The organism is Salinimonas sediminis (genome assembly GCF_003429285.1).
GTDB lineage: Bacteria > Pseudomonadota > Gammaproteobacteria > Enterobacterales > Alteromonadaceae > Alteromonas > Alteromonas indica.
Map to the genome: position 1 here is coordinate 3,965,757 of NZ_CP031769.1, position 57,671 is coordinate 4,023,427.

Below are 57,671 nucleotides of genomic sequence, written 5' to 3' on the forward strand. Positions count from 1 at the left end.
CCAGCAGCAGGACCAGCTACAGCAACAGCTGCAGATGCGTCAACACCGAATTTTTCTTCAGCTGCTTCGATTAGCTCAACCAGTTCCATAACTGGCATTTCAGCAATCGCGTTCAAGATATCTTCTTTGGTTAGAGCCATTTCTCTAAACTCCTGGGTTTTAATAAGTTAAAAAAATCAATATGCCAAAAACGAAAATTATTTTTCGTCTTTGATCGCCGCCAATACACGCACAAACTTGGTAGGAACTTCGTTGATAGTGCGAACGAATTTGCCAACCGGTGCTTTGAAGGTTGCAAGTAGTTTTGCAAGCGCTTCGTCGCGGGTAGGTAGTGACGCTACTGCATCCAGTTTTTCTGGACCAAGCAGACCACTGCCGAGAGAAAGAGCGGTAACTTTCAGCTTATCGTTTGACTTAGCGTAGTCTTTAAAAAGACGCGCCGCACCGCCAGGTGCTTCCATAGAAAAGCCATAGATAAGAGGACCAGTTAACGCGCTGTCCATGTCTGAAAATTTGCTATCTGCTAATGCGCGTTTTGCCAGAGTATTACGTACTACCTTCAGGTATACGCCTTGCTCACGGGCTTTCACACGCAGTTCAGTCAGATCACCAACTTCCATACCGCGGTATTCAGCGACGGCAACGGATAGAGCTTGAGATGCAACTTCGGATACCTCTGCTACGATCTCTTTTTTTGCTGCTAAACCTAGTGCCACTGAGTTCACCTCTTTGTATCTGACGTACTAATCTCTTGATTAGCTGCGTCAGGGTTCACAGATTGATATCGCCGACAATTGTCGTTGATACCGCTCTACGGTGTTTGTTTTCCCAGAGAGTCTGAGTCAAACCACCGTCTGCGCAGGCTGACGGATTAAGCTAAGCATTAATGCGAGAGGTCTCTTACTTCTTTCGCTGCTTCGCGCCTGCGGTCTAGGACGGGAGCCGTTACTTAACAGTAACCGCTCCAACCCAAAACCTTAAGAGAACCAACCGATGCCATCATCAGTCGGTGTAAAGCGTCTTACTGACCTACGCTAGCTTTGTCGACTGCGACACCGGCACCCATTGTGGTGCTCAGGCTAACTTTCTGGATGTAGGCGCCTTTGGCAGAAGAAGGTTTAGCTTTCTTCAGGGCTTCCAGTAGTGCTTCTAAGTTTTCTTTAATGTGATCAGCTTCAAACGCGATCTTACCAATGCTTGCATGGATGATACCGTTTTTATCATTGCGGTAACGAACCTGACCAGCTTTAGCATTTTTAACCGCAGTAGCAACGTCTGGCGTTACAGTACCGGTTTTCGGGTTAGGCATCAGGCCACGTGGACCAAGAATCTGACCTAATTGACCAACTACGCGCATGGCGTCTGGGCTGGCTACAACTACGTCAAAGTTCATTTCGCCTTTTTTAACCTGCTCAGCAAGGTCTTCCATACCAACAATGTCAGCACCCGCTTCTTTAGCGGCTTCAGCGTTTGCACCTTGAGTAAATACTGCTACACGAACATCTTTACCTGTACCGTTTGGCAGTACAGTTGCACCACGCACGTTTTGGTCAGATTTCTTCGCATCAATACCCAGGTTTACTGCTACGTCAACGCTTTCTGCAAACTTGGCAGTAGCCAGTTCTTTTAGCAGAGCAACCGCTTCAGCGATTTCATATTCTTTTGTAGCGTCAACTTTGTCGCGAATAATACGCGCACGTTTTGTTAATTTAGCCATCCGATTAGTCCTCTACGTTCAAGCCCATTGAGCGAGCAGAACCCGCGATAGTACGAACAGCTGCATCTAGGTCAGCTGCAGTCAGATCCGGCTCTTTAGTCTTGGCAATTTCTTCCAATTGAGCGCGGTTAACTGTACCCACTTTTTCAGTGTTAGGACGACCTGAACCGCTCTTGATTCCAGCGGCTTTTTTCAGCAGGAATGAAGCAGGAGGCGTTTTAGTCACGAATGTGAAAGAACGGTCTTCGTATACAGTAATTTCTACTGGTACCGGAGCGCCTTTCTCAAGACTTTCTGTTTTTGCGTTGAAAGCCTTACAGAATTCCATGATGTTTACACCATGCTGACCCAGGGCAGGACCAACTGGTGGACTTGGGTTAGCAGCGCCAGCTGCAACCTGTAGCTTAATTAAGCCTGTTACTTTCTTAGCCATTTTAATGCTCTCGTGTTTGGGTCTATCGCCTGGCAAATATCGAGAATATTTGCGTTATAGGCTCCCCGTTTCCGTTTAAAAGGGCGCGCATTATATAAGGTGATTAAAACCTATGCAAGCCCTATTGGCACATATTTTGTACTTCTTTACCTCAGACTTTGTCACCCATTGCTAACGACCAAAGCTCACCTTCCGGAGGCTTTTTAAGTCCTTGTTAGACCGGGATTTAACTTTCTGATGCACAAAAGTGAAAATCGTCTGCGGCGGCTTTGCCCATAAATCAGGAAGAAAAAATTTTTAGCGGTGGTTTTAAACAGCGGGTAAGTCACGCTTTTCCTTTCACTTATGCACTTTGCCCTGTTGCTTGATTTATTAAGTCCTGATTTTGGGAAAAATGCAGACCCTGGGGAGTGCTTGCTCGCAAAAGAGATATTCGCCCCCAGTTATGGGCAGTTGCTAAGAAGAGTACTACAGCAGGCCGTGGCGGATCCAGACCCGCGCGACTAAGTGACCGTGCTATCTTGCCCCTGTAGCCCCCCCAGTATCTCACAAATCGAGCCCTTGAGGCTAAGCCCGGCAATTAATTCGTACGTTAAGCGGTAAACAACCTATTGTGAACCATGAAGATGCCTTTACTATAGAAATGATAATAAGTATCATTTTCAAACCATAAAATACGGAATGCATCATGAGTTCTTACACATCTTATAAATCATTGTGCGCGGCGATCGCACTTGGTCTTTCGGTATCTACACTGTCATTTAACGCTCAGGCAAATGGTGAAATTACTGACCAGGTTAATCATCTTAAAGATCACCTGGGTGAATACAGTGAAGAAGTTACCTGGCTGAATGATAAATATGACGCGCTGGTGACCCGCTATGAAACAGATGGTGCCAAAGCTGTTGATACTCAGAAACTTCTTGATTACTGGGAAGAAGTTAATTTTCATTCTGCTATCGAAACCCAGTACATCCCGCTATATGCCACTATCTGGCAAAATATTTATGGTATAAAAACCAGCATCGAAAATGGGGACGACGCGCAACAGGTCCGTCAACATCAGCAGGCGCTTACTCAGACATTCTGGCAAGCGCTGGGCGCCGTCAAACTGGCTGCCCATTATCAGGATAAAGGGGTCATCGACAAGGTGAAAACCACCGATACAGCCCCGACTACCGGGCCGGCGGTAATTACAGATATCGAAAAACGCTTGGATAAAGTGGTGGCCAAATACGCTGAGCAGCTAAAAGAAGTCGCCACTACCATGGTGCACGATACCTATATGGAACGCTTTGAAGGTATTGAAGGCGCCCTTATAGAACAGGATGCGTCGCTGGTCGAGGCATTGGAAAAAGATTTTAACGTTACCCTTCCCCAGGCTATCGAGAATGGTAAGAGCGTGGACGAGGTTCGCGGTATTATAGATGACATGAAACAAAAGCTTGGTAAAGCACAAACACTGCTGGAAAAAGCTGAACAAAACCGCAAAGACGTGTTTTAAGGAACAGGATATGCTACGTAGAACATTTCTTCAGTCTGTCGCCGCTGCAGGTGCGTTGGCGGTGATGCCGATGGGTATTCGCTCAAGCTTTGCCGCTCAGGCAGGGGCAGTCTCGGTTAAAGACCTGCCTGCGCTTGAAGGCGACCTGACGCTCTATCTGGGTCGTGGCGAAGGCGGATTGTATGAAAAAGTTCTCGAAGCTATCCGGCAACGAAACCCGAAGCTGAATCTGCAAATCAGACGGGGGGCCACCGCCGCCCTGGCCAATACGATTGTAGCTGAATCTCAGGCCGGCGTACGCCGCGCAGATTTGTTCTGGGCGGTGGATACCGGCTCTATCGGCATGATCACCGATGCCGGCTTGGCGCAACCACTGCCTGATGACCTCAGTGAGCAGCTTAAACCCGGGTTCAGATACCCACGCTGGTCGCCGGTTACGGGCCGGATTCGGACCTTACCTTATAATACTCAGCGGCTCACGGCGGAGCAGGTGCCTGATGATATTATGGCACTGGCAGACAGTGATTTGTCCATTGGCTGGGCCCCTGCCTATGCATCTTTTCAGTCATTTTTAACCGCCATGCGTATTCTTGAGGGTGAAAAAGCCACCTTGTCCTGGCTCAAAGGCGTCAGCAGACATGCCAAAAGCTATGCCGGGGAATTAGGTGTGGTAATGGCTGTGGAACGCGGTGAAGTCGATGTGGGCTTTGCTAACCATTATTACACCTTACGGCTAAAAGCCGGCAAACCTGACGCTAATGTGGATTTGGCATATACCAAATCCGATGCCGGCTGTCTGGTGAACGCCTCCGGAATCCTGGCTCTAAGCGAAGGCGATCTTCCGGTTAACTTTATGCGCTATCTGTTGTCCGCCGAAGTCCAGGCGTATCTTTCTTCTGAAGCGTACGAGATCCCACTGGTAAATGGTGTAAAGGCGCCGCAGGGCTTACCTGATCTTGCATCACTGACCCCGCCAGATCTGGACCTGAGAAAATTAGCGGACCTGCGCCCGACATTGAACCTGATGCGAGAAGCAGGCGTTTTGTGAGACCAATCCCAAAATCTTATCCAATTGCGTTTCTGATAGCCTTTCTGGCAGTACTGCCGCTATCTGTACTTTTCACCCTGGCCCAGGACACCTCCGCATTATTCGATACGCATAACCTCAGGGTACTGGGCAATACGATGGCGCTCGTGGCACTGACTATTGTGGGGGCAGTGCTACTGGGTGTGCCGCTGGCACTGTTGACCACCTATGTAAAAATGCCTTTTCAGCGTTTCTGGCTGGTTTTTTTGGCCGCCCCCCTGGCGATGCCCTCTTATATCGGGGCGTTTACCTTGTATTTTGCCATGGGACCCGGCGGTGAAATAGAAAGCCTGCTTGGCATCCCTACCCCCGCCATCGGAGGGTTGTGGGGCACTGCTGTTGTGATGTCGCTCTACACCTATCCGTTTGTAATGCTAACCACCCGTGCATCTCTGCTAAGCCTGGACGGCAGCCTGGTGAATGCCGCCCGAACGCTGGGGATGTCCTTACCCGCAGCATTAATGAAAGTGGTCATGCCCCGGATATTGCGCGCCATTGGCGCCGGTGCCCTACTGGCAGCCCTGTATGCGTTGTCTGATTTTGGCACCCCGGCCATTTTGCGGTTAGACACCTTTACCCGGGTGATTTTTGTCGAATACAACGCCTTTGGTCTGAGCCAGGCGGCCATGCTCTCTATTCAGCTGCTGGTAATTGTCGGGTTCGTGCTGTTTATCGAGTCCACCATCAAAGGCAGTACAGAACGCCCTGGCAGACAATTATGGCTCTGGCCTAAGCCCTGGCAGCGTAATCTTATGCTGATTGCCAGTCTCCCTATTGTGGTGATGGCCATTGTTTTACCCCTGGCGATATTCACGGTATGGCTGGTGCGCGAAGGCGCTGGAGACTTTGATATCAGTTATGCCCTAAATTCGGCCTATGCTTCATTACTGGCCGCCCTGGCGGCGGTTATCCTTGCGGTGCCGGTGGCGCATGCCGCCATTAGTGGCCGGGCCGGAAGATTGATGGAACGCATCACTTATTTTGGATTTGGCGTGCCTGGCATCGTGATGGGGACAGCCCTGGTCTATGTAGGTCTTAAGTTACCGTTTTTATATCAGACCCTGGCGCTGCTTGTTATCGCCTACGTATTGCGTTTTTTACCCTTGGCGGTAGGCTCGGTAAGAACCACAGCAGAACGCCTGGACCCTTCATTAGTCAAAGCCGCCCGTTTACTTGGAGCCTCTCCCCGGGAAGCTTTCCGTCGTATTACATTACCATTAACCTATCGAGGCATGGTCGCGGGCGCCGCGCTGGTCTTTTTAGAAGTAATGCGCGAACTGCCGGCCACACTGATGCTCGGTCCGACCGGGTTTGAAACACTGGCCACCTATATGTGGCGGGTGTATGAAGCGGGCTATTTTGGAATGGCCGCTATTCCAGGGCTATTGCTGGTCTTTTTATCGGGTATCGGTTTAACTATTATGCTCACCGGCGAAGGTGGCAATAAATTCAAACTCAACGAGGAGTAGCCTGGTCGTATGCTCACAGTCTCTGATTTATCCGTAAAATACGGAGAAACACCGGTCGTCAATCATCTTGACCTTACCCTGGACAGTGATGAAATCCTGATGCTGGTAGGCCCCACAGGCTGTGGTAAAACCACCATTTTGCATGCGCTGGCCGGCTTAATTCCGATTTCTACCGGGGAGATTTCTCTGGGTAAATGGCAGGCAACGCCTAAAAAGCTTATTCCGCCGGAAAAGCGCAATGTCGGTATGGTGTTTCAGGATTTTGCGCTCTTTCCCCACTTGACCGTGGAACAAAATGTTTGTTTTAAACTGAAAAACACCACCTTGGCTGATCACTGGCTAAAACTGCTGGGGTTGGATAAGTTCAGAAATGCCAGACCCGAGCGGTTATCGGGTGGTCAGAAGCAACGTGTCGCCCTGGCCCGAACGCTGGCCCACGACCCTGACTTCGTACTGCTGGATGAACCTTTATCTAATTTAGATGCGGCGCTAAAAGACAGTCTTCGCTGGGAGATTCGCGAAGCATTGAAAGCGGCCAGGGTGCCGGCTATCTGGGTGACCCACGATCAGGATGAAGCCCTGTCTATAGGCGACCGTGTGGGCGTTTTAAACAAAGGGGTACTGGCACAGCTCGATACCCCGGAAAATTGCTTCTCGAAGCCCTCCAGCCGTTTTGTGGCTAATTTTCTGGGGGACGCCAGCTTTGTTCCGGGTCGGTTCGACCAACAGCTAGTAAGAACCTGTATTGGCGCGGCGCCGGGGATCCCCATCGACACCGCCTCTGGCGAGGTAGATTTGCTGCTACGGCCGGATGATATCAATATTCGCCATAATGACTATGAAGGCAACGGCTGTGTCGAATGGGTGCGTTTTGAAGGGGGCTCGCGGTTGTGCGCGGTCTCTCTGGATGAGCATGAAAACACCCAGGTTAAGGTTCGGGTTTCCCATGAAAACATGTTCCGTCCCGGCGACCGTGTGCAACTGGCCGTTGACTCCACCCATGCGCTGGCCGCTTTCGCGCGCTAACCACCAGACAAAAAAAACGCTGCCAACTGGCAGCGTTTTTTGTAATACATTTGAGCCTGGTACTTACCCTTTTTCGACCTGACCAAACTCAAGATCAACCGGGGTTGAACGACCAAATATCAGTACTGATACTTTCACGCGGCTCTTTTCGTAGTCGACTTCTTCTACCACACCATTGAAGTCGGCAAAAGGACCATCGGTAACCCGAACCACTTCGCCTGGCTCGAACAATGTTTTTGGTTTTGGCTTGTCTACAGACTCTTCCAAACGATCCAAAATTGCATCTGCTTCACGCTGAGTGATGGGCATGGGACGATCAGAAGTACCGCCGATAAAGCCAAGTACACGAGGCACGCTTTTAACCAGATGCCATGAATCTTCATTCATTTCCATCTCAACCAATACATAGCCAGGATAGAATTTGCGCTCTGATTTACGTTTTTGACCCGCACGCATTTCCACAACTTCTTCGGTAGGAACGAGTACCTGACCAAAATATTGCTCCATTTCGTGCATCTTGATGTATTCAAGCAGGGTCTTTTTCACCCGTGATTCGTACTGTGAATAAGCTTGTACTACGTACCATCTTTTCTTTGCTTCTTCAGACATACGTTATGCTCCTATTCCAGTAATAAATCCGACTACACGAACGATAATGCCATCCAGACCCCATAGGATCAGTGCCATTACCAACGTTGCAACCATCACAATAAGGGTGGTTTGATTGGTTTCCTGACGCGTAGGCCAGACTACCTTGCGTACTTCCATTCGTGACTCTTTAGCGAACGTGATGAAAGCACTGCCTTTTTCAGTTGTCGATGCAATAAAGCCAGCGACCACTACAATCACTACCGCAGCGATTGCACGGTACAGTACGGAAATTTCACCGTACATGTAATTTGCGGTAATCACGCCCACCAATAAGGCAAACACGACAAGCCATTTTAGCATGTCCAGAGGGTTGGACGAATTTTCCGTTTTTTCGCTCATGTTACGATCCTAGCAATACTGCGTTGTTTCTCTGTGTCACATGCACAGAACAATCAATCTGGCAGGGGTGGAGGGACTCGAACCCCCAACCATCGGTTTTGGAGACCGCTGTTCTACCAATTCGAACTACACCCCTTTAGTACCGACTAATACGGCATTTAACTAACATTATCCTTGTGAATTTAGCGTCTTATCTTAAGGAAAGTGCGGATTCGCAAGGAGGGATGCGCATTATACTTAACATCCGTCCAGATACAAGGCTTTTATAGTACGTCTTTAAAGCGATGCCGGGCCATACCCGCTAGCTGCAAATCTTTGGCGCGGGGCCACCACATCGCGACCTGTAACGCCACCGGTGGCGCAGCGCCGTAAGCCTCGCCTACCCTAACGTTTACCCATTACTCAAAGACGCCAAATGGCGGCTGAGAACAGCCGCCTGCCAGCGCTATTCAACCCCGATAAAACCGCCGGTCTGATGTGCCCACAACTTGGCGTAAATGCCGTTTCGGGCTACCAGCTCGCTATGGGTACCGGATTCTACCACCTGGCCCTTATCCAGCACCAGTAAGCGGTCCATCTGCGCGATAGTAGACAACCGATGGGCAATTGCCAGTACCGTTTTATCCTGCATCACTGAGTTGAGACACTCCTGAATAGCGGCTTCCACCTCGGAATCCAATGCTGATGTGGCTTCATCCAAGATTAAAATGGGCGCATCTTTTAACAAGACCCGGGCAATAGCAATACGCTGGCGTTGCCCACCAGACAATTTAACGCCCCGCTCGCCTACATGGGCGTCATAACCCGTGCGCCCCACGTTATCAGTCAGACTAAGAATAAATTCATGGGCTTCAGCCTGTTTGGCTGCCGCAATCACTTCTTCTTCACTGGCATCAGTGCGCCCGTAAAGGATGTTATCGCGCACTGACCGATGCATTAGCGAGGTATCCTGCGTGACCATGCTAATCAACGCTCGCAGACTTTCCTGAGGAACCTCATGGATGGCCTTGCCGTCAATCCGGATAGCGCCATGCTGGGTATCATAAAAGCGCATCAACAGATTTACCATGGTGGACTTGCCCGCCCCGGAGCGCCCGACCAAACCGACTTTTTCTCCTGCGCGAATATGAATGGTTAAATCGTTAAATACTTCGATAGGTAGATTGTTCGCTCCCATATAGCCAAACCGAACCTTATCGAATTCAATCTCGCCGCCCGTTACCTCCAGATCCTTGGCATTAGGTTGGTCTTTTACCTCTACCGGGCGCGCTAAGGTATTGATGCCATCCTGCACCGTGCCTAAGTTTTCAAACAGCCCCGAGACTTCCCACATAATCCAGTGTGACATGCCGTTTAAGCGTAAACACAAGCTGACCGCAATGGCGATATCGCCCGGCGTGACCAACTCATGCAACCATAGATAAATCGATAACGCGCCAATAGCAAAAATTAAAATGGCATTGGCCATTTCCACACAGGTTTCTAAAACGGTAACCAAACGCATTTGTGGATAAACCGTATGCAGAAACCCATCCATACTTTGGCGGGCGTAGTCTGCTTCACGGCGACTATGTGAAAATAGTTTTACTGTAGTGATATTGGTATAGCTGTCTACTATACGCCCCGTCATAACTGAACGCGCATCAGCCTGGCGTTGAGAAACGGTTTTAAGTTTAGGCACCAGTTTGCGCAAAATAGCAACATAAACAAAAAACCATACCACCAGCGGTACGGCCAAGCGCCAGTCAGTGGCAAATACCAATACCAGCATCGAAATGAAATACACACTGATATACACCAGCAAATCGAGTACTTTCATGACGGTTTCGCGCACTGACAGCGCGGTTTGCATGACTTTAGTGGCTACCCGGCCAGCAAATTCATTGTGAAAAAAGCTTAGACTCTGTCCCAGCAGGTAACGGTGCGCCTGCCAGCGTATACGCATGGGGTAGTTACCCATAAGCGATTGCCGATTGAATAACGAACGCAGCAAGATAGCGCCGGGGATCAGCACGACAACGGTAAGCCCCATCCCCACCAGCGTCCATTTTTCGTTCGCCAGAAAGGTGGCTCTGTCATGTTCGGAAAACCAGTCGACCATTTGGCCCAGAAAACCAAATAGCATGACTTCCAGCACGGCGACCACCGCACTTAGAAATGACACCACGGCGATAATCTTCCACATACCCTGGCTATAATAACGACAAAATGCGACCAGCCCTTTAGGAGGCTGACCGGGCGGTGTATCGGGAAACGGCTGCGTCAGCCGCTCAAAAAATGAAAACATACAGTGCTCTTAGTTACTCAGTGAAGCCTAACTTTTGCAGGCAGCTTTGAACTTTTTTGTGATGCCCGGTCTGCCATTGTTCAAGCGATACACTGGAATCGGCGTGGGCCCGGGCTTTTGCGCGTTGCAACACTTCATGCGCGTTGCTGGCTGGAATGACGGCAATACCTTCTTCGTCGGCGACGATGATATCACCCGGGTTTACCTGCACACCACCACATTTCACCGGCTTATTTAACGGAGCGACCTGCGCTTTGGCGGCAGGTTTGGGCATCACGCCCCGGGCGTATACGGCAAAACCTAAATCCCGGACTTGTGCCAGGTCTCTGATCACACCATCGACTACCAAACCCCGTATACCCCGACGCTGTGCAATGGCGCAGACATTACCGCCGGCCAAGGCATAAGCATCATCCGCCTCTACTACAATAATGTCGCCCGGGCGGGCCCGATAAATAGCAGCATGCAACATTAAGTGGTCGCCTGGCGCGCAGTACACGGTATAAGCGGGGCCACTTATGGCTGGCGCGGGTTGCCAGAGGGAGTGAATTGTATAATCAACGAATTGTTCTCGTGGTAGTGCATCAGCATAGTCGCAGGTAGATACGCAGTTATAGTCAAGCATCATGGGGTTTCTCCAGGCTGAGATAGTGAGCAAAGCCACTATAGCAATCCCCCGGTGCGAAGTTGTTACAACTTATGTATTTTGACCATAAATGATTTTTTTGCAGCTTTAGCCATGCTATTTAATAAGATGGATAATTATCGAACGACAGTTTAAACAGGAAGAACAATGAAAAAAACCATACTGAGCCTGTCAGTGCTAATGGCACTGACTGCCTGCGGACCAAAACCGGAAACGTCTGAAGCAAAGCAGGAAGCGAGCAGCCAACAAACGCAGCAACAGTTAACCTCGGGCATTATTAAAGAAAACATGGACACGTCGGTCGACCCAGGTAACGACTTTTATCAATATGTAAACGGCGCGTGGCTAAGCAAAGTAGAAATTCCCGCAGACAAGTCTTCTTATGGCAGTTTCCAGATTCTGCGGGACGCCGCCCAGGATGATGTCATAGAAATTATCAAGCACTCCGCGCAAGGCGATTTTGAAGCCGGATCAAACGAGCAAAAAGTGGGCGATTTCTACAAAAGTTACATGGATATGGAAGCCCGCAACAAGTTGGGTCTAACGCCACTGAATGCGGATATGGCTAAAATCGATGATATCGATTCCTATGAAAAGCTGACAGCCTATTTTGCCTACGCCAACCGTTATGGCTACGGCTCCCCTGTGGCCGTGGGCCAATATGCTGACTTTAAGTCACCTGAAACATACATGATTTATACCTGGCAAAGCGGCCTTGGTTTACCTGAGCGTGAGTACTATTTTACCGACGACGAGAAATCTGCCGATATCCGCACTAAGTATCAGGCGCATATTGCCAATATGCTGACCTTAGCGCAGATTCAAGACGCCGAAGCAAAAGCCAAAGCTATTATGGATTTGGAAACTAGCATTGCTCAGTTACATATGAAAAAAGAGCAAACCCGCGATTGGGCTGCTAATTACGACAAGGTTGCCGTGGATAAGCTTGATAGTGTAATGGCACAATTCGACTGGGAATTGTTCTTAAATGAGCTGGAGCTTACAGACCTGGATGGTTTGGTGATTATGCAAAACGACTATATGTCGGCGCTGGATAAATTAATCACCGATACAGAACTGGCAACCTGGCAAACTTATCTTAAATGGCATTTATTGCACGCCAGTTCCGGCAAGCTTAATGAAGCCATTGATAAAGAGAGTTTTGCGTTTTATGGTAAAACCCTGCAAGGCGTTGAAGAGCAGCGCCCCCAGTGGCGGCGCGCGGTTGATCTACTGGATAGCACGGTGGGTGAAGTAATCGGTAAAGTGTATGTAGAAAAACACTTCCCGCCGAAGGCCAAGGAACGTATGGAAGAGCTGGTAGACAACCTGCTGGCAGCCTACAAAGACAGTATTGAAAAGCTTGAGTGGATGACTGACGATACCCGTGTGCAGGCGCTGGATAAGCTATCTAAGTTTACCGTCAAAATCGGTTACCCAGACCAATGGAAAGACTATTCTGCCTTAACGGTAAAACCTGATGACCTGTTCGGTAACCTTAAAAACGCAGCGGATGTAGCCTATGCTGAGATGCTAGAAAAACAAGGCGGGCCGGTATGGGATCATGAATGGGGCATGACGCCGCAAACAGTGAACGCTTATTACAGCCCGGCAATGAATGAAATCGTTTTTCCCGCGGCTATCCTGCAACCTCCCTTTTTCAACATGGAAGCAGATGACGCGGTGAACTACGGCGGGATTGGCGCTGTAATCGGCCATGAAATTGGCCATGGGTTTGATGATTCCGGCGCCACTTTTGACGGCGATGGGGTGTTGCGTAACTGGTGGACAGAGGCCGATAAACAAGAGTTTGAAAGCCGCACCACTATGTTAGTTGATCAGTACAGCAGTTTTGAAGCTTTGCCTGGTTTGAACGTGAATGGCGAGTATACGTTGGGCGAGAACATCGGCGATTTGGGCGGCATTAGCATTGCGCTTAAAGCCTACCACATGGCTTTGGAAGGCGAACCCGCACCGGAAATGGATGGCTTTACCGGCGAGCAGCGGGTATTCATAGGCTATGGTCAGGTATGGGCGACCAAGTATCGTGATGAAGCCCTGCGCAATCAGGTGCAGACTGACCCGCATTCGCCTGCGCAATTCCGTGCTAATGGCGCCGTACGCAATGTTCCGGAGTTTTATAAGGCGTTTGATGTCACCAAAGAAGATGCGCTGTATCTCCCCCCCGAAAAGCGGGTAAAAATCTGGTAATCGCAATCGATTACTGAGCTGCAAAAGACAAAAAGGGCCGCTGGCCCTTTTTTAATTTTATGCGTTAACGTATCAGGCCTGACTACCCTTTAATAAGCAGCACTAAGCGCCTTCAGTGTTTGCACCGCCAGACTGACATCTGATACAGGCACAAATATGTGGTCATGGTGATAGGCTGCCACCACATTGGCCGACACCCCTACAGCGGTTAAGCGCGTAGCGATAGCCGCGGTCAGCACCACCGCTGATAAACTGGAGTGGACCTCACAGGTAATGCAGCAAAATGGTCCTTCGCCTGCCAACCCCATACGGGTTGCGTAGGATGTTAGAACAATGACTGTAATGCCCTGGGTCTCTCGAAACAGGCCGTGTATACATGCCATATCTAACCGCGCCAACGTTGTTTCATCTACGCTACAAAACACAAACTCGCCCGGCTGTAAGGCTGGGGACAGCCGACGTAATAAACAGGATAAATCGGTTTCGCCACTCATTTAATCACCTGATTCAGGATTAGGGGTCCGACGCCCTACAGGCCGGCTTTACGGGCTCTGACTTTCTTGCCTTTAATACGGCCTTCACGGAACAGTTTTAACGCACGCTTCACACTGCGCTGCTTAACTGCCACAAAGCTTACCTGGCTTTGTACGGTAATTTTACCTATGTCAGTGCCTTCAATTCCGGCGTCCTGAGTGAGCGAGCCAAGAAAATCAGTGGGTCGCAATTTTTGCTTTTTGCCCGCGCCAATCGCAATACATGAAAATGCCGGATCACAAATACGATTCGCATGAAAACGCAAACTCTGTCCACTTTTACGTACCAGGGTAGTGTCTAACAACGCCTCGATACGGCCTAGCGCAGGTTCTTCCGCTTCACTGCACAGGGTATAGGCTGCACCTTTTGCGCCGGCTCGCCCGGTACGCCCAATGCGATGAATATGTACCTCAGACTCTTCACTAACCGCATAGTTGATCACACAGTCTATATCTTTCACATCCAGTCCGCGGGCGGCCACATCGGTTGCGACTAATACCTGTAAGCACTCACTGGCAAACTGCACTAATACTTCATTGCGTTGCGGCTGAGTCATTTCGCCTTGCAAAGGTAATACGGTAAAACCGGCTGCCAATAGTGCTTCGTACACCACCGTGACCTGGTCACGACGGTTACAAAAAACCACGGCTTTGCCTGGTTGGTATTCCGATAAAATGCCTTTGAGCACTTGCAGGCGGTTGTTTTCATCCACCCGGTAGACAAGTTGATCAATATCCGGTTTCTGTAAATCCTCTGTTACCTGTCGATGCTCGATAGGATTAGTTAAATAACGCTGGGCTTCTTGTTCTACCTGCTCGGTATACGTGGCTGAGAAAAATAGCGTTTGCGCTTGTTTAGGTGTAAGCGCAAACAATGTTGCCATATCGTCAGCAAAACCCATGTCCAGCATGCGGTCAGCTTCATCCAATACCCGCACTTTAACGTGGGCCAGTGAAAGCGTACGTTTTCCCACATGATCCAGTAGCCGCCCGGGTGTCGCGACAACCACCGAGGCACCGTGTTTAAGGGATTGAATTTGGGGCCCCATGGGTTCGCCGCCACACAGCGTCAGCACTTTTAAATTGGCTATTTGGCGGCCTACCAGACGAATCTGGTCACTTACCTGCGCAGCCAGTTCCCGGGTGGGGCATAACACTAGTAGCTGGGTGCGAAAATCGGTGGCGTCTATATGCTGCAATCCGGCCACTGCAAAGGCAATGGTTTTGCCGGAACCGGTACTCGCCTGTACCATCACATCCCGGCCCGCCAGTGTATCTGGCAACGTGGCTGCCTGGACGGCAGTCATTTGAACAAAGCCGGCACTGGCCAGTGCCGCGGCGATATTTTGGTGCAAATCTAAACTATCAAATTGGTTCATTGGTGGTCCTTGGACGGCCATAAGTTTACGACACCCTGATCAAGATGCACGGGAACATGTTGAACCTGGATCATTTTATTGCTCCAGTCGGTTGCCCATTGTGCATACTGCGCTGACTGCTTCACCTCGTTGGCAGCTAGCCTCAGAGTATCAATCAGCGTTGGGTCAGTGCGGTGTCTGGAGACCGCAATATAGGTGGTGGTAATTTGCTTAGGGGCGACCTCGCTAAGCTTATTACACAGATTTTTATCTTGTTTACACAGCACATTAATACGCGCATCTGAGGTATAAACCCACTGCGCCTGCCCTTCCAATACGGCGTAAATAGCCTCATCCCAGCTGGCAAAAGGTAAAACAGTAAAACCCAGCTCGGTAAGCTGATCAGCACGATAGTCTAGCTCGCGTACGGCGACTGGCCTATCTTTAGGCACCAGAGCAAGGCTATCGTAAGGCACCGTATTATCTGTGCTACGACCAAATAAACCGTGCCGAGAGCGGGTTACCGGGGTTATCCAGTAAAATTTATGCTCTCTGGCTGGTGTACGGGCTAGCGACAGGGTCATGACATTAGGCTTGGTATTTATTTCACGAATAATCCGGGGCCATGGCGTCAGTAAAACTGGTGCTGATATACCGGCTTTATCTAAAATATCGCGGACCAGATAAGCACTATAGCCGGTTAGGTTTCCGTTGCCATCCGGCTCGACAAAATAGGGTAAATTATCGGCCAATACCCACAATGCAGCACTGGGCGGCGCCGTATCATTACTGGTCACCAGGGATAATAATTGCGGTGTAACGGTAGCCGTAATGCCGCTTTTGGCCAGCGTATCCCGAGCTTTATACATGATTTGCTGATAGCGCGCTGACTTTTTAAACTCTGTTGCAGCCTTTTTTAATTTACCCGCCAGGGCTTCATTCGCGGGAATACGCGCCATCGCCAGATATAAATAGTAGCCCGGCAAGTGCGCTACCGGGGCCAACTGGTTGCAATCATACGACTGTTTTTGGCATAACGTTGCCAGGCCAGCTGGCGAAAATAATACAGTTTGTATTCGGCCTTTTATCACGGCCCCGACCGCTTGCTCCCAACTGTTTAAAGACACAATGGTTTTCGCGTTAAGCGACCTGGCTTGAGCCGAGCGAAAGTCATTGCGCATGACCGCCACGGTGTCCAGGCTATCAGGTAAGTTAACGTCCGCATTCACCAGCGGGCTGTCTATTCTGGCATACAACACAACCTGATTCTCAACCACCGGTGTAATCCAGTAGAAATCATTTTCACGCTCTGGCGTACGCGCAATAATCCCCGATACCGAGAATGGCTTTTCCTGGGTATCGCGCACGGTTCTGGCAAACGGCTGACTGCGAATGATGTAATCTTGCTGGGCCTGGCGAATGATGCCAATGGCCAAGTCAACAGACAATCCGTGGCTATTATCCACAGGGTCATATTCACTTAACACCGGTGTAGGACTGGTCAACACGGTGATACGCTCGGTGCCAACAGAACGGGCGTGTACGCCCATTCCGATTAATAATAACAGCGCCCACCAAAGTTTACTCATCGCCTACAGGCTCGCCTCCAGCTTCCAGTTGAGGGTTTGTCCGGCAAAAAAGGGCACCATTGGTGTGCCGTCTGGTAACGCCACCAGTTCTGGTACCTGCCAGGAAGATTTAACCAGCGTAATGGTGCCAGTATTGCGCTCAAGCCCATAAAAGTCCGGCCCAAAGTGGCTGGCAAACCCTTCTAGCTTATCTAACACCCCTAACTGATCGAATACCTCAGCATACAACTCAATGGCGCTCCATGCGCTATAACAGCCCGCACAGCCGCAGGCATTTTCTTTTTTGTGGCGGGCGTGGGGGCAGAATCTGTTCCCAAAAAGAATTTTGGATTACCGCTGGCAACCACCTCCCGTAATGCCTGCTGATGCGTATTACGTTTTAGCACCGGCAGACAGTAATTGTGTGGTTTCACGCCCCCCACCAGTAAATCATTACGGTTAAGTAAAAGGTGCTGGGGGGTGATGGTAGCGGCTACATTTGCTCCGGCCTGAGTAACAAACTGTGCGGCTTCGGCGGTGGTAATGTGTTCAAACACAACGCTAAGGCCCGGAAAGGCTTCTACAATAGGTTGTAGCTGGGTTTCGATAAATATTTTTTCCCGATCGAAGATATCGATATGGCTGTCTGTCACTTCACCGTGAATCAGTAGTGGCATGCCAGCCTTCTGCATAGCTTCAAATACCGGATACAACGCGCTAATTCCCGTTACCGCAGCATCAGAGTTGGTGGTGGCTCCGGCCGGATAAAGCTTACAGGCGGTTACCCCTGCGGCTTTAGCCTGGGCAATGTCTTGGGGGGACGTCTGATTAGTCAGATAGAGGGTCATAAGCGGCTCAAATTGGCTGCCAACCGGCCGGGCGGCCAGAATGCGCTGACGATAAGCCATTGCCTGTTCAGCGTTCACTACCGGTGGCACCAGATTAGGCATCACAATAGCACGGGCAAAGCAGCGGGCCGTGGCCGGTACTGTTTCAGCCAGCATATCGTCATCGCGAAAATGCAAGTGCCAGTCATCAGGGGTGCGCAGAGTAATAGATTGCATGGATGAGCCTTATACAACTAAACAAAAAGTCGTCATATTATGCCCTAAAAATTGTTTCTGCGCACCAGTGCTACCGGTCACGGCAGCCGTTTGTATCAGGCTTTTTTAGTGTAAGCAGCAATGATGACAATACGGGTGCCGTTCACTTTCCCTTCGATATGCTCCGGATTATCGCTTAAGCTTATGTTACGTACTGCGGTGCCCCGTTTGGCGGTAAAGCTCACGCCTTTGACGTTTAAATCTTTGATCAGATGCACCGTATCGCCACTGCTAAGTACTGCACCATTACTATCCAACGTCGGGGTCGCGTCTGCGGCATTGCCCCCAGCGTGTGCCCACTGGCTAAGCGTATCGTCAAGGTACAGCATATCCAGTAAATCCTGGGCCCAGGTCTCGTGGTTTAAGCGCTGCAATATGCGCCAGGCGACAACCTGTACCGCGGGAGTAGTGGACCACATTGCTTCGTTCAAACACCGCCAGTGGGTAGGGTCGATTTCGGTTTGTGCGGTTAACTGGCTTTGGCAAACACCACATAGCAACAAAGTGCTGTCGTAGCCACTAACCGGCGAATCGGGTACCTCGTACAAGCTAAGTGCCTGTTCGCTTTTACACAGTTCACACATACCTTGTGCACGCTGAATTATTTTCTGTTCGCTCATGTAACCTTGTTCCCGGCCATTAAAAAGCTCGCAGTATATACCAATTATGACTTAGGGGCGGCTTGCGCTTGGCCATGTTCAACAAATATCAGCTTGTCGGTGGCGTAGCCCAGGGCTTCTGCTTTTGCTAATAACGCATCTAGCTGTTGCTGCGGCAACTGCGGCGTGCGCGATAAAATCCATAAATAGTCCCGATCTGGCCCGGTAACTAACGACCACTGATATTCCTGGCTGTCTAGTTCAGCTACTACGTAACTGGCATAAAACGGGCCGAAAAAAGAGACCTTCAACCAGCCAGTATTGGTGTCTTCTACAAAATAGGCTTTGCCTTCGGCTTCTTCCCACTTACCTTCGGCTGCATTGTACCCACGATTTATTACCTTTATGCCGCCATCTTCACGGCTGCTGTATTGCGCGGTAACTTCGCTCAGCCCTTCTTCAAAACTATGATCTAACCGAGCAATTTCATACCAGGTGCCCAAATAGCGTTCAGCGTCAAACGGGTTTACCGGGGTAACATTTTGTGGCTTATCGCTGGAACAGCCCAACAACCAGATACAACTTATTAGTAGCAGTATAAATTTCATTTTGTCTCCATTGGCAGATGGCCGGTTTTTACAAACAAACGGGCGGGGCCCGTCACCACATCAAATCTATCGCAAAGCGCTTGCGGGCAACGTAACCAAGTACCCGCCGGTAGCAAAGTTTGGCTATGTTGTAGGGTTCCCTCAATAACCAGCATTTCTAACCCACCGGCAGGTATGACCGGGCGCCAGCAATGGCCTTCGCCCAGCCAAACAAGTTCCGTTATCTGGCCGTTAAACTGGTGCAACGGCAAAACTTTGTGCTCCCGGGCGTGCCCCTGGTGCCACCCCGCTTTGGCTGTATTAATACGTACAGTCTGCAAATCGCCGGGCTGAAAATAGCATAATTTTACCAGTAACTCGCATCCCTCCCGGGACCAGGGCGCATGTTCGGTTCCCGCAGGATTACGTATATAGCTGCCTGCGGGGTAGTCACCAGAGGCATCGCTAAATACACCCTCCAGTACCAATATCTCTTCGCCGTGGGGATGCTGATGGGTAGCAAAGCTGGCGCCAGGGTCATAGCGCACAATAGATGTCGCGCGCCCCGCTTCTGCCTGTTCACGTTCAAGCTTTTTACGCCATACATGCGTAGCCGGCGAAGGCTCATATGGCTGTTTGGCGGTAAATATGGTCACCGCCTTACTGTAATCCTGATTTAACATTGCCTGGTACAACCTTTATCTAATGCGGAGCTTACAAAATAACTGAGCATCACCACGTGCCGGACGAAGCTGCTTAATGATGAGATGAGATGCGATACGTATCACCGATAATTTAAGACCATCCGGCTGTGGTACGCTATACCTTTGTCAGACACGCTATTTTGTCGTGCCGCCGTTAATAAGAGGTTGTTTATGCTAAAAGGCATTCATCATGTGGCTATAATTTGTAATGACTATCCGGTTTCGAAAGCGTTTTATACGGATATATTGGGGTGTAGTGTGCTGGACGAAAATTACCGCGAAGCGCGTGATTCCTATAAATGCGATCTGGCCCTGCCAGATGGTACGCAATTGGAGTTGTTTTCATTTCCCGGAGCGCCTGCCCGGCCAAGCCGGCCTGAAGCACAGGGTTTACGTCACCTGGCCTTTCGCGTAGATGCGCTGGATGAGGCTGTGGCGCAACTGGAGCAAGCGGGGGTGGCGGTGGAGCCGATTCGGGTGGACCCGTACACCGACAAACGATTTACCTTCTTCGCTGACCCCGACGGGCTCCCCTTAGAACTCTACGAGACCGCAGAATAAAAAGGGCTTCGGCCTTTTCCCCTCACCGCGAGGCTGACTGTGACGTCGACACACCATAATCACGTACTTCAATTTCGGTCAAACGCTTGGCGGTGGGGTCGCATAAATAATTGTACAATAAGCCAATAAACAAGAGTGTGGCAAAGCCCGTAGCCACCATAAAGCCATATTTTGCATCCCCGCCCATAGCGTCACTTACCAGGCCCATAATCAATGGCCCGGCAGCCGCACCAGCGGCGGTGAAAAACAAGATTACCCCTGCCACACTGCCATGTTGATGTTTGGGAAAACAGCTAATACCTTTTGAATTAAAGGTTGGATAGATAACCGACATAAAGATACCGGTTAACGGGAACAGATACAGCGCTAGTTGTTTGCCTCCCGCTAAGCCGACACCGAAACAGATGACAATAGCACCGCTAAACAGCATTAATACCAGCGCCCAGTTCAAGCGTGACATCATCCATATACCTACAAAACGACCCAGTGCCCGCAAAATGAAAAACGCTGTCACTGAATAAATTGCCAATTGTCTGGCGGCGCCATCAGCGTAACAGTCATAAGTCGCTTTGAGGGTGGTGGCATCACATACCAGGTAACTTGGCATCCATACATAAATAGCACTTTCCGCGGCAACATATAAAAATGCGCCCATGGAAAAACCCAGCGCGTAAGGATTTTTTACCAACGCCAGACTGTGCTTTAGCGACACTTTTTTTACGCTGTCATGATGCTGGTGTTTGTAAGAGGGATAGCGGACAAACGCGGCCACAATGATAAGTAATGTACACATTCCCCCTGCAATTACGTATAAATATTGCCAGGCTACGCCCTGATGAATTAACCATGCCACAATCAATGGGCCAATTATCGCCCCTACGCCAAAGAACGCTTCGGCGCCATTCATTGTCGCGGTGTGCTGCTTATTGGATGATGAAATATCGCCAATCAATGCTAATGCGCCGGTTTTAAATATCCCGACGGCAATCCCAGATAATGACATCAGACTAACAATAAAGACAAAATCATTGGCTATCAAAAAGCTATAACAGGCCAGCGCAAACAGGCTAAGTCCGAGAATGATAGTCGTTTTACGGCCCAGCTTATCGGCCAGAAAGCCCAATAGTAAGCCGGATAGTGCAATACCCAGCATGGGTAGCGAATGCATCAGACTGGCTTGTGCATTTGTTACATCAAACGCCACTTTAACTTCTTTAATGATCTCCCCAATGGAGTCTGATGTCATGGCAAACATCATAAACATCAGGTAGGTCAGCCATCGTATAAAGTAACTGTTTGATTGATACATCTTATCGCCTCTTCATTGCCATTGCCGCCGCCTTCTGGGGGACATAATAATTTACATGTTCTTAGCATTATTGCGACTGAACATGGCAACGGCTTAACAGCAGAAATAGCGCTGCAGCAACCGTAATAGCTCAATCTAAACGTGATCAAATTAAGTTGAACTTTTAACTTAATCGTTTAAGATAAATTATCAAGAGTTTAGTACGCTGTAAACAGTTATGTGAATTAATTGTAATAACAGCCTTTTCATTTATGTTGTCCGGCCCTGCTTATACGGCCGGTTGGGGAGTGCCAATGAACTACGCCGCCGATAGCCAAACCTGTCTGGAACGTATCTTACAATCGGTTAATTTGAGCCGGCTGCCCAAACGGGATGCTGCGCTGTTTAGCACTCGGTTAACAGCCCAGTTCGACGCGTTATTTACTCAATACACTCAGGTATATGGCCATCAATACGATTGTTACTACCATTTGCAGCAGCTGGTCGGCGTGTTGGCAGAAGGATTCAAAAAGCGCAGTAACGCTTTGCGACAACAGGACCAGGCAGCTCTGGCTGATCCGCTATGGTATCGCAGTGAAAAAGAAGTCGGCATGGCGTGTTATGTCGATTTGATGGGCCCTACCCTAAAAGATCTGCAGGCAAAAATTGGTTACTTCAAAACACTGGGTATTACGTATCTGCATCTTATGCCCTTGTACGAGGCGCCCGCGGGGGATAGCGATGGTGGCTATGCGGTATCGAACTACCGCAAGGTAAACCCGACCCTGGGTACTATGCAGGATCTGGAGACACTGGCCGGCGCCCTGCGGCAGGCCGGTATCAAGCTGGTGCTGGATTTTGTGTTCAACCATACCTCAGATGAACATGCGTGGGCGCAGGCGGCCCTGGAAGGCAACCCGCGCTATCAGAACTACTATTATTTATTTGATGACCGAACCATTCCCGACCAGTTTGAACACACCCTGCGTGAAATTTTTCCCCAGGTACGCCGGGGTAGCTTTACTTATAACGAGCAAATGGAAAAGTGGGTCTGGACTACCTTTAACAGTTTTCAGTGGGATCTTAATTACAGCAACCCCGAAGTTTTTAACGCTATCACCGCCGAAATGTTGTTCTTAGCCAATATTGGCAGCACCGCCCTGCGACTGGACGCATTAGCATTTATCTGGAAAGAAATGGGCACAGACTGTGAAAATCAGGATAAGGCCCATACGTTGATCCAGGCGTTTAACAGCTGCCTGCAAATTGTGGCCCCGGCAGTGGTGTTTAAGTCTGAGGCGATTGTTCATCCCGACGAAGTTTTAAAGTACGTGCGTAAAGACGAATGCCAGTTATCTTACAACCCCCTTCTTATGGCGCTATTGTGGAACAGTTTAGCTACGCGCAAAACCCGGCTGCTAACACAATCAATGAAGAAAAGTTTCAGCATTCCCAATGACACCACCTGGGTTAACTATGTGCGGTGTCACGACGACATCGGCTGGACATTCGATGATGCCGTCGCCTGGGAGGTGGGCGTAAACCCACATGATCATCGCTACTTTCTTAACCAGTTCTTTACGGGCAGATTTGAAGGCTCTTTTGCCAGCGGCGTGCCGTTTGCAGAAAATCCGACTAACGGCGATTGTCGGGTATGTGGCACGCTTGCCTCGCTATGTGGTTTGGAGCGAGCGTTGGCGAGTGACAATGAGCATGAAATTGATATCGCTATCGCGCGGATTAAGCTGCTGTATGGAATTACCTTCAGTATCGGAGGCATACCGCTGCTATATTCAAGTGACGAGCTTGGCTTACTCAACGATCATTCCTATCGCGAGGACGAAACCAAGTGGCATGACGATCGTTGGGTTAATCGGGTGGCGGTAACCGCAGAAGATATTCAGGCGGTATTACACCCGCCCACTACCATGACCCCAGCGCAGCGCTGCAAGGTCAGGGTGTTTAATACAATGAAAGACATGCTGGCGATACGTAAGTCCCAGCCTGTTTTTGGTAACAGCCGTACCCAGATTCTGGAAACCGGTAATCCGCACACGTTTGCTTATTTACGTGATGACGGTAACGGTACCAAGTTGTTGGTGCTATGCAATTTTAGTGAGCAGCCGCAGCAGCTCGAAGGGCATTTGCTCGATCTTATTGGTCACGCTCAAGCCACAGATTTGTTGAGCTCAGATACATTGAAAGGTCATGAAAACATGCTGAATCTGGCCGGTTACCAGCAGCGTTGGTGGCTGGTAAAAGCCCGTTAGTCAGGCCAGGTTCGTTACGCCATATCGTGTAGCTAGAATGTAAAAAAGGGAGGCTACGCTTCCCTTTTTCCTTACTGCTTAAAATTATCATCCTCAGCTTTTCCCCTACTTAGCGCAAATTTCTGCCGCGGGTAAGGCAACCAGAAAATATCGTCTATACTTTATATAAGGCTTGGAGGTACGCGCACCTGCGGTATTTTCCAGACCTTCAACCCATAGGTGTATAGTGTATTTCGGCAGTTAACATATATGCCAGGCTAATGTGGTGCGCTTCTTGATTGGTATCAAGAACGGTACAACTTTAGGTATTGAGGAAAAAGCTATGGAAACCGCGCTGAATCACGAATATCTGTGTCCGCACTGTGGTACTGTTAATGCGCTTTCTCACTTTGAAATTCGGAACATGTATACGCCGCAGTATGCAGATTGTCACCACTGTAAGACTAAACTGGAAATTGTGCCAGCTGATGGCATTGGCAATAATATCAATTTGGTGGTGTCTGAGGCAGCCGGGGAAGTCCTGACTCGCTAGGACTTCCTGCATAAGACTTCTTTTGTGGTTACAGGCCGAAAAATTCGCGACGCAAATTAGCGTCTGTATTGAACGCTCCGCCCAGGGCGCTGGTGCGGGTGAAGGAATTCGTATCACGAATACCCCGTGCTTTTACACAATAATGTGTGGCATTAATACTGACCGCCACATCGGGGGAACCCGTTAGCGCCTGGATGGCCACCATTACCTGCTGCGTTAACCGCTCCTGAACTTGCGGGCGTTGTGCAAAAAAACCTACCAAACGGTTAATTTTTGACAAACCCAGCACAGTTTCCTTTGGAATATAGGCAACTGTAGCAGTGCCATCAATAGTAACAAAATGATGTTCACATGTGCTGGTCAGGCTTATATCGCTTACCTGAACCGGCTGATTCAATTTCATTTTGTTTTCAATCTGGGTAATTTTGGGGAACTTGGCATAATCGAGTCCACCAAAAATTTCATCAACATACATTTTTGCAATACGCTGCGGTGTATCTGCCAAGCTATCGTCAGCAAGATCCAGCCCCAATGTATTCATAATATCTGTCATAGCCCGCGCAATACGCGTGCGCTTGTCTTCATCCGACAAACGGTTTTCCAGCATCGGCGTTTCCAGGCCGTGATCAACCAGGGCCTGACGTACAATTCGGGCTTCTTCAGAGATGGCAGCTTCCAGTGCATCGCACACAACCACCGCTTCTTTCGCAAACATGTCTATATCCAATTCCACAACTTAAGGCGATTTTACGCGCTATTTACCCGCCACGGGCAGTCCAAATCGTTATATGAAATTATCTTAACGCTGAACTGCATCACTACTGCTGGCAATAACCGTATACCATTACGCTAACCTTCAACAAACTCACCCCAAAAGGAGCCAGGATGTCCCCCCCCGTATTAATCACCGGAGGAACCCAGCGAATAGGGCTGGCACTGACTGAGCATTTTTTAAACCAGTCGGTTCCGGTAATTGTAACATATCGTCGGCCAAAATCTGCACTCAATACGTTAGCCCAACGCGGGGCAACCCTGATTCAGGCTGACTTTACACAAAAAAGTCAGGTTGAACGACTCATCTTACAGATCAAATCACAAACCAGCGGGCTGCGCGCCATTATCCACAATGCTTCTGATTGGGCCAGTGAAAGTGTCGATGACAATGATTTTGAGCTGATTGAACGCATGATGCAGGTTCACGTTTACGCCCCATACCGTATAAATATGGCATTGGCGGAACAGTTGATGCCAGCCGGCGATATTATTCATTTTACCGATTATGTGCAGGATACCGGTAGTGACAAACACACCGCATATGCCGCCAGCAAGGCCGCCTTGCATAATTTAACCTTATCGTTTGCTAAAAAACTTGCACCCCAGGTAAAAGTAAATAGTATTGCGCCGTCGCTGCTTATGTTTAATGAAAAAGACGATTTAGCGTATCGACGCCAGGCTGATGCCAAGCATTTACTCTCCCCCGCGCCTGGTGCTTATGAAGCCGTCAGCGCGGTGGATTATCTGCTTAACAGTGACTATATCACCGGCCAGACTCTGCATCTTAGTGGCGGTCGTCATTTACGCTAGCGTTATTGGTAAATCATTAAATTCACCGTACACCCATTTATGCCATGTCCTGCTGACTGGTATAATGATGCTATTGAAACCATTGTGGAAATAACCCGATGATCACACGTTCTACCCTGTTACCTGAATGGGTTACCGCGGACGCGGTATTGCTGGCCTGGCCCCATGAAGCGACCGACTGGGCGCCCTGGCTGGAAACTGTCCGGGCAACATACTGCCAGGTTATTGATGCCATAAACCAAACAGGAGCTGGGGTTATTTTGTTGTGCCCGCCCGCGCAAACGGAGCAAGTGAGCAAAAAGTTCGCCGCTGGTGCACGGGTATTAATCATACCGGCAAAATATAACGACACCTGGATGCGTGACTATGCCTTTTTGACCTGTGAAAGCGAAATGGGGAGAGAACCCGTTGAGTTTCAGTTTAACGGCTGGGGGGAGAAATTTGACGCCCGTCTGGATAACGAAGTGAATCAACGCTATTTAAGCCAGTTGTGCCGGCGCCCGTTACGTACCAGTAAAGTCACAGCCGAAGGTGGCGCCCTGGAGATAGACGCAGCCGGGCATTTATTATCCACAGCGCAATGTTTGCAAAACCCGCAGCGCAATGGCGAGATGTCTTTGCAACAATATCGCGATACGTTCACCGACGTATTGGGTGCGCGTGCGGTCACTATTTTTGAGCAAGGCCATCTTGAAGGCGACGACACCGACGGCCATATTGATACGTTAGTGAGGTTTACCCCGGACAGTGGCTTGGTTATCCAGGCGTGCGATAACCGCCCTGAAGACAGTCACTTTGCCGGGTTGTCAGCGCTGTGTCAGGAAGTTGCAGCAAGCTTACCTGAGCATCATCAGTATCGGTTGCCCTTACCGGCTATGTACAATGAAGACGAAGAGCGGTTGCCGGCCTCCTATGCCAATTTCTTAATTTGCAATGAAACCGTATTGGCCCCGGTGTATGGTCAGCCCGAAGACGCTGAGGCATTGGCGGTGCTTCAGGCAGCCTATCCACGCTTCACTATAGTGCCTATAGACTGTGCCCCGCTGGTTCAGCAATTTGGCAGTCTGCATTGTATTTCGATGCAAGTGCCTCAACATACATTAACCGATAAGGTTCTTACCCAACTTCAAGCAGGAGTGTCTATTTATGCCTTCTAAAACGTTAAAAGTCGGTGTGGTGCAGCAGTCAGTGGCCGACAATGACAAAGCAACCAACTGGCAAAAAAGTGCAGATAAAATTGCGCAGTTAGCGGCAGATGGTTGTGAATGTATCCTGCTGCAGGAGCTACACAGTACGTTATATTTTTGTCAGCAAGAAGACACCGATGCGTTTGATTTGGCTGAAACTATTCCGGGTCCGGCCACCGACTTTTTTGGCGAAATAGCTGAAAAGTATAATGTGGTTTTAGTGACCTCGCTGTTCGAAAAGCGAGGCTCCGGGCTTTATCACAATACCGCGGTGGTATTTGACCGCAGTAAGGAAATCGCTGGTAAATACCGCAAAATGCACATCCCCGATGACCCTGGGTTTTACGAGAAATTTTATTTTACACCGGGTGATATGGGCTTTGAGCCTATCGACACCAGTGTGGGCAAGTTAGGCGTTTTGGTCTGCTGGGATCAGTGGTATCCCGAGGCAGCCCGGTTGATGGCAATGCGTGGGGCCGATATATTATTTTATCCTACGGCTATCGGCTGGGACAACACTGATTCTGACGAGGAGCGCCAACGTCAGCACGGTGCCTGGCAAACTATTCAGCGCGCCCACGCGGTCGCTAACTCAGTCCCCGTTATTGTGGCTAACCGTACCGGGTTTGAAGCATCACCGATGGAAAATGATCCCGGTATTCAATTTTGGGGGCAAAGCTTTATCGCCGGCCCGCAGGGCGAGATTCTGGCCCAGGCCAGCGCCGATGAAGAAGAAGTACTGATGGTCGATTTGGATATGGCACGTACCGAGCAGATTAAGCGAATCTGGCCGTATTTCCGCGACCGTCGGATAGACGCCTACGATGACATTACCAAACGCTGGCGCGACTGATACTCGCTTTAAACGGCGCCCGAGGGCGCCGTTTTTTTTGCCTTAGGTTTTTTCTCAACACTGCGCCGTGTGCTTAATAGCTGCTAGCCAGAAAGTCGCCGTCCCCACGCGCTATTGTTGCAGGGCAAATATCTGCGGAGGCTGTAATATAAAACAGCGCCGCTGCGCGGCTGGAATTAAAGGCTGCATTACCTCGTGCTCAACCCAAAGGCCACCGGTGTATTGCCCGAATGCAGGTAAAATCATTATTTTTTCGGCCAGCGCGAAACAGCGGCCAGTGACGCTTTGCCGCCCCGCCCGATGGCGTACTTTAGGATGAAAGTGGCCAATAACCTGATAGCTAGCGGCGGACCAGTTAACTTCAGGCTCATGACAAAAACCAATAGTATCAATACATAACCGAGACCAGCGTTCGCCCGCTAGCTGGGGCGGAATATGGGGGTCGTGATTTCCTAAAATCCACTGCCACCGGGGCACCGAGCTTATCAGGTGCCTGAGGTGATCCACATCTTGTGACTGCATCCTGGCCAGGCTGTTTGCATCATGAAAACTATCGCCCAAACACATTAAGGTGGACGGTTGATAGTCGTCGATTATAGCGGCTAAGCGATCAAGCGTAGCGCGGCTGTCAAAGTGTGGAATCGGATGACCAAAACTGCCTAAAAAGCTGCCTTTTTCCAGGTGTAAGTCTGAGACCACCAGCAAATCTTTATGCGGCAAATAGGCAACGCCCCGGCCATCTAGTAACCAGGTTTTCTGCCCAAAACTCACCGGCAATAGCCGGGCTTGTGCCAGCTGTTCATCAAACCATTGTGTTGTATTAACTGCCAAAGCGTACCCTTTACTACTTTATTGTTTATCGCACTGAGCCTTTTTCAGCTAATAACGCCCGCACCTCATCCAGCATAGTGTCAGCCTCGGCATAGAGCTGGGCCTGTTCCATAAGGGCGTGAGCACCTGCACCTTTAACCTGTTCGGAGCGAACATTAAGAACAATTGGAATAGCCATCGGCGAGGGTTTTTGCAAATCTACCAAGCTGGTTTTACCAACAAACCGAATCAGCAGATTGGCCAGCCGGCTTATATCTAATAGTTCACGCTCGGCATCTGCACGGGTGACGGTAAGCAGAATATGGTCCGGGTCATATTCACGCAAGGTGTCGTAAATTAAATCGGTGGAAAAGGTCACTTGTTTCATGGTTTTGTTACTACTGTGATAGCGCTGTTCGGTCAACCCGCTGACCACCGCTACCTGGCGAAACGAACGTTTGAGCATGGGGGCCTGTAGCATCCAGTCCTCTAGTTCGTCGCCTAAAATATCTGGGGCAAACAGCTGTTCCACTTCCTCAGCAGTAACCTTGCGTAATGCACTGATGGATAACCCGTAATCCGTGACGCTGAACGACATGGGTTTTAGGCCTCGCTTTTCCATACGCTTGGTTAATAGCATTCCCAGCGTCTGGTTGGCTTTACGCCCTTCGAAGGTGTAGTAAAGGGTCACCTGCATCTGGCGAAACTCGAATTGTTCTATCAATACGGTGTCGCGTGAGGGAATATGGGAAAATTGCTGTTGTAACATCAGCCATTGCTGAACCTGCTCCGGCAAGTCCGGCCAGCGGTCAGGCGTGTCCAGTAGCGTTCTGACCCCTTCGGCTAAAAAAGTCGATAAAGGCAACTGGCCGCCAGAATAACTGGGGATCTTAGGCTCTCCCCCTTTAGCCGGCCGGGCGTGTAGTTGCATATCCCGTATTGCTTCGTAGCGTAAAACTTCTCCAGCAAAATAAAAGGTATCGCCGGCGACCAATTGCTGGGCGAAATATTCTTCGACCTCACCGATAATTTTCCCCTGATTGCCGCGACGGATACGCTTAACCTTTAACCGGCCCGCCTCTACAATAGTACCGATATTCTGTCGGTGGCGCTGTATGATGCGCTTTGATGTAGGAACCCACAGCCCCTGTTCATCACGGCTTAGCCGCTGGTAGCGGTCATACCCACGTAAGGCGTAACCACCATCTACGGTAAACTGCCAGAGTTTATCAAAGGTCGCGCGGTCAATACCCTGATAGGGCGGTGCATCAAGTATCTGCTGGTACAGCGTATCGGGATCAGCAGGACTGCTACAAGCGCAGTTCAAAATAAACTGCGGTAATATATCCATGGCCCCGGGTTGCGGGCGCTCGCCATCTAACTGGTTGGCGGCTATCGCATCCATCGCCGCCTGACACTCAAGTGCTTCGAAGCGGTTAGCCGGCACCAGTAAGGCCCGGCTAGGTTCATCTAACCGGTGGTTAGCCCGGCCAATACGTTGTAATAGCCGGCTTACCCCTTTGGGGGCACCAACCTGGATAACCAGGTCCACATTACCCCAGTCTATACCCAGTTCAAGTGCAGACGTACATACAATGGCGCGTAGCTGGCCGGCCGACATCAACCCTTCGGTTTTACGGCGCTGCTCTTTACTAAGCGAACCATGATAGAGCGCGATGGGTAGCCCCTGCCGGTTTTCCTCCCACAACATCTGAAATATCAATTCTGCCTGCGCGCGAGTATTTACAAACACCAAGGTGGTGCCCGAAGCACAAATTTGCTGATAAATATCGGGTATGGCGTACCGCGCCATAAAGCCACCAAATGGCATACGCGCCTGAGATTTCAGCAGCCTAATATCCGGCTGCACCGGGGCATCCACTTGTAGAATATTGGCCGGCGTTCCGGTTTGCCCTAACCATCCCGCCAGTAAGCCAGGATCTGCTACTGTGGCCGACAGTCCTATCCGCCGCAATGAACCGGAAAGCGACTGCAAGCGGGCCAACGCCAGGGTCGTAAAATCGCCTCGCTTATTGGCCACCAGGGAATGGGCTTCATCAATGATAACTGTTTGCAGCTTGCCGAAAATCCGATCAGCATCAGCATAAGATAACATCAACATAAGCGACTCTGGCGTGGTGAGCAGAATATTCGGAGGTTTGCGCCGTTGACGCTGACGCTTATGTGAAGGGGTGTCGCCCGTTCGGGTTTCGATGGTAATCGGCAGCCCCATCTCTTCCACCGGTTCTAACAAATTTCGATGGATATCCTGTGTTAAGGCCTTCAACGGAGATAAATAGAGCGTGTGCAAGCCTTCCATCGGGTGAGCTTCCAAAGCCAGCAATGACGGTAAAAAGCCCGATAGCGTTTTACCTGCGCCGGTAGGGGCTATCAGCAAGGTGGCAGGATGCTGGGGAACGTCGTTGAGCATGCGCTGTTGATAGTCGCGTAGCTGCCAGCCGCGGCGACTAAACCAACGCTCAAATGTTGCAGATAAAATAAGCATTCCTAACCGTGTTTTGCCAGTTATTACGTAATGAATGCGCGCTAAGTTTACCCCGGCACAACCAAACCAGGCTGTGCTGCGTATCTTTTTTATCAGCTAAAGGAGAACGGTTTGCACCCACAACATTGGATGAGCGTTGCGTCGCCGGGTTTGTATTGTCGGCCCGCTGATTTGTATATCGACCCGATGGAGCCAGTGGCCCAGGCAGTGGTTACCCACGGGCATGCTGATCATGCCCGAAGTGGCCATCAGCACGTTTATGCCACCCATCAGACGCTGGCCATTATGACCACCCGCTATGGTGAAGAAATGGCGCAACACACTACTGGCGTAGACTATGCACAAAGTGTCACGCTGGGAGAGCCTGATGATCCTGTGGTTATGACGCTCTACCCAGCAGGACATATACTGGGCTCAGCCCAGGTGCTATTGGAATACCGTGGCGCGCGGCTGGTAATCTCAGGCGATTATAAACGTCGCGCTGATCCCACCTGTCCGCCGTTTGAAATAGTCCCGTGCGATGTATTTATAACCGAAGCAACATTCGGCTTACCGGTGTTTACCCACCCTCCCATTGAACATGAAGTGGATAAACTGATTAATTCATTACAGGTGTTCCCCCATCGCTGTCATTTAGTCGGGTCGTATGCGCTGGGTAAATGTCAACGGGTGATCCTGGCCCTGCGCCAGGCCGGTTATACTAAGCCAATTTACTTACATGGTGCGCTTATCCGCTTATGCCAGCTCTATCAACAACAGGGTATTGAACTGGGCGAGTTAATTGCGGTAAACGATGTGGAAGATAAAGCCACATTGGCTGGCGAAATTGTCATTGCGCCGCCTTCCGCGCTGGCTGACCGCTGGTCCCGTGCGCTGCCTGATGTACGCACGGTCAATGCCTCGGGCTGGATGCAGATTCGCGCCCGCGCCCGGCAAAAACAGGTGGAGTTACCGATGATCATCTCAGATCATTGCGACTGGCCTGAATTAATCCAAACTATTGAAGAAGTTAACCCCGCCGAGGTGTGGGTTACCCATGGCCGAGAAGACGCCTTGGTCTATCAGGCAACCCAGATGGGCTATAAAGCCAAAGCGCTCTCGCTACTGGGCTATGAAGACGAACAGGAGACCGGTTAATGGAGGCCTTCAGTGAGTTATTAGAACAGCTGTATTTCACCAGTAGCAATAACGCCAAGGCAGCACTGATTATAGATTATTTAAAACGCACGCCTGACCCGGACCGGGGCTGGGCGATTGCTGCTATGGCAGGCACCCTGCGGTTTGACTTTTTCAAACGTAATACCGTTAAACAGCTGATGCTTGAGCGTATCGATCCTGTATTGTTCAACCTAAGTTATGACTATGTAGGCGAAATGAGCGAAACCGTGGCGCATTTGTGGCCGGGGCAAACTGATGCGCCAAGGCAGGGGTTACCGTCGTTAGGTGAATTGGTCGAGCAGTTCTCTACCGCCGGGCGTCAGCAGGTAAAACCGCTGTTGGCTGAGTACCTTGACCAAATGAGCGCTGCCCAGCGCTGGTCACTGATCAAACTGGGTACCCGGGGTTTACGTATTGGCGTATCGGCCCGCTCTATGAAGCAAATTCTGGCCCGCTACGGGCAAACCCAGGTAGAAGAAATTGAAGCATTGTGGCATGGCGTGAGTGCGCCATACACTGAACTACTGGCTTGGTTAGAAGGGCGGGCCGACAAGCCGGATATATCCGAAGAAGTAACCTTTCATCCGGTGATGCTCTCGCATCCGCTTGATGAAAAAACGCTGACTGCTATTGAACCAGCTGAGTGGCAGATTGAGCACAAGTACGACGGCATACGAGTACAACTGGTAAGCACCGCTAACGGTAAAGCCTTGTTTAGTCGAACCGGTGACGATATTAGTCAGTCATTCCCTGACTTACTGGAAGATATCCACGAACATTGTGTACTGGATGGTGAATTATTGATCATGCATGGTACGCAGGTAGATACATTTAATCAGCTACAACAGCGGTTAAATAAGAAAAAACCCGCTAAAAAGCTGATTGATTCGCTTCCCGCCGGCCTTATGGTATATGACATTCTGGCTGATGCCGAGCAGTCGCTCACTGCCCTACCTTTAGCCGCACGGCGCGAGCATTTGCAACGCTTTATTGAAAACAGTGCCAGCGACCGGCTTCATTTGTCTGCTGTACTACCAGCCAACTCTGCCGAGCAGTTACGTGAAAGGTACAACCAGGCTAGCGACGATACTGCCGTAGAAGGGCTAATGCTTAAACGGACCGATAGCCATTATGTGCCAGGCCGGCCCAAAGGGTTATGGTATAAATGGAAACGCGAACCCAAGCTGGTGGATGCCGTCATCATGTATGCTCAGCGCGGACACGGCAAACGCTCCAGCTTTTATTCTGACTTTACATTCGGTGCCTGGCAAGACGATACCCTATTACCTATCGGTAAAGCGTATTCAGGTTTTACTGACGAAGAGCTTAAAAAGCTCGACAACTGGGTACGCCGCAATACGGTTGGTCGATTTGGCCCGGTGCGCGAGGTAGCCAAAGCATTGGTTATTGAAGTTGCCTTTGACGCCGTGCACCCTTCCTCCCGGCATAAGTCGGGGATTGCGCTGCGCTTCCCCCGGTTTCATCGAATTCGCTGGGACAAACCAGCGAATGAAGCGGATACCCTTGAGACGGTCAAAAGCCTCATGGAAACCTGATATTGCTACCGCTAAATCAGTTTTTTGCCAGCTTTAGCGACTTTTTCAGGTTCGAGTTTGTGAGGTACTTCTACCCCTCTGCGCGCTGCAGGGCGCGCTTCTATGCTGTTTTTCCAGCGGCGTAAATGCTCTAGTCCATCAATCGAAATACCCGACCACTTATAGGTACGTACCCAGCACCAGTTGGCCATATCGGCAATACTGTAAGTGCCTGCCAGATATTCATGGTGGGCTAAATGGCCGTCGAGCACTTCAAATAATCGGCGGCATTCGTTTTGATAGCGGGCTATCGCTAGCGGAATAGGTTTTTCCATATACCGGTAAAAAACATTAGCCTGCCCCATCATTGGTCCAATTGCGCTCATCTGAAACATCAGCCACTGCGTAACCAGGCTGCGGCCGCGTCTATCGTCAGGCATAAAGCGGCCGGTTTTTTCGGCCAGATAAAGCAAAATAGCACCCGACTCAAAAAGGGGCAGACCATCACCATCATGGTCAATGATGATGGGTATTCGGCCGTTGGGGTTCATTGCTTTAAAAGTTGCGGTTTTTTGCTCGCCTTTTGATAAGTCCACATTAACCACTGTGTAAGGCAACTGCATTTCTTCCAAGGCCACTGACACTTTCCAACCATTGGGGGTAGCGGCGGTGTAAAGGGTTATCATCAGGCCTGAGCGCTGGCCCGGGCATTAACCCGTTGATACCAGTCCTTAAGATTAACCTGCTCGTCAGTAAACCGAATTTTTACAACCCGGGCAAAATCTATGGCACACAGGGCTGTAATGTCAGCAATAGTAAATGCATCGCCCGCAATATAGGGGTTTAATTCCAGTCGCCGCTCAAGAATATTCAGATATTTCCCAGCATTGATACCCGCTTCGCGGCCATATTCAGGCACCGGCACCATCCGATCTTTAAAATACCCGGTGGTATGCTGAAAACACATTCCTACCTGCAACATCAACGCCAGCTCCACTTGTCGCTGCCACATAGCAACGATGGCTTTGTCTTTTGCATCCACGCCCATTAACGGGGGGGCAGGCTGGATATTTTCAAAATAGGTACAAATGGCATCGGTTTCGGCAATGCACGTACCATCGTCCAGTTCCAGTACCGGTACTTTCCCCAACGGATTTTTTGCCCGCATTTGTGCGGTAAGGTTTTCACCTTTTTGCAAGTCCAGTTGGACATAATCCATTGCGATGCCTTTTTCGGCTAAAAACATTCTAACGCGCCGAGGGTTCGGCGCAGAGCGGGTTTCATAAATTTTCATAAGCATCCCCTTTAGGCAATTTATAGCTAGCCTACCGGGGTCTGAATGGCTGTCAAATTATCTACAATCAGCTGAGCCTATTAGTTCTATGAATGGCGGTAACACAGCATGTAATTCACCGCCAGGCTGCGGGTCGTTTTCCACTTTTTGGAAAATGGGTTAAGGCGCATTCCTGTATCGAAACTGCGGGTAAAATGATCACCAGTCCAGCTATCTAGCTCTTCTGGCGTAACGAATTTTTTCCAGTCATGGGTACCTTTGGGTAAATACCCCATAATGTATTCAGCGCCTGCAATTGCTACCAGGTAACTTTTTATTGTTCGATTCAAGGTGGCCAGAATAAGCATACCGCCCGGATTTACCAGTCTTGCACAATCCTGAATCAGGGCCGGTTGGTCCGGTACATGCTCCACCACCTCAGCATTGATCACTACATCATAGCTAAGCTGACTACTTAATTGGGAAGCCAGTAAATGTTGATATTTAACATCTATCCCCGATTGCTGGGCATGTCGTCGGGCGACCTCTATACTGGTAGCACTGGCATCAATTCCGGTAACAGAAGCCCCCGCTTTTGCCAAGGCTTCACTGATAAGACCACCTCCGCATCCTACATCTAAAATACGAATATCCTTTAGTGAATGGGCAGAACCGGCGAACCGGTTATAGGCCTTACATATCTGTTCTTGTATAATGGCTACCCGCGCTGCATTGAACGCCAGGGCTGTCTTATAGCGGCCATTCGGATCCCACCAGGATTCTGCCAGGGCATCAAAGCGAGCAATTTCCTCGGGCGACATATTCTGATTTTCCAACTCACCACTTAACTCACTTTTATCCAGCATAGTAGGTTCTCATTACTTATTTTAGGGGTGGGAATGTTGCTATTGGTTGCGCTATTTTATACTCTCGCAAACAGGATAGCGTTCAAGACAAAGGGAAGCGTACTGTGGCCAATGCAAAAAATGTGTATGGCAAGCCACTGCAGTTGTGCTGCGGAAATACCGGGTTTACCCGGGAAGGCTTTTGCTATGTGCCCGACTCTGATTTGGGTAATCACAGCGTATGTGTCATTGTGGACCAGGCATTTTTAACCTTTTCTGCACAGCGCGGCAATGACCTGATGACCCCTCGGCCAGATTTAATGTTTCCCGGGCTCAGTCCAGGCGACCGCTGGTGTGTGTGCGCTTCGCGCTGGTTGGAGGCCTATAAAGCAGGCGTTGCGCCCAAGGTGAATCTGAGCGCAACGAATTTACGGGCGCTGGACATAATTCCATTACCCATACTGGAAGTATTTACCAGTGAGCCAGCCTAAGGGCGGCGTATTACCAATAGCCGGGTTTCCGTCATGTCTTCAATCGCATAACGTATACCTTCACGACCCAGTCCTGAGTCTTTCACCCCGCCATAGGGCATATTGTCTACCCGCCAGCTGGGTACATCCTGAATCACCACACCGCCGACTTCGAGCTCTTCCCAGGCCTGCTGAATTTTATAAATATCGCGGGTGAATACACCAGCCTGTAGACCATAGCGGCTATTATTGGCTTCTTTTAATGCCTCATCATAACTTGAAAACTTCGCCAGCACTGAGACCGGTCCAAACGCTTCTTCTGCGCTGATATCCGACCCTTTTGGCACATTTTCCAGTACGGTGGCTTCCAGCATCGGCCCTTTACGAGTACCGCCGCACAATACTGTAGCGCCTTTATCTTTAGCGCTGTTAATCCAGCCTTCCAGGCGCTCAGCTTCCGATTCGGCGATCATGGGCCCGATGAACGTATCTTCATCAGTGGGGTCCCCCGACACCAGGTCAGCAACCCGGGCTACATACTTTTGCTTAAAGGTATCGTAAATCTTTTCATGGATAAGCAAACGCTGAACACTGATACAGCTTTGGCCTGACTGATAATAAGCCCCCACGATAATACGGTCGATAGCATCATCTATATCGGCATCTTCATCCACAATACATGCCGCATTACCGCCCAGCTCCAGTACCACCGGTTTTTTACCCGCTTTGGCTTTAAGTGCCCAGCCTACATCGGGGGAACCGGTAAAACTAAGTAGCTTTAGCCGCTCATCAGTGGTAAATAAATCCGCTCCATCGCGGCTACAGGGCAGTACTGAGAAGGCCCCTTTAGGTAAATCTGTTTCTGCCAGAATTTCACCAATAATCAATGCCCCGATAGGCGTGCGCGAAGCGGGCTTAAGCACAAAGGTACAGCCTGCCGCGATAGCTGGCGCGACCTTATGAGCGGTTAGATTAAGCGGGAAATTAAACGGCGAGATAAACGAACACGGGCCGATAGGGACCTTTTTGGTCATGCCCTGATACCCGCGGGCGCGCTCAGATATCTCCAGGTTTATCACCTCACCATTGATTCGCACGCTTTCTTCCGAAGCAATCCGGAAAGTATCAATTAAGCGGGTTACTTCACCTTTAGCATCTTTGATAGGTTTACCGGCTTCAATACACAGCGCCTGGGCCAACTCATCAAACCGTTCTTCAAAACGCGTTACACAATGGTCAAGTACCGCTTTGCGCTCAAAAGGGGTGAGTTTAGTCATAGCAGGCTGCGCTTTTTGCGCAGCGCCTATCGCTTTATCAATGGTAGCAGCATCAGCCTTAGCCACGCGGGTGGCGACTTCCTGGGTATACTTATTGGTCACTTCCAAATCAGTATTGGCGTATACCGCTTCGCTGGCCAGATAATAGGGGTAGCTGTCTTTTAACATGGACGAAGGCTCCTTAAAGTTGTTTACTTAACGTTTTAATCGTGCGATTCAATGTTTCATCGTTGAGGCTGTAGTCCACCGGGCAGTCAATAAGATGTACACCGGGTGTGGCAAGACACTGCTGCAACGTGCTCGCAATTTGTTCCGTGCTTTCAATACGCCAGCCCTGAGCCCCATAGCTTTGGGCGTACTGAACAAGATCAGGATTGCCGTAGTCCAGACCAAAATTTTCCAGTTGCATGTGCGCCTGTTTCCACTTGATCATGCCATAGGCATCGTCACGCAAGACAATCACTACTAAATCCAAGCCCAGGCGCACAGCAGTTTCCAGCTCTTGGCTGTTCATCATAAATCCGCCATCGCCGCATACACTGACGACGGGCACATCAGGGTGAACCAGTTTAGCGCCAATCGCGGAAGGCAACCCGGCCCCCATGCTCGCTAGCGCATTATCGAGCAGTAACGTGTTAGGCGCGTAGGCGGGATAATTGCGGGCAAACCAGATTTTGTACACACCGTTATCCAGGGTGACAATGCCATCGTCAGGCATGACCTTACGTACGTCCCGCACGAAGCGTTCTGGTAAAACGGGAAAGCGGTTATCGTCTTCGGCTTCGCCACGGTGTTTGACATACGCTTCATGGACGTCTTTATAAAAATCTAGCTTCCAGCCGGTTTGCGGGGTGATCCCTTCTTTTATCTGCCAGATACTGTTGGCAATGTCACCTACCACCTCTAGTTGCGGAAAATACACCGGATCAACAGTGGCGGAGTCAAAGTTTACGTGAATCACCTTTTGATCATCGTGGTGCATAAAGAACGGCGGCTTTTCCACCACATCATGGCCAACATTGATAATTAAATCTGCGCGGTCGATTGCCCGGTGGACAAAGTCACCGTCCGACAGTGCAGTATTCCCGGCAAACAAGGGATCGCTTTCATTCAACACGCCTTTACCCATTTGAGTGGTAACAAATGGTATTCCAGTACAATCAACAAATTCACGTAACATTTTGGCGGTGAGTTTACGATTGGCCCCCGCGCCTATCAGCAATAGGGGCGATGTTGCCTGCTCAATCATCTCAATCGCACGGGATATGGCCTTGTACTCAGCAATAGGCCGGCGCACAGTACTGGGCGTAAGCAAAGGCGCATCCGTAGATTCTGCAGCAATGTCTTCAGGAAGCTCAATATGTACCGCTCCGGGCCGTTCTTCATGGGCCACTCTGAAAGCTTCCCTGACCACCGAGGGGATACGCTCGCCGCTAACCACCTGGGTCGTAAATTTTGTAATAGGACGCATCATATCGACGATATCAATTACCTGAAAACGGCCCTGTTTAGAGGTTTTGATAGGTTTTTGGCCGGTGATCATCAGCATAGGCATAGCGCCGAGCTGAGCATAAGCTGCCGGGGTTACCAGGTTGGTTGCACCGGGCCCCAGGGTGGATAAACAGACGCCGACTTTGCCGGTAAGCCTACCATAGGTCGCGGCCATAAAGCCTGCGCCCTGTTCGTGTCGGGTTAATACCAGTTTAATGCTGGAGCTACGTAATGATTCAAGTAAATCGAGGTTTTCTTCGCCGGGGATACCAAAGATGTATTCTACACCTTCAGCTTCCAGCGCCTTAACGAATAGGTCTGAAGCTTTCATCCTGTCTTATTGCTCCTTTAATAAAGTGCGTTAGTAGCAGGGTGTTAATGCCTACGGGGGCAAGGATGAAAGCGATTAGTATTGCAGTGAAGAAATAGTATACGCACGTAATGTACGGCAGCGATGAAAATTCAATCGGTATTTGCTGCCCACTGTTTTAACTGGGCCTGAGAAGCACTGTGAACATCTTCCGCATGATTATCCAGCCACCACTTTTCCATTAATTTAACGTTGGCTTTATTGGCTTTGAAAAAGAAGTCAGCTAAATCTCCGGCCAGCGGAATAAGCCCTAAGCCAAAATCCATCGCTACGTTGCGAATCATTTTCTTACGCACCGAGGCCGGTACGCCCAGTTGCTTACCCAGGTAAACGATTCGCCCGGCGATGGCGACAGTGATTACATCACCGATGCCGGGGATAAGGCCCAACACGCCATCCAAACCAATTCGGTAACCAATCACGGGGATCCGAAAGGCGGTATCCATAAGATTGGCCAGCTTTTGTGCCTTTTTAAGCGCAGCGGGTATTTGCGGCGTTCCGGTCATTACTGATTCGCTCCCATCGCTTGCGCACGTTGCGCTCTGGCTTCCAAATCGTCGTCCAACTGCCAGCCGTGCAGATTTTCCTGAATTATCCCGAACAGCACATCAATATGGTCGCTATCGGCGTTGAGCGCTTCAATGTATTCATAGCGCTGGCCCCCTGCTTCCATAAAGTATTCTTTATTCTCTTCACCGATTTCTTCAATGGTTTCCAGGCAATCTGCAGAAAAACCCGGACACACCACCTGGACTGACTTGATCCCCTGCCCTGGCAGGCTTTTCATGGTTTCATCCGTGTACGGCTTCAGCCATTCTTCTTTACCGAAGCGCGACTGAAAGGTAGTCATATAGTCATCTTTACTCAGGCCCAGTGCTTCGGCCAGTAACCTGGATGTTTTATGACACTGACAGTGGTATGGGTCACCGTTTAGCAAATAGCGCTTGGGAATACCATGATAAGACATTAAGAGTTTGTCGGCGCGGCCATGGGCCTCCCAGTGTGCCTTAACCTTGGTGGCTAGCGCCTCAATATACGCAGGGTTGTCATGATACTGGGTTACAAAGCGCAGCTCTGGTATCCAGCGGCGCTTAACAAAATCCTGGGATAATGCATCAAAGGTCGAGGCTGTGGTAGAAGCACAATATTGTGGGTATAAAGGCAATACCACTAGCTTACGGGCGCCCTGCGCGGTTAGTCGGTCAAGCGCGCCTTCGATGGAGGGCTGTCCATAACGCATAGCATAATCGATAATCACATCATCGCCGTATTCTTTACGGCAACGCGCTTCTAGCGCACTATGCTGCTGCTTAGTGATAGACATCAGTGGTGAGCCTTCGTCAGTCCATACCGTCGCATAAGCTTTCGCTGAACGACGTGGGCGTAAATTCAATATCACGCCATTTAAAATAAACCACCAAATAAAACGCGGTACTTCAACCACGCGCGGGTCAGACAAAAACTGTTTTAAGTAAGGTTTAAGCCCTGCCGCAGTGGGGCTTTCGGGTGTGCCCAAATTTGTGATTAACACCCCAATCCGGTCTTTCTGACGGTGGGAAAAATTGCTGCTTCCTTTGTACTTCATTGCCCGTTATCCACTGATGTGTATGTAGAAACTTTACTATGTATACCGCCATATATGAAGATTCGATCGCTTCTAATATGCGTTGGCAAAACGATTGCGTTAATCGCTATTGTTAGAGGTAAACTCGCCCGGCCACAACAGATAAAAAAAGCAGCCCTAGGCTGCTTTTTTCGTCTTACTGATAATAGGTGGCGGCGCCGGGCCCTACCGGCATGCCCAGCACAAATACCCATAGGAAGAACAGCACGGTCCAACCCACCACAAAAACCATGGAATAGGGTAGCATCATTGCAATAAGGGTCCCCATACCGATATCTTTTCGATAACGTGCAGCCATTGCCAGAATCAGGCCGAAGTAGCTCATCATCGGTGAGATAACATTAGTAACCGAATCGCCAATTCGATAGGCTGCCTGAATAACTTCTGGCGCGTAGCCAAGTAGCATCAGCATCGGAACGAAGATGGGCGCAGTCACGGCCCACTGCGCCGACGCACTGCCTAAGGAAAGATTCACCAACCCGCACATTAGGATAAACAGTATAAATACGGAAGGCCCATCCAGCCCCACTGATTGCAGCATTGCGGCCCCTTTCACGGCCAGTACGGTACCTAGATTCGTCCATTTAAAGAAGGCGACGAATTGTGCTGCGAAAAAAACCAATGTGATATACAGGCCCATGGACCCCATACTTTTTGACATCGCATTGATCACATCTTTGTCATTCTTCATGCTACCGGCCACTTTCCCGTAAACAAAGCCCGGGATCGCGAAGGTAATAAAAATAAATGCAACAATGCCTTTCAAGAACGGGCTGCCGGCGACCTCACCGGTTTCCGGGTGACGTAAAATACCATTCTCCGGCACGATCGTTAGCGCCAGTACTGCACAGGTCAGGGCAAAAGCTATCCCAGCCCAGCGCAATGCTTTACGCTCCTGCGCGGTAGGTGCATGCATTTGCTGCTTTTCCAGTCCTTCCGGCGCTTGTGACTCATCAAACTTACCCAGCCTGGGCTCGACAATCTTTTCGGTTACCAGCGCGCCCATAATGGCAATAATAAAGGTACTGATAAACATGAAGTACCAGTTCACTTCCGGCCCTACCCCGTATTCGGGGTCAATCATGCGTGCGGCGGCTTCGGTAATACCTGACAATAACGGGTCTACCGTACCTAGTAACAGATTAGCACTGTAACCAGCAGATACGCCTGCAAACGCTGCAGCCAGCCCTGCCAGCGGGTGGCGCCCCAAAGAATGAAATATCATGGCGGCCAGCGGAATAAGTACTACATAACCCAGCTCTGAGGCGGTGTTGGAAATAATCCCGGCAAATACGATGGCAAAGGTCACCACTCTTTTCGAGGCATTCATGACCAGCGCCCGCATGGCTGCGGATAATAACCCGGAATGTTCAGCTACCGAAACCCCCAACAGGGCCACTAATACGGTGCCTAATGGCGCAAAGCCGGTAAAGTTAGTAACCAGACCGGTCACGATGCGCTGTAAACCCTCGGCACTCATCAGCGATACCACACTGATAATGCCATCTACACTTCGCCCCTTAGCGCCTTCTGGCCGCGGGTCGACAACCGACACATCAAAGTACCCTAGTACCCCACTGATAAGTACGATAGCCACGGCTAATATGGCAAATAAAGTGACTGGGTGGGGTAATAAATTGCCCAGCCATTCAACGGTTGCTAAAAAACGCGCAAAAATGCCGCTTTGCGCCTGTTCTTCATACGAAGAACGGCTTGGTGATTGATTAGAAGACAAACTGATACCTCTGTCGTTTTTATATTACTGTTGGTGCTTTAAATAGCACTCTGAACACAGCTTATATGGTCTTTTTAACGCAGCGATTGTAGCGTAACCAGGGGCTTCACGCACACATTGTGAAAAAAACGTTACTAACACGCTGTTTTGCTAAGTTAAATATATTGCCATATTAGCGTATTTTTGCGTTCAAGCAGCCAAAACATACAATCATCATGGGGTTAACTGGCCTGTTCAGCGCATAAAAAAACCAGCCCGAAGGCTGGTTTTTTAGACTCAGAAGGTGCAGTTACTGATCTCTACTGCCGTTTTTGTCATTCATAAAACGGAAGAACTCATTATCGGGTTCTACTATCAGAATATCCTGCTTGCTATCAAAGCTTTTCTTATATGCATCCATGCTACGCAGGAAACTATAAAAATCAGCGTTTTTAGAATAGGTGTTAGCGTAAATCTGCGCAGCGGCAGCATCACCCTCACCACGTACCTGACGGGCGTTACGCTCTGCATCAGCCAGCATTACAGTAATCTTCGCATCGATGTCAGCTCGCAGTACTTCTGCTTGCTCCTGACCCTCTGAACGGTGCTCCCGGGCAACCGCAGCCCGCTCGGCGCGCATCCGCTGGAAAATAGAATTACTGACTTCGGTGGGCAGGTTAATCTGTTTAACCCGCACATCAACAATTTCAATTCCCAACTCATCAGATGAAGTAGAAGCCTGTTCCATCGCCTGATTCATTAATGCTGAACGCTCTCCAGAGACAATCTGGCGAATGGTACGAGTACCAAACTCAGAACGTAGACCATTGTTCACTTTTTGTTTCAGTAGCGCTTCTGCCTGCATTTTATTACCGCCGGTAGACAGGTAATAGCGCGCAAAGTCTTCAATACGCCACTTCACATATGAATCAACAATTAAGTCTTTCTTCTCGGACGTGACAAACCGGTCCGGTGAGTCGTCCAATGTTTGAATCCGCGCATCCAGGGTTTTAACCGAGTCAATGAACGGAAGCTTAGGGTGTATACCCGGCGCAAATACCCGTGTGTCGCCAGTAGCATCATCACGCTGTACTTTACCAAACTGGATAACAATAGCCCGTTCACCTTCGCGAACCACAAACAGTGATCCTGACGCCAGCGCGATAACCAGAATAAGCACAATAACCAACAAATTTTTCATGCGCTATTCTCCTCCGTTATTAAAGCGGCTGCTGCGGGTAGACGAACTATTAGTCCCCGAGTTACGCTGAGTGTTTTGGCCATCTGGCATTTGCAGATCAGGTAACAGATTTTTCATCGACGGTGAATTACCACTGCGCTCCATAATCTTGTCCAATGGCAGGTACATCATATTGTTTCCGTTTTTGGTATCTACCAGTATTTTACTGGTGCTACCAAAGACAGCTTCCATGGTTTCAAGGTATATCCGGTCACGGGTTACTTCAGGCGCTTTTTCATAATGCGGTAGCAATTCTTCAAAGCGAGCAACTTCACCCTGCGCTTCCAGAATAACGCGCTCTTTATAAGCCTGCGCTTCTTCGTTCATCCGGTTTGCCCGGCCACGCGCACGAGGCTCAATTTCACGAGCGTAGGCTTCTGCTTCACGAATAAAGCGTTGTTCATCTTCCTGCGCAGCAATAGCGTCATCAAAGGCATCTTTCACCTCTTCTGGGGGGCGCGCATCGCGGAAGTTCATATCTATAATGGTGACACCTAAATCATACGGTTCCAGAATAGCCTGAAGTTCTTCCCATACGCGTTGACGGGTTACTTCCCGACCATCGGTTAGTACATCATCCATCTCAGAATGACCTACCACATAACGGATGGCACTATCGAGGGCCTGACTAAGGCTGGTTTCAGGGCTTACTACCGCAAATGTCCAGCGGAACGGGTCAACTACCCGATACTGCATTTCCATTTGCACCCGGACTACGTTTTCATCTTCCGTCAGCATGGAACCAGACGAAGCCTGATCTCGAATAGACTGGACATCAACCGGAATGACGGAATCGACAAAGGTAGGTTTCCAGCGTAAGCCGGGTTCCACTTCTGTGTAGTATTCGCCAAACCGCAGGACCACCCCGCGCTCTGCTTCCCGGATAGTATAAAAACCACTGACAAACCAGATGACAACCAGCAGGCCAACTAACAGGCCTACGCCCAGTTTACCCATACTTTTGCCCGAGCCGCCGCCATTGCCGCCACCCATTTTACTGAATTTGCCGAACAGGTTTTTAAATACATCATCCAAATCCGGTGGTCCCTGGTCGCGGCCGCCACGGTTTTTCCAGGGGTCATTATTCTTGCCACCCGGCTCATTCCAAGCCATGCTAATACTCCGTAAAGTGGTTATTGATTATTTACTTAAAGTTATTTTGTTCGCTATCTTATGCCACAATATCAGTGATGCACCACAAAATTAGAAAGTCCGGTTTCTAACCGTTTTTCCAGGCGATTCCAATCTGCCAAAGGCATTTTCACATCAACAACCCAGTCGCCGTCGCTATCGTATGATTCCTGTGAAATACAGTTTAAATCAAACAATACGCCACGTAACCGGCTTTGAGCAGGCGGAATACGCAATGTATAACTTACCATATTTTTCGCCAGACAGTCGGTCAGCGCTTCACCAAGCAGTTCTGCCCCCTGTCCGGTCTGAGCTGATAACCATACCCGAATGGGCATGCCTTCATCATCCCTGTCTATACGCGGCTGCACGCCCTCAAGATTATCTATTTTATTACAGATAATTAACTGCTGTATCTCGCCGGCGTCGATCTCATCTAAAACGGTATTTACTTCATCCATGGTTTCCCGGTAGCGCGCGTCGGATACATCAACCACGTGCAGCAAAATATCCGCTTCCTGCGTTTCCTGTAGCGTAGCTTTAAACGCAGCCACCAAATCATGGGGAAGATGACGAATGAAGCCAACGGTATCGGCTAAAATAGCTTCGCCCACATCCTGCAATTCAATTTTTCGCAAGGTAGGGTCCAGCGTAGCAAACAGTTGATCCGCCGCATAGACATGGGCATCAGTTATTTGATTGAACAGCGTAGATTTTCCCGCATTGGTATAACCTACCAGCGAGACGGTGGGAATTTCTGCGCGCTTACGTGAGCGGCGCCCTTGTTCACGCTGCTTCTGCACCTTTTCTAAACGTCGTAAGATAGTCTTGATGCGGCCCCGAAGCAAACGCCGGTCAGTTTCTAACTGGGTTTCCCCTGGCCCGCGCAGCCCAATACCGCCTTTTTGCCGTTCAAGGTGAGTCCAGCCTCGAATTAACCGGGTAGAGATATGCCGCAATTGCGCCAGCTCGACCTGCAGCTTACCTTCGTGGGTTCGCGCCCGCTGGGCAAAGATATCCAGGATAAGGCCGGTGCGGTCTAATACCCGACATTGGCACATAGCTTCAAGGTTGCGCTCTTGCGAGGGCGACAATGAATGGTTAAATATCACCACATTCGCTTCATGTGCCTTCACCGCAGCAGCGATCTCTTCGGCCTTACCCGATCCCACGAAATACTTGGCGTGCGGCGCATTCCGGGACGTAGTGAGAACGTCTACCGCATTGACACCGGCAGAACTAACCAACAGTTCAAGTTCTGCTAGCTCTTCTTTGGTATTTTCGTCAGTAAAATTGACATGAACAAGGACAGCCTGTTCACCGGCTTCGTAACGGTCAAACAAGCGATGTACCTTTTAAATTATTCAGCTTTAGTATTGTCTGTATCCCCTTGAGTTGCACTAGGCATGGTAATGGCTCGAGCCGGTACCACAGTGGAAATAGCATGCTTATATACCATTTGACTTACTGTGTTTTTCAGTAAAATAACAAACTGGTCAAATGATTCTACTTGTCCCTGCAATTTAATGCCGTTAACAAGATAAATAGACACCGGAATACGTTCCTTGCGTAACGCGTTCAAAAATGGGTCTTGTAGAGATTGCCCTTTAGCCATCTGAAAATCCTTAATTTTTATTATTGAGGTGGTACGCGCACGCGCGACCACTACACTTAATGTATACCACACTCAAACAGTCAGAGTGCGACTTTTGCCAATATTTTGGCCAAATTATCGTTAGCGAATGTGTCCAGCCAGGTTACCGCAGGCCAGCCTCTTAGCCACGTCAGTTGACGCTTGGCTAACTGGCGGGTGGCAATAATGCCTTTTTCCCGCATTTCGGGATAAGACAACGTGCCATCAAGGTACTGCCAAACCTGCCGGTAACCTACTGATCGTATAGCGGGTAAATCCTGATGTAGATCATCCCGCTTAAACAAGTTTTCCACTTCCGCTACCAGACCATTATCCAGCATGATATCGAAGCGCTGCGCAATACGGTCATGCAATACTGCGCGATCGTCAGGTGCAATAGCAAACTGTGTTATGTCGTACGGACACTCGGCACCTTTTTGCTTTTGCCAGTAGGTCAGTGACTTACCGGAGCTGCGATACACTTCCAGGGCCCGGGTTAAACGCTGGGGATCATTTGGATGAATCCGTAACGCGCTGGTCTTATCAACCTCGGCTAACTGTTGGTGTAATGCTTCCCATCCCAGCGTCAGTGCTTCGCGGGCAATATCATCACGAATCTTTTCGTCAGACTTAGGTAAGGGCGAAATTCCGTTTATCAAGGCGTTAAAATACATCATTGTTCCGCCAACCAGCACCGGTATATTTCCCCGCTGATGGATTTCCCCTATTAGACGTATAGCATCTGTGCAAAATTCTGCCACAGAATAGCTTTGCGCAGGGTCTAAAATATCAATAAGCCAGTGTTTTGCCACGGCTTGTTCAGCTGCTGTAGGTTTGGCCGTTCCTATATTCATATCCCGGTAAACCAACGCCGAATCTACGCTAATAATCTCGCAATTCACCGCTTCGGCCAGGTTTAATGCCAGCCCGGTTTTACCCGAGGCGGTAGGCCCCATAATAGCGATAACCGGTAGTGCATCTACTGTGCCATCAGACATCAGGTTCATCCCACTTCTGTAACAGCTGTTCAAGCGTGCGCACTCTACCAAACTCCCTGACCCAATCCCAGCGTTTTGCCAAGGCTTGCGCATCAAACCATTGCCAGATAAGTGAATGCACCTGAGCCGGCCAGGATAACTCCAGCTCGGCTAATGCAGTAGCCAAAGTTGCCTGATTGTCCGCTTTAACCGATACCAGCGCCGGAAATAATGAAACCCAGGGAAGATGTCGGCTGCCTGCTGGTACTTGCTGTAAACGCAGTTTGCCAGCAACCTGATTAATAACAAATCCGAGGTCATTAAGTAAGGTAACGGTTTCCTCCGCAATGGCGGTATTTTCTATTGCCACCGGCATCAGTAACGGTTGGGAAGTCTGACTGTTCTCCAACACACTTAGCCACCATTGCCCCAGTAACGCTTCGGCGTCAATTAACCACACCTGACTTGCCGAGGCAACTATTCGCTGACGGGGGGTTAAAATTAATGCATTTAACTGTTCTGCAGGATTATCCACACTGTCGCTGTTTGGCGTCATCAGCTGACTATAGCTCGTTCGATAAGCCTCGCTGACACTGTTGCCCCGCGGCCCAGCGCCCCCTGCCCGGCTTCCACCCGTGCGGCCGCGAGCCGACGCTCCCGCGCTGCCAAAAGTTGGCCTCTCAGCCTGCGCCCAACCCTCCGCCCAATCCCCCGCCTGGGTACTCTGGCTGGGCTCATCCAAAGGGTGCGACTGTGGGGGAGCGCCAGTGGCTGCTAGAGGCCGGATATAATCATGGTTTAGCCCAGCGTCCTGTACCGCGCCTTCTGCGTTATTAGCCGTTGGCGGTGCCAGCGCATCACTGACCGTTTTTACAATAAAATCGTGAACCAGTCGGCTTTGCTGAAAGCGTACTTCATGTTTGGCAGGATGCACATTCACGTCCACCTGGGCGGGATCGACCGTTAGGTAAACCACAAAGGAAGGCTGCTCGTGGTATCCATAAGCACTTTCATAGGCCTGCCGGATAGCGTGCATAATTAATTTGTCTCGCATAGCGCGATTATTGACAAAAGAATATTGGCAATCGTTACTGCTGCGGGTCACGTTTTCGTTACCCAGCCAGGCCTCTATGGCCATGCCCTGATAATCTAAAGCCACATGGGTGGCATTATCGATGAATTTTTGTCCCACCACCTGCGCAATACGTTGATGATGTTTATCCGCTGCCACTGCTGTGTACCGGCGCACACTTTTACCATTGTGCTTCAAACTGAAGCTGACCTGCGGATGGCTGAGAGCGACCCGTTTAATTACTTCTTCAATATGCTGAAATTCGGTTTTTTCGGCGCGTAGAAACTTACGCCTTGCCGGCGTATTATAAAACAGGTCGGCAACATCAATGGTACTGCCGTCGGGATGCGCGGCCGGGGTGACGGTTACCGTCATGTCACGGCCTTCACAACTGGCCTGCCACGCCTCACGCTGGGCGCCAGGTTTTGAGGTAAGCGTTAATCGGCTGACTGAACTGATACTGGCCAGTGCTTCACCGCGAAAGCCTAACGACAATATACGCTCCAGGTCATTCAGCGTCGCTATTTTACTGGTAGCATGACGGCTAAGCGCTAACTCCAATTCATTTTTTTCGATACCGCAGCCGTTGTCTCGTAACCGAATACGCTTGTGGCCGCCGCGCTCAATATCCAGCTCAATGCGGGTGGCACCGGCATCCAGGCTATTTTCCAATAGCTCTTTTACTACTGACGCCGGGCGCTCCACTACTTCGCCAGCGGCAATCTGGTTGGCTAAGCGAGGGGGTAATAATTGAATGGGCAAAATTAGCGTTCCGTATTAACTGGGTTCTCAGGTACTGGGAATGGTCAGCACCTGACCTATCTGCACCACATCATTGCGCAGGTTATTCGCTTCTTTGATACTGCTGACTTTGACATTATACCGCTGGGCCAGTAATGAAAGCGACTCTCCGCTGCGCACTTTGTGGGTACGATTACGTTCTTTGTGCGCCGCCCATAGGGTGCCATCTGGCGGAACCTGACTGAAATAGCTTTTAGTGGCGTTAAACATAGAGCGCGCTAACCGTTCGCGAAAGGTTTCCCAATTAAGGTTTTTCTCTTCCTGTGGATTAGAAATAAACCCTACTTCCACCAGAATCGACGGAATGTCTGGCGCGGTAAGGACCGCAAAACTGGCTGCCTGGGGAGCACGCTTGTGCAAACGGGTGATTTGCTTCATTTCACCAATAACCTTTTGGCTCAGGTCGTAACTGGCCGACATAGAGTGGTCCATCGACAATCCAATAATAGTTTCTGCCAAATACCGTTCACTGGCATTATCTGAAATAACCTCAGCTGCCCCCCCAAGTAGTTCCGAGTGACGTTCGGTTTTCTCTAACCAGCGACCCAGTTCGGAGTCTGCCCGGCGCATGGAAAGCACCCACACTGAGCTGCCTCTTGGTTCAGGTTGACTAAACGCATCGGCATGAATGGAGATAAGCAAATCGGCTTTTTTCTTGCGGGCTATTTCAGGCCGTTTGGTAGGATAAATATAATAATCACCATCGCGAATCAATACCGACCGCATACCGGGTTCGGCATCAAACATGCCGGCCAGTTTTTTCGCAATACTCAGGGTAATATGTTTCTCATAAGTGCCCGCCGGCCCAATAGAACCCGGATCGTTGCCACCATGCCCGGCGTCTATGGCAACAATAATATCGCGGTCACGGGTATTGCTGGCACTGTCAATTAGCACGTTACTGCTAGCAGAAGACGTGGTCTGCGCTTGTGGCTGACTGTCGGCTAGGTCAACCACTAGACGATGGCCATAAGCCCCGTCGGGCGCGATGGCAAACAAAGTTGGTTCAGCCCGCCGGTTTAGATCAATAACCAACCGAGCTGAGCTACTATTTTTAGGAGTAGAATAGCGCACCCGGCGGACCAAGGAGCCGCTGTCCCCGCTTAAAGCTAAGTCAGCGTCATCGCTGGTACTGGCAAGATCCACCACCACCCGGCTCGGGTTATCTAACGTAAAATAGGTAAATGTCGGCGCCGCCGACAAATCGATTACGACACGAGTTTTATCGGGTGCAGGGGCCACCCGTAAACCAGCGATTTGGTTCGGCGCTGCCTGAACCTGCGCAACCCCAAGCCACGCGACGACCATCATTATAAATAAGCGCACAATACTTCGCCTTTATTGCCATTTAATCATTATTATTTAAGGCTTAGCTCGATAATTATCCTGACACCGAAGCCAGTAGTTCATCCCCAGACTCACTTTGAGCACGCAGGCTGAAACATCGTCCGCTATCAGTTAATTGTATACTAATCAGTAAATCTGCTGCGGCCAACAGGCCTTCACCCCGTTCGGGCCACTCTACCAGACACAGAGTATTGGCCCTAAAATAGTCGCGAATGCCCATAAATTCCAGTTCTTCCGGGTCGGCTAGCCGGTACAAGTCAAAATGATAAATGTTCAGCTCAGCAAGTTCGTAAGGCTCCACCAACGTGTAAGTAGGGCTTTTTACCTTGCCAGCGTGCCCCAGCGCCTGGATCAGATACCGACTAAATGTGGTTTTACCGGCCCCCAAATCGCCTTCAAGATAAATAACCACCCCCTGCCTGGCGGGCAAACCTACCGTTCTTGCAAGTTCCTGGGCCAACGCTTTGGTGTCCTCTTCGGTGTTAACAACAACCGTTTTTTCACGCTTTGTCATGCTTTTCCATACTGCCTGTTTCTGGCCACCTGCTCAGTGTAGTATATACGTAACAATGAGTGGCTATTGCTGATTGATCAGCGTTCTGACTGCATCAAATAAATCGCTCGCCAGCATGCCCCGCTGGCCATAACGCGCAGCCAGGTCATCGCCGGCTTTGGCGTGTAATGTTACACCATAGCGGCTGGCAATATCGACACTTAGTCCTTGTGCAAGTAAAGCACCAAGTATGCCACTTAGAACATCGCCGCTACCCGCTGTTGCCATGCCAGGGTTACCATGGCGACATACCGCTACCGATTTTTCATTATCGATTATCGTTCCAGCGCCTTTTAACACACAGGTGGCATGGTACCGCTGGGCACACTGCTTGGCGTAGTTAAACCGATCACCTTCTACATCCTCTACAGACACCCCCAGCAAGCGCGATGCTTCTCCGGCGTGGGGGGTGAGGATACTTTGCTCGAACGTAAAGGCAGTGGCATGCCGGCTAAGTAAATTCAATGCATCTGCATCCACTACAATAGGCTTTTGTTCACTTTGGCAATGCTTCATTACCGTTGCAAAGGCTTCCTGCGCCCACCCGTCCTGCCCCAGGCCCGGCCCAATCACTACACACGAGGCCCATTCTAATGCTTCCTCCAGGTTTTCACTGGATACCATAAGCTCTGGACGGCCTGCGCTAACCTGAATAATTGAGCCTTCATGAACAAACGCGCGCACCATGCCGGCACCGCAGCGCAGCGCGGCCTCGGCAGACAACCGGATAGCGCCCGCCGTGCCTTTGTTGCCGCCCACACATAATAAGCGGCCATAAGTACCTTTGTGGCTATGCACATCGCGCGGGCCCAACTGGCTAAATTGCTGAATGTCCAACCAACTACCAAAAGGCTTGGCCAATGTTGCGAACGCTTTACCTACGCCTAAATCTTCATACACCAGCTGCCCACAAGACTGTTTACCGGCGCCGGTAGTTAAACCGGGTTTAATACCTACCAGCGTAACGGTCACATCCGCATGGATACACCGCCCCATCGACTGGCCGGTATTGGCATCGAGCCCCGAGGGCACATCAATACTAACCACCGGTACCGCGGAAGCATTAACCGTATCGATAATTTGCGCAAACTCGTTACGAATATAGGTGTTGATGCCGGTTCCCAGTAACGCATCAATGACCAGCCCCGCTTCTTGTAAAAGCGATGCCTCAAACCGTGCGATGGTACCACCAGCATCGCGCCACCGTTGTTGGGCTATTCCTGCATCACCTTCCAGTATCCGATCCGGTTCTACCGCACACACGTGTACCTGCTTTCCGGCCTGTCGGGCACAACTGGCCGCGATATAACCATCGCCGGCATTATTACCCTGGCCCACCAACACCAAGTATGTTTCGCAATCCGGCCGCATCGCCTGACATTGTTTAAAGACCGCCGCGCCTGCGCGTTCCATCAAGGTCAGCAGACTGGTTGCACTTTGCTGCGCGGCCTGGCCTTCATGGCTACGTACTTCATCGGCGCGAAACAGTTTGTATGATAAACTTGAGGTCAATTGAGTATCCAGCATATGAGCGTATCCAGCATCAGTTCGGTAGATTTAGTTAAGTTAACAGACGATATCAAGGCTTGGGGCCAGGCGCTAGGGTTTCAGCAGGTCGGAATCAGTGATATTGACCTTAAACAACATGAGGCTGCCCTACAACAGTGGTTAGATAACGGCTACCACGGCCAGATGAATTACATGGAAGACCGTGGGATGATGCGTGCGCGTCCGGCTGAGCTGGTACCTGGCACGGTGCGGGTGATCAGTGTGCGGATGGACTACTTACCGCCTGATGCATCGTTCGCCCGACATTTAAAAGACAACCACATAGCCTATATCAGTCGTTATGCATTGGGGCGTGACTACCATAAAGTATTACGGAAACGGCTTAAGCAACTTGGCGAAAAAATTACCGCGGCGCTGGCCGATACGCAGTACCGTCCGTTTGTAGACTCTGCACCGGTGCTGGAACATGCAATAGCTGAAAAAGCCGGGCTTGGCTGGACCGGCAAACACTCTTTAACGCTCAACCGCCAGGCAGGATCGTGGTTTTTTCTGGGGGAACTGTTTATCAATCTGCCGTTACCGGTAGACCAACCCGTAGAAGAAGGCTGTGGAAGTTGTAATGCCTGCATTACAATGTGCCCTACCGGTGCAATTGTGGCCCCTTATCAGGTAGACGCCAGAAAATGTATTTCCTATTTAACCATTGAGTACGATGGAGTGATTCCACTGGCCTTACGCCCCCTGATGGGTAACCGTATTTATGGGTGCGATGATTGCCAACTGGTATGCCCTTGGAACCGGTTTGCCAGCGTGACCACAGAGACCGATTTTCAGCCCCGAAAAATGCTTCATGGACAATCGCTGTTGACGTTATTTGAATGGGACGAGGCGCAATTTTTACGCTATACCGAAGGCTCGCCTATTCGTCGTATAGGTTATCAGAAGTGGCAGCGCAACCTGGCGGTAGCATTAGGCAATGCCCGCCCTAGTTTGATAATTTTGTCAGCCTTACAAAAAGCCCTGCCACATGCCGCGGCGTTGGTCGCCACCCACCTGGAATGGGCTATCGAGTGTCAGCAAGAAGGTTTACAAGAGGCTGGCAGTGGCCCGCCCGAGACCGCTACAGCGGTAGCAAAAACGGCCCCGCAGCAACGCAAAACGGCCCGTCTTACCCGGGTTATTGAAAAAGGCTTACCCCGAGACGCTTAGGCCACCGTGGAACAGTCCGCTGGCCGGGTCAGGACTTAACTAACGGGCTGAAGCGCAGGACAAAAAAGGTGGTATCCCCTTCACTGGAGCTACTATTCATTGCCGTGCCGTATTGCCACCAGGGCTGCCCCTGCAATTGTTCCACCATTAAGTCAAACTCATCGGCTGCGCCGGTATATTGCCCGGTTAGTTCACACCCTTCGCGGGTGCAGCGCACAGAATGCAATAATAAGCTTTGCGCATTAGGGTGCAATGTGAAGAAGTCTTTTACCCGCGCTTCGGAGTCAGGATCCTGTCCTGCTTCATCGGCTTTTTGCTGTTTCGCCGCCGCCAATAGATTTTGGCGTTTCACCAAACTTGATTGCCATAGCACTGCTGGCGCGGCCTGCGAAGTAGGTAACGCCGGCCGTGGATCGGTGGCCCCAAGGGCACTGGCTGGCTTATCGTCAAACCGGGCTATCATACGCTGCTTGTCTTCATCGCTCACCGCAAGTTTGTCGTGATAATAGCCAAACTTGTAACCGGCTATCGCAATAAACCCAATCAATACCAGATAAACCCAGCTTTTCATCGTATTAGCCGTCCTAATTATACATGGTAAGGACGGCTAAGGCGGTGCACCGCTTCGACAAACACACCAGCATTGTCAGGTGGTACGTCCAAATGGATACCATGGCCCAGGTTAAAGACATGTCCCGTCCCCTTACCATAACCCGCTAAAATTGTAGCTACTTCTTGTTCAATGCGCTCCGGCGAGGCGTACAACATAGATGGATCCATATTGCCTTGCAACGCGACTTTATCGCCAATCCGCTGACGCGCTTCATCAATATTGATGGTCCAGTCCAGGCCAACCGCATCACAGCCTGTAGCGGCGATGGATTCAAGCCACATACCACCGTTTTTAGTAAATAACGTTACCGGCACCCGACGTCCTTCATTGTGGCGGGTAAGGCCATCGACAATGCGCGCCATATACTGCAATGAGAACTCGTTGTAATCACGCGGCGACAAGACACCACCCCAGGTGTCAAAAATCATCACGGATTGGGCTCCCGCCGCAATTTGCGCATTCAGGTATAACGTTACCGCATCGGCCAGTTTAGCCAACAGCGCGTGTAGCGTGGCGGGTTCTGCAAAAGCCATTTTCTTAATTTTAGTAAACGCCTTACTTGAACCGCCTTCGACCATATAAGTCGCCAGGGTCCAGGGACTGCCTGAAAAACCAATCAGAGGTACATCGCCGTTTAGTTCACGACGAATCGTGCGTACAGCATTCATTACATACTGCAACTCACCTTCTGGGTCAGGCACGCCTATTTTGCTCACATCTGCTGCACAGGTAATAGGCCGGCTAAACTTAGGACCTTCTCCGGTTTCAAAATATAAGCCAAGACCCATGGCATCAGGTATGGTGAGAATATCAGAAAATAAAATAGCGGCATCCAGCTTAAACCGGCGCAATGGCTGTAAGGTTACCTCACAGGCAAGTTCAGCATTTTTGCACAGGGACATAAAATCTCCCGCCTGAGCGCGGGTCGCTTTATACTCTGGCAAATAACGACCAGCCTGGCGCATCATCCACACCGGGGTCATATCTACCGGTTGCTTCATAAGTGCCCGTAAATAGCGATCGTTTTTCAACTCGGCGGCGGGGGTATCTGACTGCTGTGACATATCTTCCTCAAAAATCGGGTTGGCTTTAACGGGCAATAAAAGTGGCAAAGTATAGCAACTTTTGCCTCAGGGGTACGGTTTTTATCAGCGCCGGCAGAGCGACTTTATCTATCAGCTAAATCGCTTTATTTATCATTTTCATGCAACCGCTGAATAACGGCTTCTATCAACCGACCGGCAATCGACTCCACCGGCGGCGTTTTAGGTAGTGCGGTGGTTTTAAACCAGTAAGCATCCACGATTTCATGATCGTCAACCACAATGTCGCCTCCTGCATACTCTGCTAAAAAGCCGACCATCAGCGAATGCGGGAACGGCCAAGGCTGGCTATCGAAATAGCGCAGATTTTTTACTTTGACACCCACCTCTTCCATTACTTCGCGATGTACCGCCTGTTCCAGCGTTTCGCCACTTTCAACGAAGCCAGCCAGGGTGGAATACATTTCTGTATCTTTATGCCGCACACCCCGGGCCAACAGGAGTTCGTCGTTATGATAAATCGCCACAATAATACATGGCGACACCCTGGGATAAGCGCGATGCTGACATCGGCTACACTGTACCGCCATCTCCCATCCTACCTGCTCAGTAGGAGAACCACATTGACCACAATAACGATGGGTACGCAAAAAATGTACATATTGCCAGGCGCGGGCGAATTCCTGAAAAACCTCCTGACTATTGTGCATCAGCAAATGGCGAAGGGATACCCACTGCCAGCCATCAGCGTGAATAGACTCGGCGCCCACATCCAATACCGCCAGCGAGCGTTGCTTACCTTCGCCGTAATCCAGCGCAGGTAATACATGCACCTGGTCAGCGTAATGCGCTAAAAATGGCAGCGCCTGCCAGCCACCCTGGGGGAGCGTGCCCGTACTGTTACTTACCAATACCCGGTCGTTGGCAAACACTATCCAATCGCCGTGGTATGTGTGTAGAGCATCTATACCCGCCTTATTCATCATGATAACAATCAGACCTTAGTATAAAAATATAGGTAAATGATAAAGCCCAGCGAATCCTTATGACAAGCCCGCCGTCCACATGCTGGCAAAATAGCCGATTTGTGCTGAAGTTTGGTGGTGTTATACTCAGCTCATGCTATTAGTGTAAAGCGTTGGCGACACTGCCAAAGAGGCACCTATGCTGGATAAACTCGAACAACTGCAAGACCAATGGGGCGGTCACTCTACTATCGTAGATAGCTGGCTGAACGCGCGCCAGCAATTGCTTATTCATTACTGTCAGCTGGCCGGGTTGAACAAAACCTCAGTTTCATTGCCCGAACAGCAACAAGTCAGCGAATTTTGCAATATGCTAATGGATTACTTATCGGCGGGTCACTTTGAAGT

The 57,671-nt window shown here is 50.0% G+C and carries 54 protein-coding genes, 1 tRNA gene and 1 pseudogene (2 of these 56 cut by a window edge); 16 read left to right on the forward strand and 40 right to left on the reverse strand.

All coding sequences use genetic code 11. The features are described 5' to 3' along the window. The 4 genes from rplL to rplK form a co-directional block, all read right to left on the reverse strand. Positions 1-140, reverse strand: partial view of a 50S ribosomal protein L7/L12 gene (gene rplL / locus D0Y50_RS17420; protein ID WP_108566833.1) — the 5' portion only. 238 nt of this gene lie to the left of the window's left edge; 140 of the gene's 378 nt are visible here — the first part of the coding sequence; its start codon is at positions 138-140; the stop codon falls past the left edge of the window. Positions 141-197: 57 nt separating this feature from the next. Then, complete coding sequence (gene rplJ, locus D0Y50_RS17425; RefSeq protein WP_108566832.1) at positions 198-716, reverse strand: 50S ribosomal protein L10; 519 nt, start codon at positions 714-716, stop codon at positions 198-200. Between the two features lie 305 nt (positions 717-1,021). Continuing rightward, positions 1,022-1,717, reverse strand: a complete 696-nt coding sequence (rplA, locus tag D0Y50_RS17430; protein ID WP_108566831.1) for a 50S ribosomal protein L1 — start codon at positions 1,715-1,717, stop codon at positions 1,022-1,024. 4 nt (positions 1,718-1,721) lie between these two features. Continuing rightward, on the reverse strand, positions 1,722-2,150 hold the full coding sequence (gene rplK, locus D0Y50_RS17435; protein WP_108566830.1) for a 50S ribosomal protein L11: 429 nt from the start codon (positions 2,148-2,150) through the stop codon (positions 1,722-1,724). 688 nt (positions 2,151-2,838) lie between these two features. On the opposite strand from rplK, the gene D0Y50_RS17440 reads away from it, so the two are divergent. Genes D0Y50_RS17440 through D0Y50_RS17455 form a run of 4 tightly spaced genes read left to right on the forward strand, consistent with a single transcriptional unit; the run spans position 2,839 to position 7,236 of the window. Continuing rightward, the gene (locus tag D0Y50_RS17440) at positions 2,839-3,654 is read left to right on the forward strand and encodes a hypothetical protein (protein WP_108566829.1); all 816 of its coding nucleotides are present in this window, start codon (positions 2,839-2,841) and stop codon (positions 3,652-3,654) included. 10 nt (positions 3,655-3,664) lie between these two features. Then, positions 3,665-4,702 (forward strand): extracellular solute-binding protein, encoded by a 1,038-nt coding sequence (locus D0Y50_RS17445; RefSeq protein ID WP_117318202.1) that lies wholly within the window; start codon positions 3,665-3,667, stop codon positions 4,700-4,702. Next, a complete protein-coding gene (locus D0Y50_RS17450; protein WP_117318204.1) occupies positions 4,699-6,210 on the forward strand; it encodes an ABC transporter permease in 1,512 nt (503 codons plus the stop codon). Before D0Y50_RS17445 ends, D0Y50_RS17450 begins: the two co-directional genes overlap by 4 nt. Positions 6,211-6,219: 9 nt before the next feature. Further along, positions 6,220-7,236, forward strand: coding sequence for an ABC transporter ATP-binding protein (locus D0Y50_RS17455; RefSeq protein WP_108566826.1), 1,017 nt, complete (start codon positions 6,220-6,222; stop codon positions 7,234-7,236). A gap of 63 nt (positions 7,237-7,299) precedes the next feature. Here D0Y50_RS17455 and nusG read toward each other — a convergent pair whose 3' ends face one another. From nusG to D0Y50_RS17480, 5 genes are all read right to left on the reverse strand, one after another. Then, positions 7,300-7,845, reverse strand: a complete 546-nt coding sequence (gene nusG / locus D0Y50_RS17460; protein WP_108566825.1) for a transcription termination/antitermination protein NusG — start codon at positions 7,843-7,845, stop codon at positions 7,300-7,302. A gap of 3 nt (positions 7,846-7,848) precedes the next feature. Further along, complete coding sequence (gene secE, locus D0Y50_RS17465; protein ID WP_108566824.1) at positions 7,849-8,226, reverse strand: preprotein translocase subunit SecE; 378 nt, start codon at positions 8,224-8,226, stop codon at positions 7,849-7,851. A gap of 59 nt (positions 8,227-8,285) precedes the next feature. Then, positions 8,286-8,362: transfer RNA gene (locus tag D0Y50_RS17470), tRNA-Trp, on the reverse strand. 309 nt (positions 8,363-8,671) lie between these two features. Continuing rightward, entirely contained in the window at positions 8,672-10,513 is a 1,842-nt protein-coding gene (locus tag D0Y50_RS17475; protein WP_117318206.1) for an ABC transporter ATP-binding protein, read from the reverse strand. 13 nt (positions 10,514-10,526) lie between these two features. Beyond that, a complete protein-coding gene (locus D0Y50_RS17480) occupies positions 10,527-11,138 on the reverse strand; it encodes an RraA family protein (RefSeq protein WP_170145565.1) in 612 nt (203 codons plus the stop codon). Between the two features lie 168 nt (positions 11,139-11,306). Here D0Y50_RS17480 and D0Y50_RS17485 point away from each other — a divergent pair, with 168 nt between their 5' ends. Beyond that, positions 11,307-13,370, forward strand: coding sequence for a M13 family metallopeptidase (locus D0Y50_RS17485; protein ID WP_117318210.1), 2,064 nt, complete (start codon positions 11,307-11,309; stop codon positions 13,368-13,370). 89 nt (positions 13,371-13,459) lie between these two features. On the opposite strand, the gene D0Y50_RS17490 is transcribed toward D0Y50_RS17485, so the two are convergent. The 7 genes and pseudogenes from D0Y50_RS17490 to D0Y50_RS17520 form a co-directional block, all read right to left on the reverse strand. Continuing rightward, a complete protein-coding gene (locus D0Y50_RS17490; RefSeq protein ID WP_117318212.1) occupies positions 13,460-13,864 on the reverse strand; it encodes an ACT domain-containing protein in 405 nt (134 codons plus the stop codon). A 35-nt stretch (positions 13,865-13,899) separates the two neighbouring features. Beyond that, on the reverse strand, positions 13,900-15,282 hold the full coding sequence (dbpA, locus tag D0Y50_RS17495) for an ATP-dependent RNA helicase DbpA (protein WP_117318214.1): 1,383 nt from the start codon (positions 15,280-15,282) through the stop codon (positions 13,900-13,902). Beyond that, a complete protein-coding gene (locus tag D0Y50_RS17500; protein ID WP_117318216.1) occupies positions 15,279-16,850 on the reverse strand; it encodes a substrate-binding periplasmic protein in 1,572 nt (523 codons plus the stop codon). Before D0Y50_RS17500 ends, dbpA begins: the two co-directional genes overlap by 4 nt. A gap of 3 nt (positions 16,851-16,853) precedes the next feature. After that, positions 16,854-17,893: pseudogene (gene pyrC, locus D0Y50_RS17505) on the reverse strand (dihydroorotase). Between the two features lie 95 nt (positions 17,894-17,988). Further along, positions 17,989-18,552 carry a PhnA domain-containing protein gene (locus D0Y50_RS17510; RefSeq protein WP_117318218.1) on the reverse strand — a complete coding sequence of 188 codons (564 nt, stop codon included), beginning with the start codon at positions 18,550-18,552 and terminating at the stop codon, positions 17,989-17,991. Between the two features lie 44 nt (positions 18,553-18,596). Continuing rightward, positions 18,597-19,139, reverse strand: a complete 543-nt coding sequence (locus D0Y50_RS17515) for a lipocalin family protein (RefSeq protein ID WP_108566815.1) — start codon at positions 19,137-19,139, stop codon at positions 18,597-18,599. Continuing rightward, positions 19,136-19,801 (reverse strand): cupin domain-containing protein, encoded by a 666-nt coding sequence (locus tag D0Y50_RS17520; protein WP_108566814.1) that lies wholly within the window; start codon positions 19,799-19,801, stop codon positions 19,136-19,138. Before D0Y50_RS17520 ends, D0Y50_RS17515 begins: the two co-directional genes overlap by 4 nt. A gap of 192 nt (positions 19,802-19,993) precedes the next feature. Here D0Y50_RS17520 and gloA2 point away from each other — a divergent pair, with 192 nt between their 5' ends. Further along, the gene (gene gloA2 / locus D0Y50_RS17525; RefSeq protein WP_108566813.1) at positions 19,994-20,383 is read left to right on the forward strand and encodes an SMU1112c/YaeR family gloxylase I-like metalloprotein; all 390 of its coding nucleotides are present in this window, start codon (positions 19,994-19,996) and stop codon (positions 20,381-20,383) included. Positions 20,384-20,405: 22 nt separating this feature from the next. Here gloA2 and D0Y50_RS17530 read toward each other — a convergent pair whose 3' ends face one another. After that, a complete protein-coding gene (locus D0Y50_RS17530) occupies positions 20,406-21,647 on the reverse strand; it encodes an MFS transporter (RefSeq protein ID WP_108566854.1) in 1,242 nt (413 codons plus the stop codon). A 338-nt stretch (positions 21,648-21,985) separates the two neighbouring features. Here D0Y50_RS17530 and D0Y50_RS17535 point away from each other — a divergent pair, with 338 nt between their 5' ends. Then, positions 21,986-23,941, forward strand: coding sequence for an alpha-amylase family glycosyl hydrolase (locus D0Y50_RS17535; RefSeq protein WP_117318838.1), 1,956 nt, complete (start codon positions 21,986-21,988; stop codon positions 23,939-23,941). Positions 23,942-24,263: 322 nt separating this feature from the next. After that, positions 24,264-24,473, forward strand: a complete 210-nt coding sequence (locus D0Y50_RS17540; RefSeq protein WP_108566852.1) for a hypothetical protein — start codon at positions 24,264-24,266, stop codon at positions 24,471-24,473. 28 nt (positions 24,474-24,501) lie between these two features. Here D0Y50_RS17540 and folE read toward each other — a convergent pair whose 3' ends face one another. Next, positions 24,502-25,188 (reverse strand): GTP cyclohydrolase I FolE, encoded by a 687-nt coding sequence (folE, locus tag D0Y50_RS17545; RefSeq protein WP_108566812.1) that lies wholly within the window; start codon positions 25,186-25,188, stop codon positions 24,502-24,504. A 170-nt stretch (positions 25,189-25,358) separates the two neighbouring features. Here folE and folM point away from each other — a divergent pair, with 170 nt between their 5' ends. From folM to D0Y50_RS17560, 3 genes are all read left to right on the forward strand, one after another. Then, positions 25,359-26,057: a dihydromonapterin reductase gene (folM, locus tag D0Y50_RS17550; RefSeq protein ID WP_117318220.1), complete on the forward strand. Its 699-nt coding sequence runs from the start codon at positions 25,359-25,361 to the stop codon at positions 26,055-26,057. Positions 26,058-26,155: 98 nt separating this feature from the next. Next, positions 26,156-27,214, forward strand: coding sequence for an agmatine deiminase family protein (locus tag D0Y50_RS17555; RefSeq protein ID WP_117318222.1), 1,059 nt, complete (start codon positions 26,156-26,158; stop codon positions 27,212-27,214). After that, positions 27,204-28,097 carry a carbon-nitrogen hydrolase gene (locus D0Y50_RS17560; RefSeq protein ID WP_117318224.1) on the forward strand — a complete coding sequence of 298 codons (894 nt, stop codon included), beginning with the start codon at positions 27,204-27,206 and terminating at the stop codon, positions 28,095-28,097. The genes D0Y50_RS17555 and D0Y50_RS17560 overlap by 11 nt, the downstream gene beginning before the upstream one ends. A 111-nt stretch (positions 28,098-28,208) precedes the next feature. On the opposite strand, the gene pdeM is transcribed toward D0Y50_RS17560, so the two are convergent. Together pdeM and D0Y50_RS17570 are read right to left on the reverse strand one after the other, a co-directional pair. Beyond that, positions 28,209-28,928, reverse strand: a complete 720-nt coding sequence (pdeM, locus tag D0Y50_RS17565; protein WP_117318226.1) for a ligase-associated DNA damage response endonuclease PdeM — start codon at positions 28,926-28,928, stop codon at positions 28,209-28,211. A 25-nt stretch (positions 28,929-28,953) separates the two neighbouring features. After that, complete coding sequence (locus tag D0Y50_RS17570) at positions 28,954-31,413, reverse strand: ligase-associated DNA damage response DEXH box helicase (RefSeq protein ID WP_117318228.1); 2,460 nt, start codon at positions 31,411-31,413, stop codon at positions 28,954-28,956. Positions 31,414-31,524: 111 nt separating this feature from the next. On the opposite strand from D0Y50_RS17570, the gene D0Y50_RS17575 reads away from it, so the two are divergent. Together D0Y50_RS17575 and D0Y50_RS17580 are read left to right on the forward strand one after the other, a co-directional pair. Further along, positions 31,525-32,550 carry a ligase-associated DNA damage response exonuclease gene (locus D0Y50_RS17575; protein WP_408640662.1) on the forward strand — a complete coding sequence of 342 codons (1,026 nt, stop codon included), beginning with the start codon at positions 31,525-31,527 and terminating at the stop codon, positions 32,548-32,550. Next, positions 32,550-34,127, forward strand: coding sequence for a cisplatin damage response ATP-dependent DNA ligase (locus tag D0Y50_RS17580; protein ID WP_117318232.1), 1,578 nt, complete (start codon positions 32,550-32,552; stop codon positions 34,125-34,127). Before D0Y50_RS17575 ends, D0Y50_RS17580 begins: the two co-directional genes overlap by 1 nt. Before the next feature lie 11 nt (positions 34,128-34,138). Here D0Y50_RS17580 and D0Y50_RS17585 read toward each other — a convergent pair whose 3' ends face one another. The 3 genes from D0Y50_RS17585 to ubiG form a co-directional block, all read right to left on the reverse strand. Beyond that, positions 34,139-34,792, reverse strand: a complete 654-nt coding sequence (locus D0Y50_RS17585; RefSeq protein ID WP_117318234.1) for a glutathione S-transferase family protein — start codon at positions 34,790-34,792, stop codon at positions 34,139-34,141. Further along, positions 34,792-35,400, reverse strand: coding sequence for a glutathione S-transferase family protein (locus tag D0Y50_RS17590; protein WP_117318236.1), 609 nt, complete (start codon positions 35,398-35,400; stop codon positions 34,792-34,794). Before D0Y50_RS17590 ends, D0Y50_RS17585 begins: the two co-directional genes overlap by 1 nt. 86 nt (positions 35,401-35,486) lie before the next feature. Continuing rightward, positions 35,487-36,245, reverse strand: a complete 759-nt coding sequence (gene ubiG, locus D0Y50_RS17595; RefSeq protein ID WP_108566802.1) for a bifunctional 2-polyprenyl-6-hydroxyphenol methylase/3-demethylubiquinol 3-O-methyltransferase UbiG — start codon at positions 36,243-36,245, stop codon at positions 35,487-35,489. Positions 36,246-36,349: 104 nt separating this feature from the next. On the opposite strand from ubiG, the gene D0Y50_RS17600 reads away from it, so the two are divergent. Further along, positions 36,350-36,715 (forward strand): DUF2237 family protein, encoded by a 366-nt coding sequence (locus D0Y50_RS17600; RefSeq protein WP_108566801.1) that lies wholly within the window; start codon positions 36,350-36,352, stop codon positions 36,713-36,715. Here D0Y50_RS17600 and D0Y50_RS17605 read toward each other — a convergent pair. The 14 genes from D0Y50_RS17605 to D0Y50_RS17670 all read right to left on the reverse strand — a co-directional run bounded on the left by D0Y50_RS17605 (position 36,712) and on the right by D0Y50_RS17670 (position 53,451). After that, a complete protein-coding gene (locus D0Y50_RS17605) occupies positions 36,712-38,139 on the reverse strand; it encodes an aldehyde dehydrogenase family protein (RefSeq protein WP_117318238.1) in 1,428 nt (475 codons plus the stop codon). The two genes, D0Y50_RS17600 and D0Y50_RS17605, sit on opposite strands and share 4 nt — an antisense overlap. Positions 38,140-38,152: 13 nt before the next feature. Continuing rightward, positions 38,153-39,793: an acetolactate synthase large subunit gene (locus tag D0Y50_RS17610; RefSeq protein ID WP_117318241.1), complete on the reverse strand. Its 1,641-nt coding sequence runs from the start codon at positions 39,791-39,793 to the stop codon at positions 38,153-38,155. 131 nt (positions 39,794-39,924) lie between these two features. Beyond that, positions 39,925-40,338, reverse strand: a complete 414-nt coding sequence (locus D0Y50_RS17615) for a DUF4112 domain-containing protein (RefSeq protein WP_108566798.1) — start codon at positions 40,336-40,338, stop codon at positions 39,925-39,927. Further along, on the reverse strand, positions 40,338-41,417 hold the full coding sequence (gene hemH, locus D0Y50_RS17620) for a ferrochelatase (protein WP_108566797.1): 1,080 nt from the start codon (positions 41,415-41,417) through the stop codon (positions 40,338-40,340). The genes D0Y50_RS17615 and hemH overlap by 1 nt, the downstream gene beginning before the upstream one ends. 175 nt (positions 41,418-41,592) lie before the next feature. Next, complete coding sequence (locus tag D0Y50_RS17625) at positions 41,593-43,191, reverse strand: AbgT family transporter (protein ID WP_108566796.1); 1,599 nt, start codon at positions 43,189-43,191, stop codon at positions 41,593-41,595. Positions 43,192-43,480: 289 nt separating this feature from the next. Further along, positions 43,481-44,371 carry a protease modulator HflC gene (gene hflC, locus D0Y50_RS17630; RefSeq protein ID WP_108566795.1) on the reverse strand — a complete coding sequence of 297 codons (891 nt, stop codon included), beginning with the start codon at positions 44,369-44,371 and terminating at the stop codon, positions 43,481-43,483. A 3-nt stretch (positions 44,372-44,374) separates the two neighbouring features. Continuing rightward, entirely contained in the window at positions 44,375-45,523 is a 1,149-nt protein-coding gene (gene hflK / locus D0Y50_RS17635) for an FtsH protease activity modulator HflK (protein ID WP_108566794.1), read from the reverse strand. A gap of 71 nt (positions 45,524-45,594) precedes the next feature. After that, positions 45,595-46,884, reverse strand: coding sequence for a ribosome rescue GTPase HflX (gene hflX, locus D0Y50_RS17640; protein ID WP_108566793.1), 1,290 nt, complete (start codon positions 46,882-46,884; stop codon positions 45,595-45,597). Positions 46,885-46,901: 17 nt separating this feature from the next. Further along, complete coding sequence (hfq, locus tag D0Y50_RS17645; RefSeq protein WP_108566792.1) at positions 46,902-47,156, reverse strand: RNA chaperone Hfq; 255 nt, start codon at positions 47,154-47,156, stop codon at positions 46,902-46,904. Between the two features lie 80 nt (positions 47,157-47,236). Beyond that, positions 47,237-48,172 (reverse strand): tRNA (adenosine(37)-N6)-dimethylallyltransferase MiaA, encoded by a 936-nt coding sequence (miaA, locus tag D0Y50_RS17650; protein ID WP_117318840.1) that lies wholly within the window; start codon positions 48,170-48,172, stop codon positions 47,237-47,239. After that, a complete protein-coding gene (gene mutL, locus D0Y50_RS17655) occupies positions 48,165-49,985 on the reverse strand; it encodes a DNA mismatch repair endonuclease MutL (protein ID WP_170145546.1) in 1,821 nt (606 codons plus the stop codon). The genes miaA and mutL overlap by 8 nt, the downstream gene beginning before the upstream one ends. Positions 49,986-50,012: 27 nt before the next feature. Continuing rightward, positions 50,013-51,353, reverse strand: coding sequence for an N-acetylmuramoyl-L-alanine amidase (locus D0Y50_RS17660; RefSeq protein ID WP_408640706.1), 1,341 nt, complete (start codon positions 51,351-51,353; stop codon positions 50,013-50,015). 52 nt (positions 51,354-51,405) lie between these two features. After that, positions 51,406-51,885 carry a tRNA (adenosine(37)-N6)-threonylcarbamoyltransferase complex ATPase subunit type 1 TsaE gene (tsaE, locus tag D0Y50_RS17665; protein WP_117318245.1) on the reverse strand — a complete coding sequence of 160 codons (480 nt, stop codon included), beginning with the start codon at positions 51,883-51,885 and terminating at the stop codon, positions 51,406-51,408. A gap of 63 nt (positions 51,886-51,948) precedes the next feature. Beyond that, a complete protein-coding gene (locus D0Y50_RS17670; protein WP_117318248.1) occupies positions 51,949-53,451 on the reverse strand; it encodes an NAD(P)H-hydrate dehydratase in 1,503 nt (500 codons plus the stop codon). Here D0Y50_RS17670 and queG point away from each other — a divergent pair, their 5' ends adjacent. After that, entirely contained in the window at positions 53,452-54,642 is a 1,191-nt protein-coding gene (queG, locus tag D0Y50_RS17675) for a tRNA epoxyqueuosine(34) reductase QueG (RefSeq protein ID WP_108566788.1), read from the forward strand. 28 nt (positions 54,643-54,670) lie between these two features. Here queG and D0Y50_RS17680 read toward each other — a convergent pair whose 3' ends face one another. The 3 genes from D0Y50_RS17680 to nudC all read right to left on the reverse strand — a co-directional run bounded on the left by D0Y50_RS17680 (position 54,671) and on the right by nudC (position 57,284). Then, positions 54,671-55,213, reverse strand: a complete 543-nt coding sequence (locus D0Y50_RS17680) for a hypothetical protein (RefSeq protein ID WP_108566787.1) — start codon at positions 55,211-55,213, stop codon at positions 54,671-54,673. Between the two features lie 17 nt (positions 55,214-55,230). Further along, complete coding sequence (gene hemE / locus D0Y50_RS17685; RefSeq protein ID WP_108566786.1) at positions 55,231-56,319, reverse strand: uroporphyrinogen decarboxylase; 1,089 nt, start codon at positions 56,317-56,319, stop codon at positions 55,231-55,233. A 125-nt stretch (positions 56,320-56,444) separates the two neighbouring features. Then, positions 56,445-57,284 (reverse strand): NAD(+) diphosphatase, encoded by an 840-nt coding sequence (gene nudC / locus D0Y50_RS17690; RefSeq protein WP_108566785.1) that lies wholly within the window; start codon positions 57,282-57,284, stop codon positions 56,445-56,447. A gap of 178 nt (positions 57,285-57,462) precedes the next feature. Between nudC and rsd the strand changes: the two genes are divergently transcribed. Beyond that, a protein-coding gene (gene rsd, locus D0Y50_RS17695) for a sigma D regulator (protein WP_117318250.1) crosses the window boundary here: on the forward strand, positions 57,463-57,671 show its 5' portion. It continues 277 nt past the right edge of the window; only the first 209 of its 486 coding nucleotides appear in the window; it begins with the start codon at positions 57,463-57,465; its stop codon lies beyond the right edge, outside the window.

What these genes read in the sequence shown, in the direction of transcription:
- rplA (WP_108566831.1), bottom strand. Translation starts at nt 1,717, where the DNA reads ATGGCTAAATTAACAAAACGTGCGCGTATTATTCGCGACAAAGTTGAC.
- D0Y50_RS17475 (WP_117318206.1), bottom strand. Translation starts at nt 10,513, where the DNA reads ATGTTTTCATTTTTTGAGCGGCTGACGCAGCCGTTTCCCGATACACCG.
- D0Y50_RS17535 (WP_117318838.1), top strand. Translation starts at nt 21,986, where the DNA reads ATGAACTACGCCGCCGATAGCCAAACCTGTCTGGAACGTATCTTACAA.
- rplK (WP_108566830.1), bottom strand. Translation starts at nt 2,150, where the DNA reads ATGGCTAAGAAAGTAACAGGCTTAATTAAGCTACAGGTTGCAGCTGGC.
- nusG (WP_108566825.1), bottom strand. Translation starts at nt 7,845, where the DNA reads ATGTCTGAAGAAGCAAAGAAAAGATGGTACGTAGTACAAGCTTATTCA.
- hflK (WP_108566794.1), bottom strand. Translation starts at nt 45,523, where the DNA reads ATGGCTTGGAATGAGCCGGGTGGCAAGAATAATGACCCCTGGAAAAAC.
- D0Y50_RS17440 (WP_108566829.1), top strand. Translation starts at nt 2,839, where the DNA reads ATGAGTTCTTACACATCTTATAAATCATTGTGCGCGGCGATCGCACTT.
- D0Y50_RS17590 (WP_117318236.1), bottom strand. Translation starts at nt 35,400, where the DNA reads ATGAAAATTTATGAAACCCGCTCTGCGCCGAACCCTCGGCGCGTTAGA.
- D0Y50_RS17485 (WP_117318210.1), top strand. Translation starts at nt 11,307, where the DNA reads ATGAAAAAAACCATACTGAGCCTGTCAGTGCTAATGGCACTGACTGCC.
- ubiG (WP_108566802.1), bottom strand. Translation starts at nt 36,245, where the DNA reads ATGCTGGATAAAAGTGAGTTAAGTGGTGAGTTGGAAAATCAGAATATG.
- D0Y50_RS17520 (WP_108566814.1), bottom strand. Translation starts at nt 19,801, where the DNA reads ATGTTAAATCAGGATTACAGTAAGGCGGTGACCATATTTACCGCCAAA.
- D0Y50_RS17585 (WP_117318234.1), bottom strand. Translation starts at nt 34,792, where the DNA reads ATGATAACCCTTTACACCGCCGCTACCCCCAATGGTTGGAAAGTGTCA.
- D0Y50_RS17670 (WP_117318248.1), bottom strand. Translation starts at nt 53,451, where the DNA reads ATGCTGGATACTCAATTGACCTCAAGTTTATCATACAAACTGTTTCGC.
- D0Y50_RS17445 (WP_117318202.1), top strand. Translation starts at nt 3,665, where the DNA reads ATGCTACGTAGAACATTTCTTCAGTCTGTCGCCGCTGCAGGTGCGTTG.
- D0Y50_RS17610 (WP_117318241.1), bottom strand. Translation starts at nt 39,793, where the DNA reads ATGAAAGCTTCAGACCTATTCGTTAAGGCGCTGGAAGCTGAAGGTGTA.
- hemH (WP_108566797.1), bottom strand. Translation starts at nt 41,417, where the DNA reads ATGAAGTACAAAGGAAGCAGCAATTTTTCCCACCGTCAGAAAGACCGG.
- D0Y50_RS17555 (WP_117318222.1), top strand. Translation starts at nt 26,156, where the DNA reads ATGATCACACGTTCTACCCTGTTACCTGAATGGGTTACCGCGGACGCG.
- gloA2 (WP_108566813.1), top strand. Translation starts at nt 19,994, where the DNA reads ATGCTAAAAGGCATTCATCATGTGGCTATAATTTGTAATGACTATCCG.
- dbpA (WP_117318214.1), bottom strand. Translation starts at nt 15,282, where the DNA reads ATGAACCAATTTGATAGTTTAGATTTGCACCAAAATATCGCCGCGGCA.
- D0Y50_RS17580 (WP_117318232.1), top strand. Translation starts at nt 32,550, where the DNA reads ATGGAGGCCTTCAGTGAGTTATTAGAACAGCTGTATTTCACCAGTAGC.
- D0Y50_RS17615 (WP_108566798.1), bottom strand. Translation starts at nt 40,338, where the DNA reads ATGACCGGAACGCCGCAAATACCCGCTGCGCTTAAAAAGGCACAAAAG.
- D0Y50_RS17680 (WP_108566787.1), bottom strand. Translation starts at nt 55,213, where the DNA reads ATGAAAAGCTGGGTTTATCTGGTATTGATTGGGTTTATTGCGATAGCC.
- secE (WP_108566824.1), bottom strand. Translation starts at nt 8,226, where the DNA reads ATGAGCGAAAAAACGGAAAATTCGTCCAACCCTCTGGACATGCTAAAA.
- D0Y50_RS17515 (WP_108566815.1), bottom strand. Translation starts at nt 19,139, where the DNA reads ATGAAATTTATACTGCTACTAATAAGTTGTATCTGGTTGTTGGGCTGT.
- hflC (WP_108566795.1), bottom strand. Translation starts at nt 44,371, where the DNA reads ATGAAAAATTTGTTGGTTATTGTGCTTATTCTGGTTATCGCGCTGGCG.
- folE (WP_108566812.1), bottom strand. Translation starts at nt 25,188, where the DNA reads ATGTTTGCGAAAGAAGCGGTGGTTGTGTGCGATGCACTGGAAGCTGCC.
- D0Y50_RS17530 (WP_108566854.1), bottom strand. Translation starts at nt 21,647, where the DNA reads ATGTTTATGATGTTTGCCATGACATCAGACTCCATTGGGGAGATCATT.
- D0Y50_RS17605 (WP_117318238.1), bottom strand. Translation starts at nt 38,139, where the DNA reads ATGTTAAAAGACAGCTACCCCTATTATCTGGCCAGCGAAGCGGTATAC.
- folM (WP_117318220.1), top strand. Translation starts at nt 25,359, where the DNA reads ATGTCCCCCCCCGTATTAATCACCGGAGGAACCCAGCGAATAGGGCTG.
- nudC (WP_108566785.1), bottom strand. Translation starts at nt 57,284, where the DNA reads ATGATGAATAAGGCGGGTATAGATGCTCTACACACATACCACGGCGAT.
- D0Y50_RS17455 (WP_108566826.1), top strand. Translation starts at nt 6,220, where the DNA reads ATGCTCACAGTCTCTGATTTATCCGTAAAATACGGAGAAACACCGGTC.
- D0Y50_RS17480 (WP_170145565.1), bottom strand. Translation starts at nt 11,138, where the DNA reads ATGCTTGACTATAACTGCGTATCTACCTGCGACTATGCTGATGCACTA.
- hfq (WP_108566792.1), bottom strand. Translation starts at nt 47,156, where the DNA reads ATGGCTAAAGGGCAATCTCTACAAGACCCATTTTTGAACGCGTTACGC.
- D0Y50_RS17540 (WP_108566852.1), top strand. Translation starts at nt 24,264, where the DNA reads ATGGAAACCGCGCTGAATCACGAATATCTGTGTCCGCACTGTGGTACT.
- queG (WP_108566788.1), top strand. Translation starts at nt 53,452, where the DNA reads ATGAGCGTATCCAGCATCAGTTCGGTAGATTTAGTTAAGTTAACAGAC.
- D0Y50_RS17500 (WP_117318216.1), bottom strand. Translation starts at nt 16,850, where the DNA reads ATGAGTAAACTTTGGTGGGCGCTGTTATTATTAATCGGAATGGGCGTA.
- D0Y50_RS17510 (WP_117318218.1), bottom strand. Translation starts at nt 18,552, where the DNA reads ATGAGCGAACAGAAAATAATTCAGCGTGCACAAGGTATGTGTGAACTG.
- hemE (WP_108566786.1), bottom strand. Translation starts at nt 56,319, where the DNA reads ATGTCACAGCAGTCAGATACCCCCGCCGCCGAGTTGAAAAACGATCGC.
- D0Y50_RS17560 (WP_117318224.1), top strand. Translation starts at nt 27,204, where the DNA reads ATGCCTTCTAAAACGTTAAAAGTCGGTGTGGTGCAGCAGTCAGTGGCC.
- miaA (WP_117318840.1), bottom strand. Translation starts at nt 48,172, where the DNA reads ATGTCTGATGGCACAGTAGATGCACTACCGGTTATCGCTATTATGGGG.
- D0Y50_RS17490 (WP_117318212.1), bottom strand. Translation starts at nt 13,864, where the DNA reads ATGAGTGGCGAAACCGATTTATCCTGTTTATTACGTCGGCTGTCCCCA.
- D0Y50_RS17570 (WP_117318228.1), bottom strand. Translation starts at nt 31,413, where the DNA reads ATGCTTATTTTATCTGCAACATTTGAGCGTTGGTTTAGTCGCCGCGGC.
- tsaE (WP_117318245.1), bottom strand. Translation starts at nt 51,885, where the DNA reads ATGACAAAGCGTGAAAAAACGGTTGTTGTTAACACCGAAGAGGACACC.